General features: G+C 65.3%; 51 protein-coding genes (2 of these 51 only partly in view). 15 read left to right on the plus strand and 36 right to left on the minus strand.

Translation table 11 applies throughout. From position 1 onward, the window contains the following. The 15 genes from YQ44_RS19865 to YQ44_RS19935 form a co-directional block, all read right to left on the minus strand. Positions 1–1,352, minus strand: partial view of an MBOAT family O-acyltransferase gene (locus tag YQ44_RS19865; RefSeq protein ID WP_071324851.1) — the 5' portion only. The gene continues 121 nt to the left of window position 1, outside the view; only the first 1,352 of its 1,473 coding nucleotides appear in the window; the start codon lies at positions 1,350–1,352; its stop codon lies beyond the left edge, outside the window. A gap of 198 nt (positions 1,353–1,550) precedes the next feature. Beyond that, entirely contained in the window at positions 1,551–2,294 is a 744-nt protein-coding gene (locus YQ44_RS19870) for a PEP_CTERM-anchored TLD domain-containing protein (RefSeq protein ID WP_071324852.1), read from the minus strand. A 122-nt stretch (positions 2,295–2,416) separates the two neighbouring features. Further along, entirely contained in the window at positions 2,417–2,809 is a 393-nt protein-coding gene (locus tag YQ44_RS19875; RefSeq protein WP_071324853.1) for a RidA family protein, read from the minus strand. A 17-nt stretch (positions 2,810–2,826) separates the two neighbouring features. After that, on the minus strand, positions 2,827–3,987 hold the full coding sequence (locus YQ44_RS19880) for an acyl-CoA dehydrogenase family protein (RefSeq protein WP_071324854.1): 1,161 nt from the start codon (positions 3,985–3,987) through the stop codon (positions 2,827–2,829). Between the two features lie 2 nt (positions 3,988–3,989). Further along, positions 3,990–4,844, minus strand: a complete 855-nt coding sequence (locus YQ44_RS19885) for an enoyl-CoA hydratase family protein (RefSeq protein ID WP_071324855.1) — start codon at positions 4,842–4,844, stop codon at positions 3,990–3,992. A 21-nt stretch (positions 4,845–4,865) separates the two neighbouring features. Continuing rightward, positions 4,866–5,390: a MarR family winged helix-turn-helix transcriptional regulator gene (locus YQ44_RS19890; RefSeq protein ID WP_071326639.1), complete on the minus strand. Its 525-nt coding sequence runs from the start codon at positions 5,388–5,390 to the stop codon at positions 4,866–4,868. 11 nt (positions 5,391–5,401) lie between these two features. Further along, positions 5,402–6,190: an SDR family NAD(P)-dependent oxidoreductase gene (locus tag YQ44_RS19895; RefSeq protein ID WP_071324856.1), complete on the minus strand. Its 789-nt coding sequence runs from the start codon at positions 6,188–6,190 to the stop codon at positions 5,402–5,404. 1 nt (position 6,191) lies between these two features. Further along, entirely contained in the window at positions 6,192–8,573 is a 2,382-nt protein-coding gene (locus YQ44_RS19900) for a bifunctional salicylyl-CoA 5-hydroxylase/oxidoreductase (protein ID WP_071324857.1), read from the minus strand. Beyond that, positions 8,570–10,189: an AMP-binding protein gene (locus YQ44_RS19905; RefSeq protein ID WP_071324858.1), complete on the minus strand. Its 1,620-nt coding sequence runs from the start codon at positions 10,187–10,189 to the stop codon at positions 8,570–8,572. The genes YQ44_RS19900 and YQ44_RS19905 overlap by 4 nt, the downstream gene beginning before the upstream one ends. A gap of 102 nt (positions 10,190–10,291) precedes the next feature. Further along, positions 10,292–10,999, minus strand: a complete 708-nt coding sequence (locus YQ44_RS19910) for a response regulator (protein ID WP_071324859.1) — start codon at positions 10,997–10,999, stop codon at positions 10,292–10,294. 88 nt (positions 11,000–11,087) lie between these two features. Beyond that, positions 11,088–15,287 carry a hybrid sensor histidine kinase/response regulator gene (locus YQ44_RS19915; protein ID WP_232250951.1) on the minus strand — a complete coding sequence of 1,400 codons (4,200 nt, stop codon included), beginning with the start codon at positions 15,285–15,287 and terminating at the stop codon, positions 11,088–11,090. Positions 15,288–15,392: 105 nt separating this feature from the next. After that, positions 15,393–16,562 (minus strand): patatin-like phospholipase family protein, encoded by a 1,170-nt coding sequence (locus YQ44_RS19920; protein WP_071324861.1) that lies wholly within the window; start codon positions 16,560–16,562, stop codon positions 15,393–15,395. A gap of 50 nt (positions 16,563–16,612) precedes the next feature. After that, positions 16,613–18,397: a gamma-glutamyltransferase gene (gene ggt, locus YQ44_RS19925; protein WP_071324862.1), complete on the minus strand. Its 1,785-nt coding sequence runs from the start codon at positions 18,395–18,397 to the stop codon at positions 16,613–16,615. A 94-nt stretch (positions 18,398–18,491) separates the two neighbouring features. Then, entirely contained in the window at positions 18,492–19,250 is a 759-nt protein-coding gene (locus YQ44_RS19930; protein ID WP_071324863.1) for a 3-hydroxyacyl-CoA dehydrogenase, read from the minus strand. Positions 19,251–19,402: 152 nt separating this feature from the next. Then, complete coding sequence (locus YQ44_RS19935) at positions 19,403–19,849, minus strand: hypothetical protein (protein WP_156894920.1); 447 nt, start codon at positions 19,847–19,849, stop codon at positions 19,403–19,405. A gap of 307 nt (positions 19,850–20,156) precedes the next feature. On the opposite strand from YQ44_RS19935, the gene YQ44_RS19940 reads away from it, so the two are divergent. Further along, positions 20,157–22,220 carry a TonB-dependent receptor domain-containing protein gene (locus YQ44_RS19940; RefSeq protein ID WP_071324864.1) on the plus strand — a complete coding sequence of 688 codons (2,064 nt, stop codon included), beginning with the start codon at positions 20,157–20,159 and terminating at the stop codon, positions 22,218–22,220. Between the two features lie 135 nt (positions 22,221–22,355). On the opposite strand, the gene YQ44_RS19945 is transcribed toward YQ44_RS19940, so the two are convergent. From YQ44_RS19945 to YQ44_RS29110, 10 genes are all read right to left on the minus strand, one after another. Further along, positions 22,356–22,856 carry a glycine zipper family protein gene (locus tag YQ44_RS19945; protein WP_071324865.1) on the minus strand — a complete coding sequence of 167 codons (501 nt, stop codon included), beginning with the start codon at positions 22,854–22,856 and terminating at the stop codon, positions 22,356–22,358. Positions 22,857–22,867: 11 nt separating this feature from the next. Further along, positions 22,868–23,314: a hypothetical protein gene (locus tag YQ44_RS19950; protein WP_071324866.1), complete on the minus strand. Its 447-nt coding sequence runs from the start codon at positions 23,312–23,314 to the stop codon at positions 22,868–22,870. A gap of 190 nt (positions 23,315–23,504) precedes the next feature. Continuing rightward, complete coding sequence (locus tag YQ44_RS19955) at positions 23,505–25,628, minus strand: sodium-translocating pyrophosphatase (protein WP_071324867.1); 2,124 nt, start codon at positions 25,626–25,628, stop codon at positions 23,505–23,507. Positions 25,629–25,824: 196 nt separating this feature from the next. Further along, the gene (gene adk / locus YQ44_RS19960; RefSeq protein WP_071078917.1) at positions 25,825–26,481 is read right to left on the minus strand and encodes an adenylate kinase; all 657 of its coding nucleotides are present in this window, start codon (positions 26,479–26,481) and stop codon (positions 25,825–25,827) included. Positions 26,482–26,789: 308 nt separating this feature from the next. Continuing rightward, positions 26,790–27,548 (minus strand): 3-deoxy-manno-octulosonate cytidylyltransferase, encoded by a 759-nt coding sequence (gene kdsB, locus YQ44_RS19965; protein ID WP_071324868.1) that lies wholly within the window; start codon positions 27,546–27,548, stop codon positions 26,790–26,792. A 2-nt stretch (positions 27,549–27,550) separates the two neighbouring features. After that, positions 27,551–27,727, minus strand: coding sequence for a Trm112 family protein (locus tag YQ44_RS28385; RefSeq protein ID WP_010395789.1), 177 nt, complete (start codon positions 27,725–27,727; stop codon positions 27,551–27,553). Beyond that, the gene (gene lpxK, locus YQ44_RS19970; protein WP_071324869.1) at positions 27,708–28,763 is read right to left on the minus strand and encodes a tetraacyldisaccharide 4'-kinase; all 1,056 of its coding nucleotides are present in this window, start codon (positions 28,761–28,763) and stop codon (positions 27,708–27,710) included. The genes YQ44_RS28385 and lpxK overlap by 20 nt, the downstream gene beginning before the upstream one ends. A 126-nt stretch (positions 28,764–28,889) precedes the next feature. Then, the gene (locus YQ44_RS19975; protein WP_071324870.1) at positions 28,890–29,333 is read right to left on the minus strand and encodes an ExbD/TolR family protein; all 444 of its coding nucleotides are present in this window, start codon (positions 29,331–29,333) and stop codon (positions 28,890–28,892) included. After that, positions 29,330–29,935 carry a MotA/TolQ/ExbB proton channel family protein gene (locus YQ44_RS19980; protein WP_071324871.1) on the minus strand — a complete coding sequence of 202 codons (606 nt, stop codon included), beginning with the start codon at positions 29,933–29,935 and terminating at the stop codon, positions 29,330–29,332. The genes YQ44_RS19975 and YQ44_RS19980 overlap by 4 nt, the downstream gene beginning before the upstream one ends. A 578-nt stretch (positions 29,936–30,513) precedes the next feature. Next, positions 30,514–30,810: a hypothetical protein gene (locus YQ44_RS29110; RefSeq protein ID WP_156894921.1), complete on the minus strand. Its 297-nt coding sequence runs from the start codon at positions 30,808–30,810 to the stop codon at positions 30,514–30,516. A 26-nt stretch (positions 30,811–30,836) separates the two neighbouring features. Between YQ44_RS29110 and YQ44_RS29115 the strand changes: the two genes are divergently transcribed. Further along, positions 30,837–30,980, plus strand: a complete 144-nt coding sequence (locus YQ44_RS29115) for a hypothetical protein (protein WP_156894922.1) — start codon at positions 30,837–30,839, stop codon at positions 30,978–30,980. Positions 30,981–31,307: 327 nt separating this feature from the next. Further along, complete coding sequence (gene xseA / locus YQ44_RS19985) at positions 31,308–32,669, plus strand: exodeoxyribonuclease VII large subunit (RefSeq protein ID WP_071324872.1); 1,362 nt, start codon at positions 31,308–31,310, stop codon at positions 32,667–32,669. 87 nt (positions 32,670–32,756) lie between these two features. Here the strand turns inward: xseA and YQ44_RS19990 are convergent, their stop codons facing one another. From YQ44_RS19990 to YQ44_RS20015, 6 genes are all read right to left on the minus strand, one after another. After that, complete coding sequence (locus YQ44_RS19990) at positions 32,757–35,219, minus strand: TonB-dependent receptor (RefSeq protein ID WP_071324873.1); 2,463 nt, start codon at positions 35,217–35,219, stop codon at positions 32,757–32,759. Positions 35,220–35,325: 106 nt separating this feature from the next. Continuing rightward, positions 35,326–36,378: an ABC transporter ATP-binding protein gene (locus YQ44_RS19995; RefSeq protein ID WP_071324874.1), complete on the minus strand. Its 1,053-nt coding sequence runs from the start codon at positions 36,376–36,378 to the stop codon at positions 35,326–35,328. Position 36,379: 1 nt separating this feature from the next. Beyond that, complete coding sequence (locus tag YQ44_RS20000; protein WP_071324875.1) at positions 36,380–37,738, minus strand: GH1 family beta-glucosidase; 1,359 nt, start codon at positions 37,736–37,738, stop codon at positions 36,380–36,382. A 39-nt stretch (positions 37,739–37,777) separates the two neighbouring features. Then, positions 37,778–38,596 carry a carbohydrate ABC transporter permease gene (locus YQ44_RS20005; protein WP_071324876.1) on the minus strand — a complete coding sequence of 273 codons (819 nt, stop codon included), beginning with the start codon at positions 38,594–38,596 and terminating at the stop codon, positions 37,778–37,780. Next, a complete protein-coding gene (locus YQ44_RS20010) occupies positions 38,593–39,579 on the minus strand; it encodes a carbohydrate ABC transporter permease (RefSeq protein WP_071324877.1) in 987 nt (328 codons plus the stop codon). Before YQ44_RS20010 ends, YQ44_RS20005 begins: the two co-directional genes overlap by 4 nt. A gap of 49 nt (positions 39,580–39,628) precedes the next feature. Further along, positions 39,629–40,942 (minus strand): extracellular solute-binding protein, encoded by a 1,314-nt coding sequence (locus YQ44_RS20015; RefSeq protein WP_198043774.1) that lies wholly within the window; start codon positions 40,940–40,942, stop codon positions 39,629–39,631. A 491-nt stretch (positions 40,943–41,433) separates the two neighbouring features. Here YQ44_RS20015 and YQ44_RS20020 point away from each other — a divergent pair, with 491 nt between their 5' ends. The 4 genes from YQ44_RS20020 (at position 41,434) to YQ44_RS20035 (ending at position 44,904) form a co-directional block, all read left to right on the plus strand. Further along, positions 41,434–42,453, plus strand: a complete 1,020-nt coding sequence (locus YQ44_RS20020; RefSeq protein ID WP_071324878.1) for a LacI family DNA-binding transcriptional regulator — start codon at positions 41,434–41,436, stop codon at positions 42,451–42,453. 330 nt (positions 42,454–42,783) lie between these two features. Further along, positions 42,784–43,362, plus strand: a complete 579-nt coding sequence (gene sodB, locus YQ44_RS20025) for a superoxide dismutase [Fe] (RefSeq protein WP_071078930.1) — start codon at positions 42,784–42,786, stop codon at positions 43,360–43,362. A gap of 222 nt (positions 43,363–43,584) precedes the next feature. Then, a complete protein-coding gene (locus YQ44_RS20030; protein ID WP_071324879.1) occupies positions 43,585–43,956 on the plus strand; it encodes a lysozyme inhibitor LprI family protein in 372 nt (123 codons plus the stop codon). A gap of 81 nt (positions 43,957–44,037) precedes the next feature. After that, positions 44,038–44,904, plus strand: coding sequence for a Kdo hydroxylase family protein (locus YQ44_RS20035; RefSeq protein ID WP_071324880.1), 867 nt, complete (start codon positions 44,038–44,040; stop codon positions 44,902–44,904). 229 nt (positions 44,905–45,133) lie between these two features. Here the strand turns inward: YQ44_RS20035 and YQ44_RS20040 are convergent, their stop codons facing one another. Next, positions 45,134–46,687 (minus strand): CYTH and CHAD domain-containing protein, encoded by a 1,554-nt coding sequence (locus YQ44_RS20040; protein WP_071324881.1) that lies wholly within the window; start codon positions 46,685–46,687, stop codon positions 45,134–45,136. A 121-nt stretch (positions 46,688–46,808) separates the two neighbouring features. Between YQ44_RS20040 and mgrA the strand changes: the two genes are divergently transcribed. Further along, on the plus strand, positions 46,809–47,849 hold the full coding sequence (gene mgrA, locus YQ44_RS20045) for an L-glyceraldehyde 3-phosphate reductase (protein ID WP_071324882.1): 1,041 nt from the start codon (positions 46,809–46,811) through the stop codon (positions 47,847–47,849). An 81-nt stretch (positions 47,850–47,930) separates the two neighbouring features. Then, positions 47,931–48,413 carry a hypothetical protein gene (locus tag YQ44_RS20050; protein WP_071324883.1) on the plus strand — a complete coding sequence of 161 codons (483 nt, stop codon included), beginning with the start codon at positions 47,931–47,933 and terminating at the stop codon, positions 48,411–48,413. A 70-nt stretch (positions 48,414–48,483) separates the two neighbouring features. Here YQ44_RS20050 and YQ44_RS20055 read toward each other — a convergent pair whose 3' ends face one another. From YQ44_RS20055 to YQ44_RS20065, 3 genes are all read right to left on the minus strand, one after another. Next, the gene (locus YQ44_RS20055) at positions 48,484–48,948 is read right to left on the minus strand and encodes a DUF2244 domain-containing protein (RefSeq protein WP_071324884.1); all 465 of its coding nucleotides are present in this window, start codon (positions 48,946–48,948) and stop codon (positions 48,484–48,486) included. Positions 48,949–49,109: 161 nt separating this feature from the next. Beyond that, positions 49,110–49,415, minus strand: a complete 306-nt coding sequence (locus YQ44_RS20060; protein WP_071326642.1) for a hypothetical protein — start codon at positions 49,413–49,415, stop codon at positions 49,110–49,112. Between the two features lie 127 nt (positions 49,416–49,542). Continuing rightward, complete coding sequence (locus YQ44_RS20065; RefSeq protein WP_071324885.1) at positions 49,543–49,872, minus strand: hypothetical protein; 330 nt, start codon at positions 49,870–49,872, stop codon at positions 49,543–49,545. A gap of 285 nt (positions 49,873–50,157) precedes the next feature. Here YQ44_RS20065 and YQ44_RS29380 point away from each other — a divergent pair, with 285 nt between their 5' ends. The 6 genes from YQ44_RS29380 to YQ44_RS20095 all read left to right on the plus strand — a co-directional run bounded on the left by YQ44_RS29380 (position 50,158) and on the right by YQ44_RS20095 (position 55,882). Then, entirely contained in the window at positions 50,158–50,475 is a 318-nt protein-coding gene (locus YQ44_RS29380) for a DUF4148 domain-containing protein (protein WP_071324886.1), read from the plus strand. A gap of 124 nt (positions 50,476–50,599) precedes the next feature. Next, a complete protein-coding gene (locus YQ44_RS20075) occupies positions 50,600–52,012 on the plus strand; it encodes an efflux transporter outer membrane subunit (protein WP_071324887.1) in 1,413 nt (470 codons plus the stop codon). Positions 52,013–52,076: 64 nt separating this feature from the next. Further along, positions 52,077–52,583 (plus strand): MarR family winged helix-turn-helix transcriptional regulator, encoded by a 507-nt coding sequence (locus tag YQ44_RS20080; RefSeq protein WP_071326643.1) that lies wholly within the window; start codon positions 52,077–52,079, stop codon positions 52,581–52,583. Positions 52,584–52,593: 10 nt separating this feature from the next. Next, positions 52,594–54,744, plus strand: coding sequence for an FUSC family protein (locus YQ44_RS20085; RefSeq protein ID WP_071324888.1), 2,151 nt, complete (start codon positions 52,594–52,596; stop codon positions 54,742–54,744). Continuing rightward, positions 54,734–54,934, plus strand: a complete 201-nt coding sequence (locus YQ44_RS20090; RefSeq protein WP_071324889.1) for a DUF1656 domain-containing protein — start codon at positions 54,734–54,736, stop codon at positions 54,932–54,934. Before YQ44_RS20085 ends, YQ44_RS20090 begins: the two co-directional genes overlap by 11 nt. 48 nt (positions 54,935–54,982) lie before the next feature. Further along, positions 54,983–55,882, plus strand: a complete 900-nt coding sequence (locus YQ44_RS20095; protein WP_071324890.1) for an efflux RND transporter periplasmic adaptor subunit — start codon at positions 54,983–54,985, stop codon at positions 55,880–55,882. Here YQ44_RS20095 and YQ44_RS20100 read toward each other — a convergent pair. Further along, positions 55,879–56,394: the 3' portion of an SDR family oxidoreductase gene (locus YQ44_RS20100; protein ID WP_071324891.1), read on the minus strand. The gene runs 231 nt beyond the window's last position; 516 of the gene's 747 nt are visible here — the last part of the coding sequence; the start codon falls outside the window, past its right edge; its stop codon occupies positions 55,879–55,881. The two genes, YQ44_RS20095 and YQ44_RS20100, sit on opposite strands and share 4 nt — an antisense overlap.

Genomic DNA, 56,394 nt, shown 5'->3' on the forward strand with positions numbered 1-56,394 from the left:
TCCTGCTCCAGGCGCAAGCCACGGCCCAGCAGCTCATAGGCATTCGGCAAAAAGAACGCGATCGCGGCGCAGGCGCCCAGCCACCCCAGGCAGCTGCCGAGCTCCATGATGCGGTTCATGCCCAGCACGGTCTCGCGCATGGCCGGCGTCAGGGTGCCGCCCCACATCGCATGCAGCACGTCCAGCGCCACGCCCACGGACGTGGCGCGGAAGAAGACCCAGGCCACGACCACGGCCAGGAAGGTGGCGCACGCGCCGCCCAGGCGCAGCGCCCAGTTGCTGCGCCCGCCCAGCACATGGCGCAAGGCATGGTTAATGATCAGATAAATACCATGCAACATTCCCCACAGCAAGAACGTCCAGTTGGCGCCATGCCACAGTCCGCCCAGCAGCATCGTCAGCAGCAGATTGCGGTAGCGCAGGAATGCGCTCTTGCGATTGCCGCCCAGCGGAATGTACAGGTAGTCGCGCAGGAAATTGGACAGCGTGATATGCCAGCGGCGCCAGAAATCGATGATGGACGCCGCCTTGTACGGCGAGTTGAAATTGATGGGCAAGACGATGCCGAACATATACGACAGGCCATAGGCCATGTCGGAATACGCCGAAAAGTCGAAATACAGCTGGAAGGTATAGGCCAGCGCGCCGGCCCAGGCTTCGAGCATGCTCAGGTGCTGATGGTGCAGGTCGAAGACCGGCCCCACGAAGCGGGCCACACCATCGGCCAGGACGACCTTCTTGAACAGGCCGATGGTAAAGAAACTCAGGCCCACCACCAGCCGTCCGCGGTGCGGGACATGCCGGGCCGGCTCCGAGAACTGCGGCATCATCTCCTTGTGATGCAGGATGGGGCCGGCAATCAGGTGCGGAAAATACGTAACGAACAAGCCGTAGCTTTCAGGCTGATAATCCTTGACCTTGCCGGCGTGGCAATCGACGAGATAGGCGATTTGCGTGAAGGTGAAGAAGGAAATGCCGATGGGCAAGGTAATCCCGATGGGCTCGATGGGCGCTCCCGTGAGCGCGGCGATATTACTCAGCAGGAAGTCAAAATACTTGAAAAACACGAGCAGGGACAGATTGAAGACGAGGCCGCCAATCAGCCACAGCTTGGCCTGGCGCAGCCTGCCCTGGCCATGGTGCAGCGAAATGCTGCGCCCGACGGCAAAGTTGGTGCAGATGGACAGGGCCAGCAAAGGCAGGAAGGCGATATCCCAGTAACAATAGAATGCCACCGAGGCCAGCAATAGAAAAATGATGGACAGGCGCAACGAATAGCGTGACAGGACAAAGTAGCCCAGCAGCGCCAGCGGCAGGAAAACGAGGAAAAATGAAAAGGTATTAAATAACACTACAAGATCCCAAGCGTGGGTGGTTGTTCATACGACAGCATCCAGCCCAGGAGACTAGCGATGAGCTGATGACCATCAAACATTTTTCCGGCGATGCAGGTGCGGCGCGATGGACGCCATGCCGGACGCGGCAGGCGACATGGCGCGCCGCTCCAGCGGCACGCGCAAGCGTACCCGATATCAGCGCGACTGCCGCATTCAGGTGCGGGCGCGCAAGCTTGTCCGCTGCTGGCGCACATGCATGCCAGCCAGCAAGATCAACCCCGCCAGCAGCACGCCATAGGTGGCCGGTTCCGGCACCGCGCTGATGGTAAACACCTGGATCGCGCCATACGTGATGTTCGGGTTCGTGAAACTGGAACCATCGATCAGGCTGATGCCGCTCGCCGGTTGCCCATGGTAATTATAGGTGTACAGGGAGGAATAGCCGCCATGCGTCAAGTCCTGCGGCACATACAGGTCATGGCCGACGCCAAAGGTGGGGCCATAGTCGTGCTTGTTGTACGTCTGGCCGCTGCCGATGCCATCGCCGCTGAAATACTGCTTCAGTTGCGGCAGCATGAAGCCCGCCGTCAGGTTGAACAGGAAACCCGTGCGCTGGCTGTCCTCCATGGTCACATGCATGCCATCGGTGGAACTCCAGCTTTGCGGATTGTAGCCACCGACGAGCCAGGTTTGCCCCGAGGCATTCGTCGCTTCCATGATGGAAAAGGTCCGCCCCTTGCCATCGGATGCCTTGTGAAAATCGAGCGAAGTGTCGCCCGTCGCCTTGCTGTAGACATTCGTCAGCGCCAGGCGGCCCTCGCCGAGCCAGGTTTCCAGCTGCGCCTGATAGCCGGGAGAGAGTAGTGACGTACCGGATCCGGCCTGGGCACCCAGGCAAACACCCATGCCGGCCACGGCCAGCACCACGCTTCTTGCTGCTCTGAAATTATTGTGCATCCTCTACCTCGACTGTCAGTATTTAAAACCGGCGTATTTTCCGGTTGCCAAATATAACACGATAGATAATGTTTTTATATTTATTATTTAGATGCTAGTACGCAATATTTCATAGCAGAAATTCAGCCCGGCACCACCGCCGTCACTTCGATCTCGACGCGCGCCCTGTCCTCGATCAGGCCGGCCACCTGCACCGCCGTCATGGCGGGGAAATGCTTGCCGATGAGCTCACGGTAGGCGATGCCGATCTGTGGATATGCCGCCACATATTCCTGCTTGTCCAGCACATACCAGTTCATGCGCACGATATGTTCCGGCAAGGCGCCCGCCTCGGCCAGCACGGCGACGACGTTCTGCAGCGCCTGGCGCACCTGGCCCGCGAAGTCATCCGTATGGAACTGGCCCTGCGCATCCCAGCCTATCATGCCGCTCACGTACACGCTGCGTCCGCTGGCCGCCACGCCATTCGCATAGCCGCGCGGTCTTGCCCATCCGGGCGGTTGTAACACTTGCATAGGATTTTCCTCGTTGTTCATGCGTGGCCCGCCTCGCGCAGCAACTCGCGCGCGATGATCAGCTGCTGTACCTCGCTGGCCCCTTCGTAGATGCGCAGCGCGCGGATTTCCCGGTACAGGCGTTCGACCGGGTGCTCGCTGACCACGCCCAGGCCGCCAAACAGCTGCACGGCTGCGTCGATCACCTGCTGCGCCGTCTCGGTGGCCGTCAGCTTGGCCATGGCCGCCTCTTTCGTCACCTTGCGGCCCTGGTCGCGCTGCCAGGCGGCGCGGTAGGTCAGCAGGGCAGCCGCGTCGATGCCGGTCGCCATCTGCGCCAGCTTGGCCTGCGTCAGCTGGAAATCGGCCAGGGTCTGGCCAAACATCTGGCGCGCCGTGGCATGGCGCAGCGCTTCGTCGAAGGCGCGCCGCGCAAAGCCCAGCGCGGCGGCGGCGACCGAGGTGCGAAACACGTCGAGCGTGGCCATCGCCACCTTGAAGCCCTGCCCCGCCTCGCCCAGGCGCTGCGACACGGGCACGCGGCAATTGGCAAAGCGCAGGCGCGCCAGCGGGTGCGGCGCGATGACGGCGATGCGCTCGGCGATCTCGAGTCCGGGATTGTCGGCGTCGACGATGAAGGCGCTGATGCCGCGCGCCCCCGGCGCCTCGCCCGTGCGCGCGAAGACCACGTAAAAGTTGGCGATGCCGCCATTCGAGATCCACGTCTTTTCGCCATCGAGCACGTAATCGTCGCCGTCGCGCCGCGCCGCGCACGCCATGGCCGCCACGTCGGAACCGGCCTGCGGCTCGGACAGGGCAAACGCGGCGATGCGCTTGCCGCTGGCCACGTCCGGCAGGTAGCGCGCCTTGTTTTCCGCGCTGCCGAACAGGCCGATGGCGCCCGAACCCAGGCCCTGCATGGCAAAGGCGAAATCGGCCAGGCCATTGTGGCGCGCCAGGGTTTCGCGGATCAGGCAAATGGCGCGCGTGTCGATCTGGCCATCGGCGCCCGTGGCATGCGCGAGCCAGCCGCCCTGCCCCAGTTGCGCCACCAGCGCGCGGCAAGCCGCATCGACATCGCCGCCATGCGCATCGTCCAGGTGCCGCGTCGCCCAGGCATCGAGCTGGCGCTCAAGCTCCGCATGGCGCGCCTCGAAGAATGGCCAGTCCAGGTAAGTGGTGTCGCGTGTCTTTTCCATGCTCAATCGCCCTCGAACTGCGGTTGTTCCTTCGCCACGAAGGCGTGATAGGCACGGTGGAAATCGTTGGTGGCCATGCAAATGGCCTGCGCCTGCGCTTCCGCCTCGATGGCTTCGTCGACGCCCATGCTCCACTCCTGCTGCAGCATTTTCTTCGTCATGCCGTGCGCGAAGGTGGGGCCGCCGGCCAGGCCGGCGGCGAACAGGCGCGCCGCCTCGAGCAATTCCTCCGGCTCGGCCAGGCGGTTGAAAAAGCCCCAGCGTTCCGCCTCGGCCCCCGCCATCGAACGGCCCGTGTACAGCAGTTCGGCGGCGCGGCCCTGGCCGATCACGCGCGGCAGCAAGGCGCAGGCGCCCATGTCGCAGCCGGCCAGGCCGACGCGGGTAAACAGAAAGGCCGTCTTGCTGCGCGCCGTGCCGATGCGGATGTCGGAAGCCAGCGCCAGCATGGCGCCGGCGCCGGCGCAAATGCCGTCGATGGCCGCGATGACGGGCTGCGGACAGGCGCGCATGGCTTTCACCACGTCGCCCGTCATGCGCGTAAAGGCCAGCAGGCCGGGCATGTCGAGCTGCGTCAGGGGCCCGATGATGTCGTGCACATCGCCGCCCGAACAGAAATTACCGCCGCTGCCGGCGATCACGACGGCCTTGACGTCGTCGGCGTAGGCCAGCGCGCGGAACAGCTCGCGCAGCTCGGCGTAGGAATCGAAGGTCAGCGGATTCTTGCGCTCGGGCCGGTGCAGGGTCAAGGTGGCGACGCCGGCATCGACGGTGAACAGGAAATGCCGCGCGGCGTAGCTGGCCAGGCTGGCGCGGTTGCCAGGCAGTGCTTGCGGCTGGCCGGGAAGATGGCGCATGGTGCTTCCTTTATCGTTGGATTACTTGTCTATCGTGTCGTTCAGCTGCTGCTTCATCTGCGACAGCAGGTCGATCAGTTGCGTCTTGTCGTCCGGCGTGACGCCTTGCAGCAGTTCGGCGATCCAGCCTTCGTGCACGCGCGCCATCTCGTCGAAGGCGCGCCGGCCGGCCGGCGTCAGCTTGACGCTGTACGAGCGCCGGTCCTTCGGATCGACCACGCGCACCACCAGCTTTTCCTGCTCCAGCTGGTCGGTGATGCCCGTGATATTGCCTCCGGTGACCATCATGCGCCGGGACAGCTCGCCCATGCGCAAGCCATCGGGAAAGCGCTCGAGCTGCGCCATCAAATCGAAGCGGGGCAAGGTGATGCCAAAGCTGGCGCGCAGGCGCGTGCGCACCTCGTTTTCGATTTTCACCGTGCACGACAGCATGCGCAGCCACAGCTTGAGCGACTGGTGGTGGTCCTGCGTCAGGCGGCTGGCCAGGTCCAGCACGGGTTCGGCCGCGTCGCCATCGCTTGCGGCATCAAGTTCTTTATTCATCATATCCATCTTGTTTACATGACCTCGCCGCCGGCGACGGCGATCGATTGCCCATTCATGGCGGATGACGCGGGCAGGCATAGCCACGCCACCGCATCGGCCACTTCGCGCGCCTGCACCAGGCGCTGCTGCGGGTTGGCGGCCGCCAGCTCGGCGCGCGCCGCATCCTCGCCGCGCCCCGTCTTGCGCACGATATTCTGCACCGCCTGCGCCACCATCTCCGTTTCCGTGTAGCCGGGGCAGACGGCGTTGACGGTCACGCCGCGCGGCGCCACTTCCAGCGCCAGCGCGCGCGTCAGGCCGATCACGCCATGCTTGGCGGCGACATACGCGCTGACGTAACGGTAGCCTTTCAAGCCCGCCGTCGACGCCACGTTGACGATGCGCCCCCAGCCCGCCTCCAGCATGCCCGGCATGGCCGCCTGGCAGCAGTGGAACACACCCGTCAGGTTCACGGCCAGCATCTGCTGCCAGATGGCGGCATCGGTCTTGCCGAACGGCGCCGCATGCGCCTGGCCCGCATTATTGACCAATATGTCGATGCGGCCGAAATGCGCGGCCGCCTGCGCGAAACCGGCCTGCACGGACGCTTCCACGCTCACGTCGAGCACGCAGATGGCCACCCTGCCCACATGGCCGCCCTCTTCCAGCTGCAGGCGCGCGCGCGCCAGGCGCGCGCCGTCGCGCCCGGCCAGCGTGACCCTGGCCCCCGCATCGAGCAGGACGCCCGCGCAAGCGAGGCCGATGCCGCTGCCGGCCCCCGTCACCAGTGCGTGCTTGTCCATCAATGCTTGCGTCGTCATGTCATCCTTCCAGCAGCCGCGCGGCCACCTGTTGCGGGCTCAGGCCCGAGCTGGCGGCGGCCAGTTGCCGCTCGCGCAGCAGATTGCGTTCCAGCTGCTGCTGGCCCGGCCGGTACTGTTTCGGCCAGGCGGCACCCGCGCCCGCGCCGCTGTAGCCGATGCGCGCCGCTTCCGTCAGGGTCCACGCCGGGTTGGCCAGGTGCGGCCGGCCCACGGCGCACAGGTCGGCGCGCCCGGCGGCGATGATGCTGTTGGCGTGGTCGGCTTCGAAGATCGAGCCCACGGCCATGCTGGCGATGCCCGCCTCGTTGCGCACGCGGTCGGCGAACGGCGCCTGGAACATGCGTCCATACACGGGCTGTTCCAGCTTGCTGACCTGGCCCGAGGAGCAGTCGATCAGGTCCGCGCCGGCCTGCCTGAACAGGCGCGCGATGAGCACCGCGTCATCGGGCGTGATGCCGCCCTCGACCCAGTCGTGGGCCGAAATGCGCACGCTCATCGGCTTGTCCTGCGGCCAGGCCGCGCGCATGGCGCGAAACACGCGCAGCGGATAGCGGCAGCGGTTGTCCAGGCTGCCCCCATACTCGTCCGTGCGGCGGTTGGTCAGCGGCGAGATAAAACTCGACAGCAGGTAGCCGTGCGCGCAATGCAGTTCCAGCCAGTCGAAACCGGCCGCCGCCGCCGCCAGCGTGGCGCGCACGAAATCGTGCTCGATGCGCGCCATATCGTCTTCCTGCGCCGCGCGCGCCGTCTGCGACACGCCGGCCAGGTATTGCTGCTCCGACGCCGCCAGCAGCGGCCAGTTGCCCTCCTTGAGCGGCAGGTCGATGCCGTCCCACATGGGACGCGTCGAGCCTTTCGCTCCCGCGTGGCCCAGCTGCAGGGCGATCTTCGCATCGCTGTTCGCATGCACGAAATCGACGATGCGCCGCCAGGCCTGCGTGTGCGCCTCGCTGTACATGCCGGGACAGGCGGGCGTGATGCGCGCATCGGCCGAGACGCACGTCATCTCGGCAAACACGAGACCGGCGCCGCCCATGGCGCGCGCGCCCAGATGCATCAGGTGGTAGTCGCCGGCCACGCCGTCGACGGCGCTGTACTGCGCCATCGGCGAGACGGCGATGCGGTTCTTCAGCAGCACGCCGCGCAGCCTGAACGGCGTGAGCATCGGCGGCAGCGGACCGTCCGGCACCTCCACGCCAGCCTCTTCGCAGGCGCGCCGCGCCAGCCACCGTTCATAATCGTCCACGTAGGCGGCATCGCGCAGGCGCAGGTTTTCATGCGAGATGCGCTGGCTGCGCGTGAGCATGGAATAGGCGAACTGCGGCGCCTCCATGGCGCTGTAGCGCTCGACGTTCTCGAACCACTCCATGGAATTGCGCGCCGCGCTTTGCAGCTTGAGCACTTCGACGGCGCGCGCCTGCTGGTAGGCGGCCAGCGCGGCAGCCGTATCGGCATGCTGGCCAAGGCAGCGCGCCAGTTCGATCGCGTCCTCCAGCGCCAGCTTGGTGCCCGAGCCGATCGAGTAATGCGCCGTGTGGGCCGCGTCGCCCATCAGGACCAGCGGCACGCCGTCCTGCCAGTGCAGCCACTGGCGGCAGACGATGCGGGGAAAGGTGATCCACATGGCCGAGCCGCGCAAATGCGGCGAATTGCTCAGCAGGCCATGGCCGTCGAGTTCCTCGGCGAACAGGACCTCGCAGAAGGCGATGCTCTCTTCCTGGCTCATGCTGTCGAGGCCCGCCGCGCGCCACACGCTTTCCGGCGTCTCGACGATGAAGGTCGAGGTGTCGCCGTCATACTGGTAGATATGCGCCTGGAACCAGCCGTGCGGCGTCTGGCGGAAGGCAAACGTGAAGGCCTCGAACTGCTTGCGCGTGCCCAGCCAGACGAAGCGGCAATGGCGCGCCTCGATGTCGGGCTGGTAGCTGGCCGCATAGCGCGTGCGGATGCGGCTGTTCAAGCCATCGCTGGCGATCACCAGGTCGGCGCCATACTGGCGCGCGATGGCCTGGTCGTCCTGGACTTCCGTTTCGAAGACGAGCTCCACGCCGAGTTCCTCGCAGCGCTCCTGCAGGATATTGAGCAGGCGCTTGCGGCCGATGCCGCAAAAGCCGTGGCCGCCCGAGCGCACGCTCTGGCCCTTGAAATGGATCTCGATATCGTCCCAGTGGTTGAACGCCTGCAGGATGGCGCGCGCCGTCGGCTCGTCCGCGCCGGCCAGGTTGCCCAGGGTCTGGTCGGAAAACACGACGCCCCAGCCAAACGTGTCGTATGGGCGGTTGCGCTCGATGACCGTGATGCGGTGCTCCGGATTCTGCTTTTTCATGAGCAGGCTGAAATACAGGCCGGCGGGGCCGCCGCCGATGCAGACGATATTCATGGGGTGTCCGTGCGAAGTTTGAAACGCTGCAGCTTGCCCGTTTCCGTGCGCGGCAAGGCGGAAAGGAAGCGGATGGCGCGCGGATACTTGTAGGGGGCGATCTGCTGGCGCACGAAGTCCTGCAGTTCGGCCGCCAGCGCGTCGCCGGCAGGAAAACCATCCTTCAGCACCACGTGCGCCTCGACGATCTGGCCGCGCTCGGCATCGGCGCGGCCGACCACGCCGCATTCGGCCACGGCCGGATGGCGCAGCAGCGCCTCTTCCACTTCCGGGCCGGCGATGTTGTAGCCGGCCGAGACGATCATGTCGTCGCTGCGCGAGCGGTAATAGAAATAGCCATCGCCGTCCATCTCGAAGGTGTCGCCCGTCAGGTTCCAGCCATGGAGCACGTACTCGCGCTGGCGCGGATCGGCCAGGTAGCGGCATCCGGTCGGCCCCTTCACGGCCAGCCGGCCCGTCACGCCGGGCGGCTGCGGCACGCCGGCGTCGTCGACGATACAGGCCTGGTAGCCCGGGATGGCCTTGCCGATGGCGCCGCGGCGGATACCGTCGCCCGTGGCGGAAATGAAGATGTGCAGCATTTCGGTGGCGCCGATGCCATCCGTCATGGCCAGTCCGGTCGCCGCCTGCCAGGCGTCGCGCGTGGCCAGCGGCAGCGCTTCGCCGGCCGACACCGACAGGCGCAGGCTGCGCACGTCGTGGCCGGCCGCCAGGGGCGCCATCTGGCGGTAAAAGGTGGGCGCCGTGAAGCAGATGGTGGCCTGATAGGCGCCGATGGCGCGCAGCAGGGCCTCGGGCGTGAGCTTTTCCAGCAGCACGGTGGCCGCGCCAAAGCGCAGGGGGAACAGCAGCAGGCCGCCGAGACCGAAGGTGAACGCCAGCGGCGGCGTGCCGATGAAGATGTCGTCGGCGCGCACCTGCAGCATGGAACGGGGAAAGCAGTCGCAGATGGCCAGCAAGTCGCGCTGCATGTGCATCGTGCCCTTGGGAACGCCCGTCGTGCCCGAGGTAAAACTGATCAGGCAGACCTCGTCGGCCGCCGTATCGTGCGCGGCGAATGGCGCATCATGGGCCGCCATGCGCCGCTCCAGTTCAGCGTCGTCGGCGCCAAAGCACAGCATGGGCGGCAAGCCGGGCAAGCCATCGAGTTCGGCGCGCAAGCCTTGCGCGCACAGCACGGCGTTCACTTCGGCCTTGGCCACGATGGTCGACAGTTCGCGCGCGCGCAGCAGCGGCATGGTGGGCACGGCGATGCAGCCAGCCTTCAGCACGGCCAGCAGGCAGGCGGCCATCATCGGCGTATTCGCGCCGCGCAGCAGCACGCGGTTGCCCGGCATCAGGCGCAGGTCGCCGCGCAGCACGTGGGCGATGCGGTCGACCTGGCGCGCCAGCTGCGCGTAGCTCCAGCGCTGTCCTTCGGCATGGATGGCGATGCGCTCGCCACCACCGCCGGCGACGGCGTCATCGAGCAGCACGGCGACGCAGTTCAGGCGCGCCGGATACTGCAGCTCGGGCAAGTCAAAGCACAGCTGCGGCCAGAGTGCGCGCGGCGGCAGGTGCGTGCGCGCGAAGTCGTCATGGGGTGACGCGGGGGAATCCGAAAGATCGCTGTTCATGCTGATCCTGGCTGGTTGCGGGCATGCGGGCATGCGCCGAAAGCAGATACTTTAAACCTAAAGTATTTTTCCAGCAAGCGAAAAGCGTATGCGGGCGTGTGCTCAGTCGCCGTCCTGCTGGCGCAGCAGGCGCGCCTGTTGCGCCACGCTGCGCGCCAGGGCGGCCAGCACCGTGGGCAGCTGGTCGCCATCGAGCACCGCCGCCTGCAGCAAGGCCGCCATGTCGGCCGCCGCCCCCTGCAAGCCGAGGGTGCGGCAGCCCAGGTGCAGCCGTTCGAGCAGCTGGCGCGCCTGGGCCGGTTCGCCGCGCGCCAGCAAGCCATCGACCTGCCCGCCGGCGGCGCCCACCTGTTCCTGGAATCCCGTCAGATACGCCAGCAGGCGTTCGTCATCGATGCCCAGACGCCGTGCCGTCTCCTGCGGCGCCTCGGCCGGCAAGAGCGGCATGTCGAAGCAGGCGTCGATATGCTGGCGCACCTGCTCCGGCTGGAATGGCTTGACGATATAGCCGGCGGCGCCGGCCTGCACGGCGTCGCGCACGGTGTCGTGGTCATTGGCGGACGAGACCAGCACCAGCGGCATGGCGTCGAGCGCACTGTCGGAGCGGATTTTCTGCAGCAGTTCCATGCCCGACAGGCGCGGCATGCGCAAGTCGCAAAAGCACAGCGCCGGCCGCAGCCCGCCTTCGAGCTGCTCCCACGCGGCCGCGCCATCCTCGGCTTCCACGATATCGTGCACGCCGCAGCTGTCGATCAGGTGCATCAGCACCATGCGCGAAACGACATCATCATCCACCACCAGTACTTTCATTACGCTCTCCAGGACCGGCACTGTCAGGGGTGCCTGCCGCATATTCTACCGAGTTTCCGGCCGATTCCGATTGCCGATCTTGTATATTTTACATTTCCCTGTCCAAAACGGCGATTTGCGTCAGCAGTGCGTGCAGGCGCGGCAAATGCAGGGCCACCTGTTGCCAGCGGCCGCCGTCGGCCGCCTCCTCCAGTTCCGTGCACAGCATGTGCAGCGCCGTTTCATCGAGATACGCGGCGCTGCCCTTCAAGCCGTGCAGCAGGCGCCCCGCGCCCTCCTTGTCGCGCGCGGCCAGGGCCACGTCGAGTTCGTGCAACCGCCCTTCCAGGTCGGCGACAAAGGCGGTGCGGATGCGGCGCTGCAGCTCGCCGCCGCGGCTGGCCTGGGCCGGCAGCGCCGTGCCGGCGGCCGGTGCGACGCCGAACAGCGCATCGAGTTCGGCCTGGCCGCGCTGTACGCCGCGCGGCGCGGCGCCCGGCATGCGCGGCAGCATGAAACCGCGCTGCAGCTGGCGCTCGATGGCGCGCGCCAGCAAGGCATGCAGCGCCGCCTCGTCGACTGGCTTGCTGAGGAAATCGTCCATGCCCACGCCCAGGTAGCGGCTGCGGTCCTCCTCGCTGGCATTCGCCGTCAGGGCCACGATCATCAATTCCTGGTCGCGCACCGGCTGCTCGGGCCAGCCGCCGACGCGGATCAAGCGCGTCGCCGTGGCGCCATCCATCTCCGGCATGCGCCCGTCCATCAGCACCAGGTCATAGCGCGTATGCACGCAGGCGGCCACCGCCAGCACGCCATTGGCCACCACGTCGACCCGGTGTCCCAGCTCCTCGAGCATGACTCGGATGATGATCTGGTTGGTCGGGAAGTCTTCCGCGCACAGCACGCGCAGCTGGTGGCTGTGCGGCGCCAGCGCCACCTGCGGCACCAGCGGCGGCGCCACGCCATCGGCCAGCGGCAGCGTAAACGTGAAGATGCTGCCCTGCCCCGGCGTGCTGGCCACCTCGATCTCGCCTTGCATCAGCTCGACCAGCTGGCGGCAGATCGCCAGGCCCAGGCCCGTGCCGCCATAGCGCCGCGTGGTGCTGGCATCGGCCTGCTCGAACTTCTGGAACAGGCGCGCCATCGCTTCGGCGTCGATGCCGATGCCGCTGTCGCTGACGGTGAAGCGAATCAGGTTGACCTGGCGCCCGCCACGCATGCCGGCCACCCCGGCCCGCTCGACGTACACGCTGACGCCGCCGCGCTGGGTAAATTTGAAGGCATTGCCGACCAGGTTGACGAGCACCTGGCGCAGGCGCGTCGGGTCGCCCACCACGAATGGCGGCAAGTCGGGCGCGAAGTCGATGGAAAAGCCGATGCTGCGCGCGGCCGCCTGTTCCTCGAACAGGCTGACCACGTTCTCGATCGCCGCGCCGAGCGCGAAATCGATGTTTTCGATACTCAGCTTGCCCGCCTCGATCTTGGAAAAGTCGAGCAGGTCGTTGATGATCACCAGCAGCGACTGCGCATTGGCCTGGCCGCGCAGGATCTGCTCGCGCGTCGCATCGTGCAACTGCTCATCGCGCAGGGCAAAGCCCAGCATGCCGATCACGCCGGCCAGCGGCGTGCGCATCTCGTGGCTCATATTGGCGAGGAATTCCGATTTCTGGCGCGTCGCATCCTCGGCCTTGCGCTTGGCCTGGCGCAGGCTTTCCTCGTTTTTCTTCAGGCTGCTGTTGACCTGCGCCAGCTTGTCCGACTGCGCCAGCACCTCGATTTCCTTGCTCTGCAGCTCGGCGTTCTTCTGGTACACCTCGGCCGTGCGCTCGCTGACCTGCTTTTCCAGTTCGTTCTGCTGGCGCCGCACCGTGCGCATGCGCTGGCGGTAGGCGCCATACACGGCGCCCAGCAGCAACAGCGCCATCAGGGTGCGGAACCACCAGGTTTTCCAGAATGGCGGCAGGATCGTGATGGCCAGGGTGGCGCCGCTCTCGTTCCACACGCCGTCCTTGTTGGCCGCCTTGACGCGGAAGACATAATTGCCGGGATCGAGGTTGGTGTAGGTGGCGAAGCGCCGGCCCGCATTCGTCATGACCCAGTCCTGGTCGAAACCTTCGAGCCGGTAGGCGAACACATTGCGCTGCGGCGCGGCGAAATGCAGCGCCGCGAATTCGAGGGAAAACACGCTCTCGCGGCTGGTCAGGCTCAGGGTGCGCGTATGGTCGATGGCCGTGGCGAGCACCCGCGCGAATTCGCCGCGGCCGATGGCCACCGGCTTGTTGAAGATCTGCAGCTCGGTGATGGCCACCAGCGGCGGCACGCGGTTGTCATGGATGTCGCGCGGCGAGAAGGCCGTCATGCCATTGAAGCCGCCGAAATACATGGTGCCGTCGGCCGCGCGCAGCGCCGCGCCGTCGAAGTACGAGCCTTCCACCGTGCCGTCGGCGCTGTCGTAGTTGCGGAACAAGCCGCTGCGCATGTCGAGCCGGGTGATGCCGCTGTTGGTGCTGAGCCACAGCTGCTCGTTGTCGTCGCCCAGGATGCTGGCGACGGCATCGTCGGCCATGCCGTCCTTGCGCAGGAAGCGGCGGAAGCGGATCTCGCCCTTCGCATCGACGTCCATGCGGTTCAGGCCATTGGCCGTGCCCACCCACAGCACGCCGCGCTTGTCCTCGTGCAGGAAATGCACTTCATCGTGACTGAGGCTGTGCGGGTTTTGCGGGTCGTGGCGGAAGTGGCGGAAATGGCCGGTGGCGCGGTCGAACAGGTCGATGCCATGGAAGGTGCCTATCCACAGCTGGCCCTTGCTGTCTTCCAGCACCGGGCGCACCATGTTGTCGGACAGGCTGTTCGGGTCGGCGGGATCGTGGCGGTAGGTGGTGAATTGCTTGCTGACGGGGTCGAACAGGTGCACGCCGCCGCGCGACGACACCCACAGCTTGCCGCTGCGCTCTCCCGCGATATTGCGGATCGTGTCGCTGTTCGGATCGCCGACGGCAAAGCGCGTGGTGGAAAAGCGCCGCGTAAGCGGGTCGAAGCGGTGCAAGCCCGTGCGCCCGCCCACCCACAGCACGCCGTCGGGCGCCAGGTACAGCGACGAGACCTGCTCGTCGCGCGCCATGCCGGGCGTGGCGCGGATGTCGAACAGCTGCGCCGTGCCATCGCGCGTGTCGTACAGCTTCAAGCCGCTGCTGGTGGCCAGCCACAGCTTGCCGCCGCTCGCATCGGCCAGGGCCCGCACTTTCTTGTCGGCCAGCGCGCCCACGTCGCCGGGCGCGCGCACCATGCGCGAAAAGCCGCCGCTGCCCAGGTCGACCCGGCTCACGCCGTTGTACCAGGAACCGACCCAGAAGGTGCCGGCGCGGTCGCGGTACAGCGACGACAGCTGGTTGTCGGCGACGCTGAACTTGTCGCCCGTCTGGTGGCGGTACTGCAGGAAGGTGTCGCTCTCGGGCAGCCAGCGGAACAGGCCATCGGCATTGCTGCCGACCCAGACCGTGGCGTCGATATCCTGGTACAGGCTGGCGACGCGGATGGCGGAAAAGCCATTTTTCTCGCCGAGGCGCACGCGCGACTGCGGCGCCTGGCCGGCCGCCCCCAGGCGCCAGCGTTCGGCGCCGGCCATGGTGCCGATCCACAGGTTTTGCTGGCGGTCGATCAGCAGCGACTGGATGACGTTGTACTTCGAGCCGGGCGTCGTGTCGACGGCAAAGTGTTCGAAGCGCTCGCTGCCCGGCGCCAGCATGTCCAGCCCCGTGACGGTGCCTATCCACAGGCGCTTTTGCGCGTCCAGCGCCAGCGTCTTGATCTCGTTGTCGCCCAGGCTGTGCGGGTTGTCCTCTTCATGGTGCCAGCTGCGGAAGGCGCCCGTGGCATGGTCGAAATGCTGCAAGCCGTCCGAGGTGGCGATCCAGAAGCCGCGCGCGCCATCGTCGAGGATGGCGTGGATATGCCGGTTGCCGTTGCCGCGCTTGCTTTTTTCCTTGGGCAGGTAGTGGATGAAGGTCTGGCTGGCCGAATCGAAACGGTCGAGGCCATTGTCCGTGCCCACCCATAGCTGGCCCTGGCTATCGACGTGCAGCACGCCGACCCAGTTGTCGGCCAGGCTGGTGCTGTCACCCTCGATATTCTTGTAGACGACGACGCGGTAGCCGTCAAAGCGGCTCAGGCCGGACTGGCTGCCGAACCACATATAGCCTTGCCGGTCCTGGGCGATGGCCAGCACGGATTCCTGCGCCAGGCCATGTTCGACGCTGAGCTGGTCGAAACGCAAGGTGCGCGCGGGCGCCGCCCCGGCCCAGCCACTCAATAGTAGACTGAATAACAACACCACATCGCAAACACGTCGAAATACCAGCACAGTCGTCCTGTCAAAAAAAACGCGAAAAACCCGCACGCCGCTCCAAGGGCCGTCTCAGGAACCAAAGAACGCCAGGACATCATCCTTGCGGGCTTGCGTATCGCGCTGTCCAAGACGGATCAGCTCGTTAGTATACGTCGATTCGAACAATAAATACGAAGCCAGCGCCGCGCCGCGGGCTTCGGCCGCGCCGATTCCCGACAACATGGTGCGTATCGGCCGCGGCAGACTGCCGATATGCCGGCTGGCGATGGCGTCAAGCCGCTCGGATGGCGCGATGACCAGCAACTCCACGGGCCGCAGCGCCGTCTTGCCCAGCAATTCGGGCGGCAGCATCGACAGGGTCAGGTTGATGCGGTTCAGGCGTTCGATATCCACGGCCAGGCCGTCGAGGAAGATCGACGACAGCGCATGGCCGGCGATCTGCGCCAGGCTCGGGTAGCGCGCCGATTCGGCCGCGCCGGGCGCCGGTTCCGTCATGCGCCCGGCACCCACCACCAGCACCTTGTTCGCGCCCAGGTGGATGGCCGGCGAAATCGGCGCCAGTTGGCGCATCGAACCGTCGCCGCAGTATTCGCGCTGGCCGCCCACGTACAGGGGCACGGCGGGGAAGATGAAGGGAATCGCGGCCGAAGCGAGCAGATGCTCGACGCCGATCTGGTCCGGCAGGGCCAGGCGCTGCGTGCGCACCCACGGCGCGATCTCGGCGGCCGTCTGGTAAAACGTCATGTGCCGGCTGCCCGAATACGACGACGCCGTCACGGCCAGCGCATGCAGCAGGCCGTCGGCCAGCGCCGCGTCCAGGCGCGGCAAGTCCAGCATGCGGTGCAGCAGGCTCACCAGGGGCGTATTGTCGAGCAGGGAATTGGGCGGCGACGCGTGCCACTGGCGCAACAGCCAGCCGAACGACAGCAGCGACAGCCAGCGCGCGCCCGAGCGGATCACGCCCAGCGAATCGGCGCGGTAGACTTGCTCGACCTCGATATGCTGCCACACGTCGAGCAGCTTTTGCACGCCTTCGCCGAAATTGTCGGCCCGGCACGCCAGCGCCGTGGCGTTGATGGCGCCGGCCGAGGTACCGCAGATGATGTCGAAGGGATTGCGCGCCGGTGCCCAGCCCGCTTCCCAAAGAATCGCCGAGATCGCCTGCAGCACCCCCACCTGGTAGGCGGCACGGGCGCCCCCTCCCGTCAGTATCAAGCCTGTTTTATTTTGCATTCCCATGCCGGCAGATTAGCAGGGTCTTGATGCTTTGTGGAAAAGTTTGGCGGCAATTAATCTCCCCGCACCATGCCTTCGCGGCGCGGATCGGCGCCGCCAAACCAGAAATCCTTGCCATGCGCATGCAGGCGCATGATGCCCTGCAAGCCGGAATTCTGTTCGATCACGCGCACCTCGTGGCCCATCGCCTGCAGCGCCTCGACCTGGGCGGCGGGCGCGCGGCCCTTTTCCAGCTCCGTCGGGCCGTTGCGGCTGCCGAAGTTCGGCAGGCTGATCGCCTGCTGCACGTTCAGGCCCCAGTCCATGGTGCCGACCAGCACCTTGGCGACATAGTTGATGATGGACGAGCCGCCCGGCGACCCCGTGGCCAGCACCAGCTTCTGCGTGCCCTTTTCAAACACCAGGGTGGGCGACATGGCGCTGCGCGGGCGCTTGCCCGGCTCGACGCGGTTGGCGATGGGGCCGTCCGCATCGCGCGAATCGAACGAGAAATCCGTCAGCTGGTTATTCAGCAGGAAGCCGTCGACCATCTGGCGCGAGCCGAACGCGTCTTCCACGCTGGTGGTCATCGACAGGCCGCCGCCGAATTTATCCACCGCCACGAGGTGCGAAGTCGACGGGCGCTGCAGCGCATTGTCCATGCCCCACGCCACCTGCATGCCCGGCGGCGTGCCGGGCAAGGCGCGGCCCATGGATTTTTCACCGATCAGTGCGGCGCGCTGCGCCAGGTAGCTCTTATCGAGCATGGACGCGATGCCGTTGCCAGGCAGCGGCACGAAATCCGTGTCGGCCACGTAGCGGTTGCGGTCCGCGTAGGCCAGGCGCCCCGCTTCCGAGAATAAATGGATGGCTTGCGCATCGAGCACGCCGTCGACGGGCGGATACGGCCGGATATCCTTCACTTCCAGCATGCCCAGCATCTGCGCGATGGCGATGCCGCCCGACGATGGCGGCGGCATGCCGCACACGGTCCAGGCCTTGTAGTCGCTGCACACGGGCACGCGCACCTTGGCGCGGTAGCCGGCGATGTCCTGCGCCGTCAATTTGCCCGGATTGGTGGGATGGGACGCCACCTTGGCGGCGATGTCGCGCGCGATGCGGCCCTGGTAAAAGGCGTCGGCGCCGCCACGGGCGATGTCGCGCAGGGTGCGCGCCAGCTGCGGGTTTTTCAGCACGTGGCCGACGGACCAGGGCTGGCCTTGCTTGTCATAGAAATACGCGGCGGCGACCGGGTCGCGCTTCAGGGCCTGGTCCCAGCTCAACAGGCCGTTCAGGCGCTGGCTGACGGGGAAGCCGCCCTGCGCCAGCTTGATGGCGGGGCCGAACAGGGTCGCCCACGGCAGCTTGCCGTGCTCCTTGTGCGCCAGTTCCAGCATGCGCAGCACGCCCGGCGCGCCCACGGAACGCCCGCCCACCACCCCGGTGGCGCGCGAGACGGGACTGCCGTCCGCGTTCTGGAACAGGTGCTCGTCGGCGGCGGCGGGCGCCGTTTCGCGGCCGTCGAACGCCTGCACGCCCTTGGCGCTCGAGTACAGCAGGAAGGCGCCGCCGCCGATGCCCGACGATTGCGGCTCGACCAGGGTCAGCACCAGCTGCGTGGCGATGGCCGCGTCGATGGCGCTGCCGCCCTGTTTCAGCATCTGGTAGCCGGCATCGGCCGCCAGCGGGTTGGCGGCGGCCACCATGAATTTCTGCGCCGTCCAGCCCGATTTTTCCGCATACGCGGTGGCGATTTCCGGCGCCTTCTGCGGCACTTCGGCAAAGGCGAAGGTGGCGGGAACGGCGGCCAGGGCCCCCAGCAAGGTCAGGCGCAACGCCAGCGGCTTCAATGTGATCATGGATTCTCCGATAAAAAAAGGGCGCACAGCCGAGCAAGGCTGTACGCCCCATACGGGGGTATCCTACATCAAATGCCCGTCAGGGCGCTGCCCCTTACTTGGGCTGCATGCGGATGGCACCATCCAGACGAATGGTCTCGCCATTGAGCATGACGTTTTCCACGATGGCCTTGACCAGCTGCGCGTACTCGCCGGGCTTGCCCAGGCGCGATGGGAACGGCACCATCTTGCCCAGCGCATCCTGCACTTCGGCCGGCATGCCCAGCAGCATAGGCGTTTCGAAAATGCCGGGAGCGACCGTCATCACGCGGATGCCGTTGCGCGACAGGTCGCGCGCCATCGGCAGGGTCAGGCCCACCACGGCCGCCTTCGACGAGGCATACGCGGCCTGGCCGATCTGGCCGTCATAGGCCGCCACGGAAGCCGTGTTGATGATGACGCCGCGCTCGCCTTCGGCCGTCGCCTCCTGTTTCGCCATGGCGTCGGCCGCCAGGCGGCACATATTGAAGGTGCCCACCAGGTTGATGTTGACGACCTTCTGGAACAGCGCCAGCGGATGCGGGCCATCCTTGCCCACGGTTTTCACGGCCGGCGCCACGCCGGCGCAGTTGACGAGGCCGCGCAAGGTGCCCAGTTTGGTGGCGGCCGCCACTACGGCCATGCCGTCCTCTTCCGACGTGACGTCGCATTGCACGAACACGCCGTCCAGTTCGGCGGCCAGCGCCTGGCCCGCCTCGGTCTGCACGTCGGCCAGCACGACCTTGCCGCCGGCCGCCGTCAACATGCGCGCCGTGGCCGCGCCCAGGCCCGAAGCGCCGCCCGTGATGATGAATACATTGTCCTGAATTTGCATGAAGTCTCCTGAATGGTGATGGCCGTGTTCCCGGCCCGAATGCGATGTCGCATGATGCCACAGTTACGTTTACGTAAACGTAATGTCGGCGACAATTGTAGCCAATTTCACGGGTCCCCAGCGAAAACTTGCTTCCTCATCTCATGGAATGGTCAGAAACATTGCACGAACGCTCCGTTGCGATGGCAGATGCGGCCGTTGGCGTCGAGCGTCGCATTGCCGGCGCCGTTATAGCGCGCGCCCGAGGCGTCGCGGCAACCGCCAGGGTCGCAGGAACCGATCGGTTGCGGCAGGCTGGGCATGGGCACGGCCGGGCTGGGCGGCAAGGACGGCATGACGACGGCGGGGGGCACGGCGCGCTGCGCCGGCATGCGGCCGATCACCTGCGTCACAGCGCGTCGCGGCTGCACGGGCGGCGCCGGCTGGCACGGTTCGACGGCCAGTTTCGTGCTGTCGCGCGGATCGAGCCGGCACACGGGCAGCGCTTCCGATGGCGCCGGCTCCGCCGCACGGGCGTGACCTGCGGCCAGCAAGGCCGCGCAGGCTGCCAAAGCCAGCATGCCGCAGGCGCTGAAACGGGTGCTGAAAAAGATGCTCATGGCGCCTCCCCAGATACTTGTCCTTCATTATTGTCCCGGGCCGCGCCAGATCCAAACGGCGTAACACTTTTTCACACCGCGGGGCGCGGCAACGCCCTGCCAGCCCGTTTCACAACGCAGGCAAAGAAATGGATACGGCGTTTTATTTCCGGCTAGCACTTTCTTTCTTGCCAGTATGGCACTACAATAAGAACGATTCTTATTCTCATTCATGAAATTCAACCTTATTTTATTGCATTTTTAATCATTTCGCACCCAAGCCACCCGAAAGGCAGCCAGGAAATAACAACATTCGGGAAAGTTCACCATGTCAAACCGCAGTCCAGTCGTCGCCACACCACTTGCCACCCGCCCTGCCCTCCCACCGTACCGCACCGCCCTGCTCCTGCCCTGCCTGCTGTCGCTGGCCGTCGGCAGCGCCTGGGCCGAAGGCAATGTGGCCGCCGATCCCACCATGAACACGGTGGTCGTCACCGCCTCGGGCACGGCCATCGACATCAAGGATGCGCCGGCCAGCATCAGCGTCATCACGCGCGAGGAAATCGAGCGCCAGCCCGTGTATGACTTGAACACCCTGCTGCGCCGCATCCCCGGCGTGACGGGCGGCACCGGCCCCGAAGGCGAAGCGTCGAAGATCAAGCTGCGCGGCCTGCCCGACAAATACACCTTGATCCTCGTCGACGGCAAGCGCGTGGGCAGCTCGGCCGACACGGCCTACCGTCCCGACCTGGGCCGCCAGGACTTGAACTGGATCTCGCCCGACATGATCGAGCGCATCGAAGTGGTGCGCGGCCCCATGTCCTCGCTGTACGGCTCGGACGCCATGGGCGGCGTGATCAACATCATCACGCGCAAGGTGCCGGGCAAGTGGAACGGTTCGGCCACGGCCAACTACACGCAGCCGCAGGACAGCGGCCGCGGCACGGCGCACCAGCTGGGCGTGAACCTGGCCGGCCCCCTGTCGGAGACGGTCGGCATGCGCCTGGGCGTGGCCCAGAGCCGGCAGAATCCCGACGAGAAAGCGATCGGCAAATCGGGCGGCATCGGCGGCGAACGCAACCAGACTGTCACGGGCCAGCTGAACTGGGCGCTGGGCAAGAAGCAGAATCTGTCGCTGGACGCCAGCTACGGCAGGCAGGAAGCCACCGATTCGACCACCCTCGATGCAGATGGCTACCCGCTGTTCGGCGCCTGGGGCGCGAGCAAGCTGATACGCAAGAGCGTCAGCCTCGGCTACGAAGGCCGCTGGGACTTCGGCAAGACGACGGTCAACCTGTACCACAATGACTTCGACAACGAAGTCGTCGGCACGGTGGCGAAATCCAAAGACAGCACGCTCGATGCCAGCCTGGAAAAACGCGTCGGCTGGGGCGGCATCGAGCAGATGCTGGTGATGGGCGGCCAGTGGAAGCACCAGGAACTGACGAACACGGACACCATCGGCACCGTGCCCACCGATTACCTGGGCAATCCCGTGAGCGGCGCGACCCTGTCCGGCACCACCTCGGCCCTGTTTGCGGAAGATCAGCTGTTCTTGCGCGACAACCTGACGGCCACGGCCGGCCTGCGTCTCGACCACCACAGCAAGTTCGGCAACCACTACAGCCCGCGCCTGTACCTGGTGTACCACCCTGCCCCGGCCTGGACCATCAAGGGCGGCGTCTCGCAAGGCTTCCGTGCCCCGAGCCTGAAGGAAAATTCGCCGGCGGCGGCCACGCAGTCGGGCGGGCGCGGTTGCGGCAGCCTCAAGCCGCTGGGCTACATCACGGGCGGCTGCTACATGGCCGGCAATCCGGACTTGAAGCCGGAAACGAGCACGGCCGGCGAAATCGGCGTGGCGTGGGAACAGAATGGCTGGGATGTGGGCCTGACCTACTTCCACACGGATTTCAAGAACAAGATCGATTACGCGCCGCTGGGCTTTTTCCAGAAGCAGTGGTGGACCAAGATGACGAATATCCAGAAGGCGCGCACCAGTGGCCTGGAAGCGACGGCCACCATCCCGCTGACGAAAAACCTGAACTGGCGTAACAACGTCACCTACATGGCGGAGGCGAAAAACCTGACCACGGGCGCCAACCTGCTGTCCACGCCGAAGCTGTCGTGGTACTCGGCGCTGGGCTGGCAAGTCAACGACCAGCTGTTCGGCGAAGTGTCCGCGCAGTACACGGGCAAGGAACTCGATGCCGGCAAGCTGGCCGACAAGGCCTACACCATCGTCGACACCGTCGTGTCGTACAAGGTCACGCCGCAATGGACCGTGCGTGGCGGTGTGCAAAACCTGTTCAAGAAGGGCCCGATGGCCGATGGCCTGGTCGACTACTATGTGCCGGGACGCCGCATGTTTGTCGGCCTGACGTCGCGCTTCTAAGCACGCCTGTCAAGACCTGCTGCGCGGCGTGATGCGGTCCGCGATGCTCACTGTAGCTCCGTACAGTTGCGCGTCGCAACCGCCTCCCCCTACCGCTCGCTACGGTCGTGCCAGGCGTTGTGGCAGCCTGGCAGCCTAATACCGGGGCGGCGGCGTATCGGGCGGCGGCGTGGCGGCATTCGCCGGCACGCCACTCAGCATCTGCCCGGCGACCGGCACCTTGTGGCCGCTCGCGTACATGCATTGCTGATAAGCATTATCGTAGCGGCGCTGCATGCCATGCGATGAATTGTCCGCCGCGCCCGTGCCCGCCAGCGCGCCAAACAGCAAACCCGTGCCGGCACCCACGCCGGCGCCATGCCCGCCATCGATGGCGGCGCCGGCCGCCGCACCGAGCACGGTGCCGAGTGCCGCGCTGCGCACGCCGCTGTCGACGCCGGCCTGCTGCGCCGACGCACCGCCCAGCTGCGCCTGCGCATAGCCGCGGCAACTGCCGTCATCGCTGCGGAACTGCTCGAAACTCTTGCCCGTGCCGGGCAAGACCATGGCCGACGGCCCCTCCGGCATCACCGTGCACGCGGCCAGCAAGAGGGGCGCCAGCAAGCCGGCACGCCCCAATAAGGTTCTCGTGTTCATTTCCGTCCCCTTCAGCGCACGCTATCGGGTGGCACGGCACGCCAGGCCGTGCTGCAATTCTTGACGTATGGGTAATACCCTTGCGGCCGCGCGCAGTAATACCACATCTGTGCCGTCGGTACGCCGCCCTGCTCGACATACACGGGCGGCGGCTGCACGACGACCACGCGCCCGTACGGGTAGCCATAGGGATAGCCATACCACGGGTCGCCATACCACCCTGGCCCATAGCCATAGCCATAGCCATAGCCCCAGCTCGAGCCCAGCCACACGCCCACGTGCGGACGGCCGTGGAAATGGCCGTGGCCAGCGTGAAGACCGCCATGCCCAGCATGGCCGCCGTGACCGCCGTGGCCGCCAGGCGCGGCCCAGGCGCCGCCACCCAGCGCCAGCCCCATTACCAGCAGCGCCAGCCGTATGCCGCCTGCCTTGCGATTGCTCTTGTGATTGTTGTCCATGACATCCTCCTGCCATCCAACGCCAACGATGAAGCTCACTCCATTATTGGCAGGCCAGCGGCACAAGCAAAGCAGCCGTAACAATTGCTCACCTTTGATACGCTGAGGATATGGATGGCAGGAAAGTTTCACTGGCGCAAAAGCAAACAGCCCCGCGGCGGGGCCACGGGGCTGTCGGGAGTGTGCTGCCTTACTGCGCCGGCAGCACTGGCGCGGGCGTGGCTGGCGCCAGAATGGGCGGCAGCGGCGCGTGGATCGGCACCGGCGCGGCCACGGCCAGCCAGCCCGTGGCCGGCAGCAGCGGCACCAGCAGCAGGGCCACGATATTGATGATCTTGATCAAGGGATTGACGGCCGGGCCGGCCGTATCCTTGTACGGGTCGCCCACGGTGTCGCCGGTGACGGCCGCCTTGTGGGCGTCGGAACCCTTGCCGCCGAAGTGTCCGTCCTCGATGTATTTCTTCGCATTGTCCCAGGCACCGCCGCCCGTGGTCATGGAAATGGCCACGAACAGCCCCGTCACGATCGTGCCCATCAGCAGGCCGCCCAGCGCGGCGGGCCCCAGCAGCATGCCGACGACGATGGGCACCACCACCGGCAGCAGAGACGGCACGATCATTTCGCGGATGGCGGACGCCGTCAGCATGTCGACGGCCTTGTCGTATTCGGGGCGCGCCGTGCCTTCCATGATGCCCTTGATGTCGCGGAACTGGCGCCGCACTTCCACCACCACGGCGCCGGCCGCACGGCCCACGGCTTCCATCGCCATGGCGCCGAACAGGTAGGGTATCAGCCCGCCGATGAAGAGGCCGACGATGACCATCGGGTTCGACAGATCAAAGGTGATGTGCTGGCCCACCGATTCCAGCGCGTGCGTGTAGTCGGCAAACAGCACCAGCGCGGCCAGGCCGGCCGAGCCGATGGCGTAGCCCTTGGTGACGGCCTTGGTGGTGTTGCCGACGGCATCCAGAGGATCGGTGATGGCGCGCACGGAGTCGGGCAGGCCCGACATCTCGGCGATGCCGCCCGCGTTGTCCGTGATGGGGCCATACGCGTCGAGGGCGACGATGATGCCGGCCATCGACAGCATGGCCGTGGCGGCAATCGCAATGCCGTACAGGCCGGCCAGCTGGTACGAGACGAGGATGGCGACGCAGACGGCCAGCACCGGATAGGCGGTCGACTTCATCGACACGCCCAGGCCGGCGATGATGTTCGTGCCGTGGCCCGTCGTCGACGCTTCGGCGATGTGGCGCACGGGCTTGAAGTCCGTGCCCGTGTAGTACTCGGTGATGTACACCATCAGGCCCGTGAGGACGATGCCGACGACGGTGGCGCCCAGCATCTTGTAGCGCATGGCGTCGTCGGGCCACAGCAGCCACGTGACGACGGCAAAGCCCACCAGCGACAGGCCGGCTGCCCACCACAGTCCCGTGTACAGGGCCGACATGATCTTTGCGCCCGGCCTGGTCTTCACCATCGAGCAGCCGACGATGGAGGCGAGGATGGAGACGGCGCCCAGCAGCAGCGGATAGAGGATGGCCGTGCTGCTGGCCTCGGCCATCAGCAGTGCGCCCAGCAGCATGGTGGCGATCAGGGTCACGACATAGGTTTCGAACAGGTCGGCCGCCATGCCGGCGCAGTCGCCCACGTTGTCGCCCACGTTGTCGGCGATGACGGCCGGGTTGCGCGGGTCGTCCTCGGGAATGCCCGCCTCCACCTTGCCCACCAGGTCCGCACCGACGTCGGCGCCCTTGGTGAAGATGCCGCCGCCGAGCCGCGCGAAGATGGAAATGAGCGAGGCGCCGAAGGCCAGGCCGATCAGGGGCTTGATCAGGTCGTGCTGCGTCAGGCCGGGCGCGCCCGTCGTCACCAGCAGCCAGTAGAACAGGGTCACGCCCAAAAGGCCCAGTCCGACCACCAGCATGCCGGTGATGGCCCCGCCCTTGAACGCCACATTGAGCGCCTGGTTGATGCCCAGGGTGGCCGCCTGCGCCGTGCGCACATTGGCCCGCACGGAGACATTCATGCCGATGAAGCCGCAGGCGCCCGACAGCACGGCGCCGATCAGGAAGCCCAGCGCCGTATGCAGGCCAAGCAGCGCATAGATGGCGATCAGGAGCACCACGCCGACGATGGCGATGGTGCGGTACTGGCGCGCCAGGTAGGCGGCCGCGCCCTGCTGGATGGCCAGGGCGATTTCCTGCATGCGCGCGTTGCCGGGATCCTGGCGCAGGATCCAGCTACGCGACACCAAACCATAAATGACTGCGACCACGCCGCAGGCTACCGCAAACCACAAGCTGGCTGCCATATCGTCCCCTTCTGTTTTTATCCGACGTTATTACCGACAGCTGCAGACCGCACCGGGTAGGCACGCGCAGCCAGGAAAACACGACCTGCAAAAAACTTCTACCGCTAAATAGAAACCAGAAACGAAACGAAATGGCGCCGCGGGTGAAAAGCGGGCACAAAAAAAGCGGACACTCAGGTCCGCTTTTCAAAATTGCTTATTCCGCCAGGGCGGCAAATGCGCTGTCGCGGATTTGCTCGACCGGACCGACGCCGGCGATGCGGCGGTATTTCGGTGCGCCTGGCAGGCCGGACTTGGCCCAGTCATTGTAGTAGCCGAGCAGGACCTTGGTCTGGTTGTGGTACACGTCCAGGCGCTTCTTGACCGTTTCGGCCTTGTCGTCGTCGCGCTGGATCAGCGGCTCGCCGGTGATGTCATCGACGCCGTCGACCTTGGGCGGGTTGAACTTGACGTGATAGACGCGGCCCGAACCCGGGTGGCTGCGGCGGCCGTCCATGCGCTCGATGATCGAAGCGTCAGGCACGTCGATTTCCAGCACGTAGTCGACATTGATGCCGGCGTCCTTCATGGCGTCCGCTTGCGCAATGGTGCGCGGGAAGCCGTCGAACAGGTAGCCATTGGCGCAATCGGCTTCCTGCAGGCGGTTCTTGACCAGGCCGATCATGATGTCGTCCGACACGAGGCCGCCCGCATCCATGACTTTTTTCGCTGCCAGGCCCAGTTCCGTGCCTTCCTTGATCGCCGCGCGCAGCATGTCGCCCGTGGAGATTTGTGGAATATTGTATTTTTCTTTGATGAAGTTAGCTTGGGTGCCCTTGCCGGCACCGGGTGCTCCTAAAAGTATCAGACGCATTGAAAGTTCCTAAAAAACAGATTTTGGATGGTGGTATGTGTAATTTTTTTTAGATGGTGTTGCTATGGCTATCTTTCCCTACGAAACTTACCACAAAAAATCCCCGGAACGCCAGTTTGCTGTCGAATTGCTATGTCCTGATTGATCAAAGCCAGCAATTAGCGAAGCAGGTGTTTCAAAATGTGGTTTTTTATGGCAGGCCCCGCATAAAATTTTTCCGGCACGGGCACGGCGTCTGAAAAACCTTCAGGGAGAGGCGTCCCGCCGCATGGACGGCGCGGCGGGACAACACCGCCATGGACGTTTTCTCAGGTGGCGTGGCGGTAATGCGCCTGCACTCTGGCCAGATCTTCCGGCGTATCGACGCCGGCGGCCGGAGCGGAGTCCGTCACGTGCACGGCGATGGCATAGCCATGCCACAGCACGCGCAGCTGCTCCAGCGCCTCGATCGCTTCCAGCGGCGAGGCGGACAGACCGGGATAGGTCTGCAGGAATGCATTGCTGTACGCGTACAGGCCGATATGGCGCAGCGGCACATAGCCGGCCGGCAGGCGGTCTTTCGACTGCGCGTAGCCGTCGCGGTGCCAGGGAATCGTCGCGCGCGAAAAATACAGCGCGCGGCCATGCTTGTCCAGCACCACCTTCACCACGTTCGGATTGAACGCGTCGGCCACCTCGTGCAGCGGATGGGCGCACGTGGCCATCGGCACGGCAGCGCTGATCTGCGCCGCGCAGGCGGCCAGCAAGGCCGGGTCGATCAGCGGTTCGTCGCCCTGCAGGTTGACGACGACGGCATCCAGCGGCAGGTCGAGCGTGCGCGCCACTTCGGCGATGCGGTCGGTGCCCGAGGGATGGTCGGCGCGCGTCATGCACACTTCCACGCCATGCGCGGCGCAGGCGTCGCGGATGGTGTCATGGTCGGTGGCGACGATGACGCGCGCGGCGCCCGACAAGGCGGCCTGCTCGGCCACGCGCACCACCATGGGCTTGCCGCCCAGGTCGGCCAGCGGCTTGTTGGGCAGGCGCGTCGAGGCCAGGCGGGCCGGGATGATGACGATGAACGCCATCGTTATTCCACTGCGTCTTGCAGGGTGCGCGCTTCGTCCGCCCACATGATGGGGATGCCATCGCGGATAGGATAGGCCAGGCGGTCGGCGCGGCAAATCAGTTCCTGCGCCTTCTTATCGTGTTCAAGCGGGCCCTTGCAAACAGGGCAGACCAGGATATCAAGCAGTCGAGCGTCCACGACATTTCTCCACAATTTGTTGGGCCAGCGCGCTATCGATGCGCGCACTGACCGGGACAACCCACAGTCTCGGGTCGTCTTTGAGATGTTCAATTTGCGCACATTTTACTGCATCCTTCTCGGTGATCAAGATCACGTCCGTGTCGAGGGCGGCAAATGGCTGGTCGAGGAAATCGTGATGGTCGGGCAAGGGCAGTTCCGCAAAGCGCAATCCCTGCGCGCGCAGCATGCTGAAAAAGCGCTGCGGATTGCCGATGCCGGCTGCCGCCACGATGCGCTGGCCGCTGGCCGCCAGCTCGCCAAGCGCCATGCGCTCGCTGCGGTCGAGCAGGCGCTCGGCGACGCCACCGGCCAGCAGCATCTGCACCACCAGGGACCCCTTGGGCGCCACCTGCGCCACCAGTGCCGGCGCCAGCTCGGGCGCGTTGATCACCGTCACGTCGCGGCGGCGGCGCGGCGATTCGCGCAAGGGCCCCGCCGGCAGCAGCCAGCCATTGCCGGCGCCGCGGCCGTCGAACAGCACGATTTCCACGTCGCGCCGCAAGGCGTAATGCTGCAAGCCGTCGTCCGTCACCAGCACGTCGACCTCGGGATGCGCGGCCAGCAGCGCCCTGCCCGCTTGCGCGCGGTCGCGCCCCACCATCACGGGGCAGCCGCCGCGCTGGAAGATCAGCAGCGGCTCGTCGCCCACCTGCTGCGGCGTGGAGGTCGCCGTGACGGCGCGCGGCAGGCGGTCGGCGCTGCCATGGCCGCGCGAAATGACGCCTGGGCGCAGGCCGGCGTCGCGCAAGGCTTGCACCAGCCAGATCGTCAACGGCGTCTTGCCGGTGCCGCCTATGAAAATATTGCCAACGACGACGACGGGGACCGGCAGGCGCTGGGATTTCAGGATGCCGGCCCGGTACAGGGCGCGCCTGACGCTGCTCAAGGCGCCGAACAGCAGCGACACGGGCCAGAGCGCGCACGCCAGCGGGCCGCGCGTCAGCCAGGCGCGGGTGAGAGTGGTTTCAAGCTTGGCGGGGGAGGATGTGGGCATGGGGAAAAACGTAAAAGTGATGTAGGTCGGATTAGCGGCGCCGCCCAGGCGCAGCGTAATCCGACATGCTCGGCTATTGGCGTTGTCGGCTTACGCCGTGCCGGCTAAGCCGACCTACGGTCTAACTTACTTGCTGCCGCCGGCCTGCGCCGCAAACGTCAGCTTTTCATAGCCGGCCAGGCGCGCCGCTTCCATGACGTGGATGACCATCTGGTGCATCGCGAACTGGTCGGCATTGACCACCACCACGGGCGTCTGCGCCGGCGCCTTGCCGCCGTTGGCCGCCTTCGCCGCATCCTGCAAGGCGTCGGCCAGGCCGGCCACGTCGCGGAACGAGACGGGTTCGCGGTTGACCGTGTAATTGCCCTTGGCGTCGATGGTGACGTCGATCTGCTGCGGCTTGTCCCTGGCTTGCTCGGCGTCGGCCGTCGGCAAGGTGATCTGCAGCTCCGTGAATTTGCTGTAGGTGGTGCTGACCATGAGGAAGATCAGGATCACCAGCAGCACGTCGATGAACGGGATCAGGTTGATTTCGGGGTCTTCACGCCCCTTGCCTTTGCGGAAGTTCATTTGCGGCCACTATGGACGATATCGACGAACTTGACCGCTTGCTGCTCCATGTCAATGACGAAGCTGTCGACGAGGGCGCGGAAATGGCGGTAGAAGACCAGGGTCGGCATGGCGATGGCCAGGCCGAAACCCGTGTTGTACAGGGCCACCGAGATGCCGTGCGCCAGCTGGGCCGGGTTCGAGCCGCTGGCATTCTGCGAGCCGAAGATCTCGATCATGCCGACCACCGTGCCAAACAGGCCCATCAGCGGGGCCAGGGTGGCGATGGTGCCCAGCGTCGTCAGGTAGCGCTCCAGCACGTGGGCCACGCCGCTGCCGGCCTCCTCGATCGACTCCTTCATCACGTCGCGCGGCGCGTCGACGTTGCGCAGGGCGGCGGCCAGCACCACGCCCAGCGGCGAATTGTCTTCCAGCTTGGCCACCGTATCCGGCGTGATCTTGCCATTGCGATATACCTGCACCACTTCATCGAACAGCTTGCGGGGCAGTATCTTGCCGCGCCGCAAATACAGCAGGCGCTCGACGATCAAGGCCATGGCCACGATGGAAGCGATCAGTAACAGCCAGATGGGCCAGCCAGCGGCCTGGAAGATAGCGAGCAAAAGAAACTCCTGTTAGTTAGGCATAGTCGTGAGTGGCAGGCGCTCGGGCGCCGGCAAACAGCCTGTATTGTATTGCACCGGCCGTCCACGCAGCATATGCGCGGGCGAAGGAATGGCGCAATGTAGCGCGTTGCCGCGCCGGCGGCAAGGGGCGCCTGCGCGGCAACGGCACTCGCGCTTGTCCACAGCGGGTGGCAGCGTGCTTGCGGCAGCACAGTTTTGCACACAATCTGTGGACAAGATTGTGAGCAAGCATGAAGTCCAGCATGTAAGTCATTGATTTACATGAAGATTATCAGGCTGCGCAAAATACAGGCATAGCAGCTAAGCGGGCATAGTCAATGTCAGATAATCAAGAATCGAAAAGTTCTGCACATTTACTGTGGACAAGATTGTGCGCAAAGCCAAGGAAAACATATAAGACATTGATTTAAAAGGATATTATTTCAATGAGTAAAAATGTAGCAGGCGGTGCACGATGCTGGCCCCACAGGTAGGAAAAGTTCTGCACATAATCTGTGGACAAGATTGTGCGCAAGCGCAAGGATAGACGCTAAGTACATTGATTTATATCGTTTTTATCTCCCTGCGTAAAAATGTGGCAAGGAAGAAAAAGGGCGTTTTTTCCAGCCTGAATCGGGCAAAAAATAGCCGTTTTCCACCGCCGTCGCAGTTCCGCACATAAAGTGTGGATAAGATTGTGAGCAAGCGGATTGACTCCATGCAAGACCCTTGATTTTAAACGGATTTTTTTCAATGCTCAAAAATAAGGCAGCCATGGAGCATGGCGCGGCGGTGGAAAACCCCGCAATGGCGCGAAACGATTTAGCCAGTTTTACACACATTCTGTGGATAAGATTGTGAGCAAGGCGCACACCTCCATCCTAGTTCCTTGATTTATATGGATATTTTTATTCTGCGTAAAAATAAGGCAAGCCTTGCAATAGGGCTGGCGGTGGATAATCCGGACGGCGCGCCCGAGTTCTGCACATTTTTTGTGGATAAGATTGTGCGCAAGGCCATGCATGGCATACTAAGCGATTGATTCCTATAGACTTTATTTCCATGCGTAAAAATGTGGCAGGGCATTTTTCTGGCATATTTCACGCATCTGTCCGTGCAGCCCTGCCTCAGTTGTCCAGGTCAAAAAGTTCCGCACACTTTCTGTGGATAACTTTGTGCGTAAGTGGCACGGGCATTACTGATGTGCTTGATATTAAAGGTTTTTTTCCCTGTGCACGCAAATCAGGCATGCGGGAATTCATCATGAAATCAATTACTTAGAAATAGAACTTGTTGTTTTGCACGATATATGACATAAGCATGACCTCGCCGATAATATGTGGACAGCTTCCCTCTCTCACCCTGCCTGATGATGAACGACACTCCGACCGACAGCGGCTTTGCCGCCCCGCCCGTGCTGACCGTCAGCGCCCTGAACCAGGCCGTCGCGCGCCTGCTCGAGCGCTCGTTTCCCCTGACCTGGATCGCCGGCGAGATTTCCAACTTCACGCGCGCCGCTTCCGGCCACTGGTATTTCACGCTGAAGGACGATGGCGCGCAGGTGCGCGCCGTGATGTTCCGCGGCCGCGCCCAGTTTGCCGGCTTCACGCCGCGCGAAGGCGACAAGGTCGAGGTGCGCGCCCTGGTCACCCTGTACGGCGCGCGCGGCGATTACCAGATCAATGTGGAAGCCATCCGCCGCGCCGGCGTGGGCGCCCTGTATGAAGCATTCCAGCGCCTGAAGGAAAAGCTGGCGGCGCAGGGCCTGTTCGACCCCGAACGCAAGCGCGCCATTCCCATGTTCGCGCGCACGATCGGCATCGTCACCAGCCCGCAGGCGGCCGCCCTGCGCGACGTGCTGATCGCGCTCAAGCGCCGCGCGCCGCACGTCAACATCGTTCTGTACCCCACGCCCGTACAGGGCCAGCAGGCGCCGGAAAAGATCGCGCTGGCCATCCGCACGGCATCGGCAAGGGCCGAGTGCGACGTGCTGCTGGTATGCCGTGGCGGCGGCAGCATCGAGGATTTGTGGTCGTTCAACGATGAAGGCGTGGCCCATGCGATCGCCGACTGTTCCATGCCCGTGATCAGCGGCGTGGGTCACGAGACGGATTTCACCATCGCCGACTTCGCGGCCGACCTGCGCGCGGCCACGCCGACGGCGGCGGCCGAACTGGCGGCCACGCCGCGCGCCGACTGGCTGGCATCCTTGCGTGCCGACGCCACCGACCTGCGGCGCGCCATGCGCCGCAGCCTCGACGACGCGGCGCAGACGCTGGACCGCCACAGCCGCCGCCTGCTCAACCCGACAGCCCAGTTGCGCCAGCAACGCTTGCAGCTGCTGGCCCTGTCGACGGCCATGACGCATGCCGCGCGCGCGCCCGTGAACCAGGCGCAGTACGCGCTCGAACGCCTGCGCAGCCGCTGGACGGCCTTGCGCCCCGACGTCGGCGTGCCGCGCGCGCGCCTGCTCGAAGCGCAGCGCCGCGGCGGCGCAGCCATGGCGCAGCAGGTGAGCCGGCAGCGCCACCGCCTCGATGGCCTGGCGGCGCAGCTGGAGCTATTGAACCCGCAGCGCACGCTGGAACGCGGCTACGCCATCCTGCGCGACGAAAAAGGCGCCATCGTGCGCTCGCCGGCGCAACTGCAGGCGCGCCAGAACGTCAACGTGCGCCTGGCCGACGGCAGCGCGCAGATCGGCATCGCCAGCGTACAGGCGACGTTGGAGTAAAAAAGGCCGGGGAAGCTCCCCGGCCCAACACCTGCCCTACTGAGTGAACCGCTACTGCTACATCTATTGCCGTTTCACACTACGCCATCAGAACTTCATCGACACGCGCGCGCCAACCGTGCGCGGCGCGTTGTAGAAGGCGCCGTAGATCTGCTGCGTCGGCTGGCATGGCATGCCCACGTCCGTGCAGATTTCATTGACGTCCAGCTTGACCGCCTTGTCGGTGGCGTTCTGCACGAACGCTTCCACCGTATAGGCCTTGTTGGCCGGCTGGAAGCGCAGGCTCAGGTCCAGCGTCGTGTAGGCTTCCTGGCGCTTGACGCCGGCATGGCCCGGCACATCCGCGTTGAAGGCGCCCGCCCCCACATACGACATGGTTTCATAGTGCACGGAGGCGCGCGGCGTCAGCTGTCCGCCGGCGACGGCAAAATCGCGTTCGTACTGCACCGTGGTGGAAAACTTCGGCGCGTGCTTCATGGTGCTGCCGCCCACGTTCACCAGTGGCGCCGTCGAGCCGCAAGACTGGCCGTTGGCGCGCGCCGCATCCACGTCGCACGAGAGGAAATCGTCGTACACGGCTTTCAACCAGGTGGCGTTGCCCGTCAGGCGGTCCACCTTCGTCGGCCGCCACACCCATTCCGCTTCCAGCCCCTTGACGGTGGCGCCGGCCGCGTTGAAGTTGGCCAGCACGCTGTTGACCACCTGCGACTCGAGCTTGTCCTTGTACTTCATCAGGAAGGCGTCGAGGTTCAGGGTCAGTTCGCGGTTCAGCAGGTCGGACTTGAAGCCGATTTCATAGCTGGTCAGCTTTTCCGGCTTGGTGGTCTCGCCGCCATCGCCCATGGCCGGCGAGTGGAAACCCGTCGTCACGGAACCGAACAGCAGAATGTCCGGGCGCAGCTTGTACTCGATGCGGCCCAGCCAGGTAGCCTGGCCATATTTCAGGTCGGCCGTATTGTCGCCCGGCGTATTGCCGCAGGTGGCCGCCGTGATGGCGCCACCGGGCCCGATATTGTGCGTGTTGGCCAGGCCCGTGCCGGGCGTGACCAGCTGCGCCAGCTGGCCGGGCGTGAGCACGGTGGTGCCCAGCGGCGTGTTGGCCGGCCAGTTCGGGCAGGCCCAGTTCTGGCCACCGATGTCGAACTTGTGGTCTTTCGTGTAGCGCGCGCCGGCCGTCAGCTTGATCTGCTCCGTCACCTGCTGGCTGACCTGGCCGAACACGGCTTTCGACTTCAGCTGGCGGTTGCCCTGGATGAAGGACATGGCCGAAGCGTACTGGCCCACGGTCGGCTGGACGAAGATCACGGCGCCGTTGGCGATATCCTGCTGTACGGCCGCCTGCGAAATCTGGCTGCGGTCGATATCGAAGCGCACCTTGTTCTTTTCATTGAAGAGGAACACGCCCGCCACCCACTGGAACGGCGCGTCGTCGTCCGAGCGCGCCTGCAGCTCATGCGAATAGCTGTCGAACTGCGCCCAGTCCGTGCGGTTTTCCGACTTGAAGCCGGGGAACAGGCCCGCGTCCGCATCGTTGCTGTTCTGGCGCTTGTAGCGGCTCCAGCTGCCCAGGTAAGTGAAGTCCAGCGCATCCGTCGGCTTGTAATTGAGCTTGCCCTTGTAGGTGAGGATGGACTGGTCCAGTGTGCCCGGCGTGTCGATCAGGGCCGAGCGCAGCTTCTCGCCCGCTTTCGGTTCGGCCGCCAGGTAGACGTTGCCGGCGCCCTGGTCGAGGAAGTAGTCGGCGATGAAGGTGCCGCGCAGCTGCGGCGTGAACTTCCACAACAGCGAGGCGCGCACGCCCATCTGGTCGCCGGCGCCATACTTGGCCGTGCCCGGCATGACGTTCGAACCGCGGCGGAAGTCCACCGTGCCGTCGTGGCTATCCTTGATGGCGGCGATGCGCAGCGCCACGTCGTCGGAAAACGGGATATTGAGCATGCCCTGCGTCTGCAGGTGGCGGTAGTCGCCCACGGTGATGCCGGCCGAGCCCATGAACTTGGCCGTGCTGGGCGCGGCCGACACCAGGTTGACGGCGCCGGCCGTGGAATTGCGGCCGTTCAGCGTGCCCTGCGGCCCGCGCGCCACCTCGACATGCGACAGGTCATACATCAGCGCCGTGGCGCCCTGGGGACGCGGCGAATACACGCCATCGACATAAAAGGCGACGGCCGGGTCGCCCAGCTCCGTGTGGTTGGCCGAACCCACGCCGCGCATGTAGACGTGCACGCCGCCCGAGTCGCCATGCTGCTCGACGACGAGGCTGGGCACCATGGTGGCCAGCGAGGCCAGGTCCTTCACCTGGTTGTTTTGCAGGGTGTCCTGGTTGAAGGCGGTGACGGCCAGCGGCGTCTCCTGCACGAAGGTGTTGCGGCGCGTGGCCGTGACGACGATGCGCTCCATCTGCTCGGCCGCGGGTTGTGCCGTATTGATGGCCGCCGGAGCCGTATCGGCTTGCTGCGCCAGCGCGGCGCCGCCGCCCAGCAGGATGAACTGGGCGAACGTCGCATGCGCCAGGCTGTATGCAATGGTGTTTCTCTTGAACGGCTTCATTGTTATTGTCTCCTCTACCACTGGTTGAATGATGATCACATAGCTCTTTGGCTACTGCTGCACATTTCTTGGGTGTCAAGCTCGCGTCATGGGGCCTCCGTGCGGGTCAATGGGTGGCCACGGCGCGCCCGCCCGTGTCGAACAAAAAGGCATGGCCCTCCTCCGGCGCGAAGCCGATGGCGCTGCCCGGGGCCAGCGCGTGGCGCGTCTCCCCATGCAGCTTGATGGCCACCGCGTGCTGGCCGCCATTGACGGCGCCGTCGAGCATGGCGTGGATGATCTGCGCGTCGCCCAGCTGCTCGATCAGGGTGACGCTGGCGCCATAGCCTTCCTCGCGCGGCACCAGGCGCAGGTGCTCGGGGCGGATGCCGACCAGCATGCCCGCCTCGCCGCCAAGCTGGCTGGCCAGGGCCGGCACGGCGGCGCACGGCAGGAAATTCATGCGCAGCGCGCCGATGAAGCCGGCGACGAACTGGCTGGCCGGATGGCGGTACAGGTCCAAAGGCGCCCCCACCTGCTCCAGGTGGCCGCCATGGAAGACGGCGACGCGGTCGCCAAGGGTCATGGCCTCGACCTGGTCGTGCGTGACGTAGATCATGGTCGTGCCCAGCTCCTGGTGCAGCTTGGCCAGCTCGATGCGCGTCTGCACGCGCAGCGAGGCGTCGAGGTTGGACAGCGGCTCGTCGAACAGGAACACCTTGGGCTGGCGCACGATGGCGCGGCCGATGGCCACGCGCTGGCGCTCGCCGCCGGACAAGGCCTTGGGCTTGCGCTCGAGCAGATGCGTGATCTGCAAAATCTCGGCCACCTTGCCCACGGCGGCCCGCACCTCGGCCTCCGGTTTGCCCGCCAGTTTCAGGGCAAAGCCCATGTTCTCGCGCGCCGTCATGTGCGGGTACAGCGCGTAGCTCTGGAAAACCATGGCGATGCCCCGCTCGGCCGGCGCCACGTCGTTGGCCAGCAGGTCGCCGATGCGCAGCTGGCCCGCGCTGATGTCTTCCAGTCCCGCGATCATGCGCAGCAGGGTCGACTTGCCGCAGCCGGACGGCCCGACGAAGACCATGAATTCGCCGTCATGGATGTCGAGGTCGAGGCCCTTGACGATTTCCGGGCCGTCGCCGTAGGTCTTGCGGATGCCGCGCAGGGAAATGGCGGCCATCTCAGTGCTCCCCGACCGGCACGGCGGCATGGGCGGCGCGCTGGGCCGCGATGAAGTCGCGGTACCACAGGGCGCTGTCCTTGAAGCTGCGCTGCTGCGTGGCGTAGTCGACATACAGCATGCCGAAGCGCTTGGCATAGCCCGAATTCCACTCGAAGTTGTCCATCAGGCTCCAGTAGAAATAGCCGCGCACGTCGATGCCCTGCGCGATCACGGCGCGCAGGGCATCCAAGTGCAGGCGCACGTAGTCGATGCGCGCCTGGTCCGCCACCTTGCCGTCGAGCAGCCTGTCGTTGACGGCCATGCCGTTTTCCGTGATGTAGACGGGCGGCAGCCGGTACTCGCGGTGCAGGCCCACCAGCAGCTCCGTCAAGCCCTGCGGATAGGTTTCCCAGCCCATGTCGTTGAAACCGAGCTTGCCCTCGGGCTTGCGCGGCGGCGTCTCGGCGCTCACGTAGGCACGCGTGTAGTAATTCACGCCGAGGAAATCGATGGGCTGCCGGATATCCATGAAATCGTTTTCAAAGATGGACAAAGCAGAAGCGTCGACGTGTTTCAGGGCCAGCGCCGGATAGCGGCCCTTGAAGATGGCGTCCATATACCACTGCACCGAACGCGCATAGTCGAGTTCCGCCAGTTCACGGTCCTGGGCGCTGTCGGTGGCCGGCGTGGCCGTCCATTGATTGAGCACGATGCCCAGTTTGGCGGAGGGATGGACGGCGCGCATCGCCTGCATCGCCAGGCCGTGCGACAGCAGCAGATGGTGCGACACCTGCACGGCGGCGGCCGGGTCGGCCATGCCAGGCGCAAACTGGCCCGTGCCGTGGCCCAGCACGGCCGTACACCATGGCTCGTTGTGCGTGGCGATGCTGGCGACCTTGTCGCCGAAGCGGCGCGCCACCTCGGCCGCATAGGCGGCGAAGTGGTAGCAGGTGGCGCGATTGAGCCAGCCGCCTTCGTCCTGCAAGGCTTGCGGCAAGTCCCAGTGGTACAGCGTCAGGTGCGCCTCGAGGCCCTTGGCAGCCAGCGCGTCGAGCAGGCGCGCGTAGAAAGCGAAGCCGGCCTCGTTCCAGGCGCCGGAGCCCGTCGGCTGCACCCTCGACCAGGACATGGAAAAACGGTAGGCGTTCACGCCCAGCTTGGCGATCAGCGCCACGTCATCGGCGTAGCGGTGGTAATGGTCGCAAGCCACGTCGCCATTGCTGCCGTCGATGATCTTGCCTTCCGTGTGGCTGAAGGTATCCCAGATGGACGGGCCGCGGCCGTCGATGGCGGCGGCGCCTTCGATCTGGTAGGCGCTGGTGGCCACGCCCCAGGTGAAGGTGGCGGGGAAGTTGATATCGGTGTCGTCGTTATGCATGGTGTTTGGTGTCGTGTGAATGGATTAAAAAAGAAAGGCTTAACCTTTTACCGCGCCCTGTGTAAGCCCCTCGATCAGGCGCTTCGAGGCGACGAAGAACATCAGCAGCAGCGGCAGCACGGCAATCGCCGCCCCCGTCATCAGCGCGCCCCACTCCGTGTTGTTCGGTGCCTGCATGCTGCGCAGGGCCAGCGGGATCGTGTAGTTCTCGACCGAGCGCATGACCACCAGCGGGGTGATGAAATTGTTCCACGAGTTGATGAAGGTGATCAGGCCCAGCGTGCCCATGGCGGGGCCGATCAGCGGCAGCACGACGCGCCAGTAGATGGCGAATTCGCCGCAGCCGTCGATGCGCGCCGCCTCGATCAGATCCTTCGGGATGGCCGTGCCGATGTACTGGCGCATGAGGAAAATACCGAGCGCGCCGGCGGCGCCCGGCACGTACAGGGCGCGCGGCTGGTCGAGCCAGCCGAGGAAATCCATCAGCATGAAGGTGGGGATCATGTTCATGAACGACGGGATGATCATCGACGCCATCACCAGGGTAAACAAGGGCTGCTTGAAGCGGAACTCGTACATGGCGAACGCATAGCCGCCCAGAGAACAGAAGAACAGGGTCAGGGCCGTCGTCATCAGGGCCACGTACAGGCTGATGCCGATATTGCGCCAGAACGGCAGGCGCTCCTGCAGCAGTTCCAGGTTATTGAGCAGGGCCGTGCCGAACCAGCGCGGCGGCGGCAGACTGTAAATTTCCGCGCTCGTATGCGTGGCGAAGACGAACATGAAGTAGAACGGCGCGACCATGATCAGGGCGCCGATGGCCACCATGGCGTAGGCCGTCCAGCGTGTGGTTTTCATTTGGCCTCCCTGCGTTCGTTGCGGCTGAAGATGCGGTTATTCACCCAGGTGGTGCTGGCGATGATCAGGAACAGCAGCCAGGAAATGGCCGACGCCGTGCCGAAGTCGCCCGAGGAAAATGCCGTCTTGTAGACGAAGATGGCCGTCGTCATCACGGACTGGCTCACGCCGCTCGATTCGGCCACCAGCACGAACGGCTCCTCGAACAGCTGCAAATTGCCCATGATGGTCAGCGTGACGGCCAGGTAGATCATCGGGCGCAGCTGCGGCAGGGTGATGTACCAGAACTGCTGGCGGGTCGAGGCGCCATCGATGGTCGCCGCCTCGTACAGATCCTTGGGGATGACCTGTAGCGCGGACAGGTACAGCACCAGGTTCCAGCCCAGGTAGCGCCAGAAGATGACGAAGGCGACGGCCGGCTTGATGAACAGCGAACTGCCCAGCCAGTCGATCGATTCCGCCGGAAACAGGCCGCCGACCAGCGGCAGGCTGGCGCACCATTCAAGCAGTACATTGATCTGCCCATAGTCGCGCGAAAACAGCGTGTTGAAGACCATGGCGATGGCCACGCTGGAGGTGATGAACGGCAAGAAGTAAATGCCGATCACCAGGTTGCGCGAGCGCTTGAAGCTGTTGTGGATGAAGGCGGCCAGCGGAATGGCCACCAGGTGCTGCGGCACGCCCGAGGCCAGCGCCAGCCACACGGTGTTGCCCAGCGAACGCAGGAACCACGGGTCGCTCAACGCGTACTTATAGTTGTCGAGTCCCACCCACTGCATGGCTTCCACGCCGCTGGCCGCTTCCCACTGGTTGAACGACAAATAGATGGAAAACAGCAGCGGGAACAGGCTGAAGACGGCAAACAGGATGAAGAAGGGGCTGATGAAAATATACGGCGCCCATTTCTTCCTGTCGAAGCGCCTTTTTGCCGGCCGCGCCGGGGCGGACGCGCCTTGCGCCAGCGATGCGGAGGGCGCACTCATGGCCGCTTTCCGTATTGGGTTGGATGTGGAATAAGAGTCATGCCGGTTCCTAGCGCCGCGCGCGGTGGGTGATCAGGGCCTTGGCGTCGGCCAGCGCCGTCTTGATATCCTTGTCTTGCGCCAGCACGCTTTCCAGCTCCATGTTGACGATGTCACGCGCCACGGCGTCGAACTTGTCGACGCGGATGACGGGAATCTTTGCCGCCGTCTCGCGCGCCAGCAATCGCGTCTTCTGGCCGCCGAAATACGCCTGCGGCTCGTCCATCATGGGGTCCGCATAGGCCGCCTTCAGGGCCGGGAAGGCGCCGATCTCTTTCAGCGAGTGCAGCTGGATATCCTTGTTGACGGTCATGAACTTGATGAATTCCCACGCCTGCGCCTTGTTGGCGGCTTTTTTCGGGATGCCGTAGAACGAGCCGCCATACGACGCCAGCGCGCCGGCCGGCAGGTTCGCCACGCGCCACTGGCCTTTCGATTCCGGCGCCAGCCATTTGGCCAGGTGGCCGCTGAGCCAGGAACCCATCATCTGGCTGGCCACCTTGTCGCGCTTGAAGCCTTCGGCCCATTCGCCCGTCCAGGCCACGGTGCGCGCATCGATGCCGGCCACCCTGGCCGCCTTCGCCAGCTCGAACGCCTTGACGAAGCGGGGCGAGTCGACCAGCACCTGGCCCTTGTCGCCGAAATAAATGCCTTCGCCATCCTTCAGGTTGGCGCGAATGACGATGTCGGCGAGGTCGCTGGCGCCGGCCAGCAGATAGGTGCCGGTGGCCGCCTTGAGCTTCTTGCCGGCGGCGATGTAGGACTCCCACGAGGCCGTCAGCTCGGCTTCCTTGATGCCCGCCTTGTCCATCAGGTCCTTGCGGTAGAACAGGGTGCCCGGCCCCAGGTCGGCCGGCATGGCGCCCAGGGTGCCGCGCGAGCTGGTGGCCTGCACGAAGGTGAACGGCACGAACCGGTCGCGGTACTGCCCCGCCCCGTACGGCGCCTGCAGCAAGTCTTCCATGCCCTTCGATTCGGCGAAGCTGCCCACGTAACGGAAGTCGATCGCCATCACGTCGGGCAGGCGCGCGCCGGCCGCCAGCGCCGTCGTCATCGAATTATGGTGGTCGTCGATCTGCAGGCTGACCAGCTTGACCTTCACCTGCGGATACAGTTTTTCCCACAGGGGCAAGGCCGTCTTGACAGCGCGGTCCAGATCGGGGAACGAGGCGACGGTAATGGTGGCGGGAGCCAGCGCGGGCAAGACAGGCGCGGCTGGGACGACTGGGACAGCCACGGCCGCGGCGTTGGCCATGCCGGCTAGGGTCAGCGCGGCCAGCAGGGACGCGGCAGGGAAGCCTGCGCCAGGGATGCTTGACTTCATGTATTTCATCTCCGTTTATTGAGCGTCTTCTATCTTGAAAACGTTTTCACAACATGTGTCCATTTAACACCGCAAAGAAAATCAAGTCAACCGAAAAAGTTGTCATTTTTATTGAGGCCATCGTGGCGAGTTGGGCTGCACCGGGCATTCTCTCCTATGAAAAGCGGTGAAAGTTGGCGGCCGGAGATGTTGTTGTTTTTTGTGAAAACGTTTTCAGATGTAGGGAGACGCAGGCCGGAGTGGCCCTGCGTAGGCGATCCGGCGCGTGGCTGCGGCGTGGCGTGGGCTTGGGCGTTGCGTTGTCGGCTTACGCCCTGCGGACTAAGCCGACCTACGCCGACCTACGCCGACCGACACCGGCCTGCTCTGACCTGCTCTGCCCTGCTCCGGCCTACCCTGGCCTGCAGCCTGATCGTCCGTTTATGGTAATCTTTCACTGAAAAGGTTTTCAGAGCACTGACAGCCAGCCATCTTGACACCCAGGAATCGCCTTGACCGATAGCGCCCACGCCGCCCCGCCCTCCACCCTGCTCGACGTCGCCCGCCAGGCAGGCGTGTCGCCCAGCACCGTCTCGCGCATCCTGAACGGCACGGCCAAGGTGTCCGACGACAAGCGCGACGCCGTGCTGGCCGCCATCGCGCACATGCGATTCGCGCCCAACCAGATGGCGCAGGGGCTGAAGAAAGGCCGCTCGATGACGATCGGCATCGTGGTGCAGGATATTTCCAGCCCCTTCTTCGACGAAAGCCTGCGCGGCGTCGACGATGGCTTGAAGGACACGGGCTATGCTTCCGTCATCGTCAGCGGCCACTGGAATGCGCTGGAAGAAGCGGACCGCATCCGCCTGCTGTTGGCGAGGAAAGTCGACGGCATCATTTTGCTGTCGGGGCGTATCTCGGATCAGAGCGTGCTCGACTTCTCGCAGCAGCGCCCCATCGTGTCGACGGGACGGCTGCTGGCGACGAAGAGCGCCATCGGTTTCAAGCTCGACAATGAATACGGCGCCTACCTGGCCGTGCGCCACTTGATCGAACTGGGCCACCGCCGCATCGCCTTCGTCGCCGGCCCCGCCAACAACACGGATGCGGCCGAGCGCCTGACGGGCTACCAGCGGGCGCTGCGCGAAGCCGATATCGCCATCGACCCGAAATTGACGGTGGAAGGCGATTTCCACGAAGCGAGCGGCATGCTGGCCATGAACCATTTGTTCGATACGCAGCAGCAATTCAGCGCCGTCTTCGCCGCCAACGACCTGTCCGCCTATGGCGTGCGCCTGTGCCTGTACCGCAAGGGCATCCGCGTGCCCGACGATATCTCGCTCGTGGGCTTCGATGACTTGCCCGGCTCGTCCTACACGACGCCGCCGCTGACCACCATCCACCAGCCGCTGTACGACATCGGCCGCATCGCCACGCAGGCGCTGCTGGGGCTGATCAATGGCGAATCCGTGCAGGCGGCCATTCCGCCGCTGGAACTCATCGTGCGTGAAACCACGCGCCGCATCCGCTAAGGATTGCGCCATGATCAACCTGCTGCGCGGCCCACGCTCGGGTCGGCGTTGCTCGCCGTGCTTTTCGTACAGCTGCGCGACTCGACCCGCTGGCGGGCTTGCTCGCGATGGTTTCTGCAGGCGCTGAAGCATCCCCATCCATCATTGTTTTCCTAAACGAGAATCACTACGCATGGCGACGCGGGCAATGCATGCCCGAATCTGCAGCAATGGCGCATCCGCTTTACAATAGTGGCTCGTTCAGCAAGAATGCTTGACTCAAGCACGCAAGGCTCAACCCTCCGGCCCCAGGCCGGTCGACTCCGAACACTCACCACAAAGGGACATCACATGGAACATACTCTGCCACCACTGCCATATGAAATGGACGCTCTGGCGCCGCATATTTCGAAAGAAACCCTGGAATACCACTATGCCAAGCATCACCAGGCGTATGTGACCAACTTGAACAACCTGATCAAGGGTACCGAGTTCGAGAACCTGTCGCTGGAAGAGATCATCAAGAAATCGTCGGGCGGCATCTTCAATAACGCGGCACAAGTGTGGAACCACACCTTCTACTGGAACGGCATGAAACCAGCCGGCGGCGGCGCACCTACCGGTGCCGTGGCTGACGCGATCAACGCGAAATGGTCGTCGTTCGACAAGTTCAAGGAAGAATTCACCAAGTCGTGCGTGGGCAACTTCGGTTCGGGCTGGACCTGGCTGGTGCAAAAAGCCGACGGTTCCGTCGACATCGTCAACACCTCGAACGCCGGCTGCCCGCTGACCACCGGCGACAAGCCGCTGCTGACCTGCGACGTGTGGGAACACGCCTACTACATCGACTACCGCAACCTGCGCGCCAAGTACGTGGAAACGTTCTGGGGCCTGGTCAACTGGGAATTCGTTGCCAAGAACTTCGCATAAGCGCGTTCCTGTCAACGTAAAACGGACACGCGCGAGCGTGTCCTGGAAAGAAGCCTGCGCTTGCGAGCGCGGGCTTTTTTTATGTCCACGTAGAAAGTACATGCCGACGGCGCACACTAGTCAAACGGACAAGATCGGCACGCAGGAATGTTATAAGATGCGCAAGCGCAGGCACCGCTTCGCCCACCCGCTCCAGCCTCATCCACTTGCTGAAAGAAAACAATGAAAAAATTCATGCTCGCCCTGCTCGTCCTTGCCTCCGGTTCCGCCCTGGCCAACTCGGCCTGCGATACGCCGCGCAACGACTTCGACGGTCTGTATTGCCTGAACAAGGTATACCAGGAAGCGGACAAGGAATTGAACGCCAACTACAAGAAACTCGCCGCCCAGCTCGATGCCAACGGCAAGCAAACCCTGAAATCGGGCCAGCTGGCATGGATAAGCAAACGTAACAATACGTGCTCGAAACGCGAATCATCGGGTTTCTATGTCAACCTCGATTGCGCCACCCAGACCACCATCGAACGCGCGCAATTCCTGCAGGACCGCGTGCGCGAATGCGTGAGCTCCGGCTGCCAGAACAGCAAACTGTGAGCTGACACTGCGCTAGCGCAAACGGGGCGGGCGGGATGGCACGTATACTGATGCCACCGATTCCTGCCCCGTCTTGCGTCCATGAGCCCACTTGTCGACGTTTCCCTCAACCGATGGGATGCCCGTTGCCCCGCCGCGCAGCAGGCTGCGACGAAACAGGCGCTCGAGGACGGGCACGTCGTCTGGCTGCCCGGCCTCGGCTTCGACTTGCGGCAAGAAGAGCATGCGCTGCTCGATGGCGCGACGGGCGGCGCCAAGAACATCAGCTGGGAGCCGCGGCGCGGCGTGCGCGGGCATGGCCCGGCACACGATGCGGCCCTGCTGGCGGCACTGATGCAGCGCTATGCGCGCCAGTCGCGCACCCTGCTGGCCAGCCTGCTGCCGGCCTACCTGCCGCATCTGCAGCAAGGCAGGAGCAGTTTTCGTCCCGTGGAAATCGCCGGACGCGCCACCTCCTGGCGCAAGGACGACACGCGCCTGCATGTCGACAGCTTTCCCGCCTCGCCCACGCAAGGCAGGCGCATCCTGCGCGTATTTAGCAACATTCATCCGCACGGCGCGCCGCGCGTGTGGAAACTCGGTGCGCCATTCGCGCAGGTGGCGCAGCGCTTCCTGCCCAGCGCCGCGCGGCCGTGGCCGGGTGCCGCCGCCCTGTTGCAATGCTTGCACATCACCAAGTCGCGGCGCACGCCCTACGACCACTACATGCTGCAGCTGCACGACGCCATGAAGGCCGATCTCGCTTACCAGGCGCAGGTGGAACAGCACATGCATGCGTTCGCGCCGGGCCAGACCTGGATCGTGTTTACGGATGTGGTATCGCACGCGGCCCTGCGCGGACAGCATGCGCTGGAGCAAACCTGGCTGCTGCCCGTCAAGGCCATGGCCGAACCAGGCAAATCGCCGCTGGCCATGCTCGAACGCCAGTTGAAACGCCCGCTGACGTAGGATCGTCTTGCCGGCAACTGCTGGCAATTGCTGGCAACGCGGCCGGAACGCGGACCGGGCGTCCAGCGGATGCGTGGCGAGCCACGCGATACGGCGGCAAGCCATGCGTGACGGCCAGTGCCCGCCCTGGCGGGCCCCCAACGGCGCAGACATGCATCTGGAAAGCATGGATCTGGAAGGCATGCATCTGGGCGCGGGATTCCCGGCCAGCCCATGCCGTCCGGCACGCTCACACGGGCAAGCGTATCGCCTTGAAGCGGCGCCAGGCCTTGTCCATGCGGCCATCCGCGCCCTGGGCCTGCGCGCGCGCCGCCAGATAGCCGCGGATGAAGGCCGCGTGCAGCCGCAATTGCGCATGGCCTGCCTGGCCATCGGGCAATTCCTGCAGCAGGCGGTCCGCCACCTGCACATCGTTGAGCCAGCCCAGTTCATCCTGCAGCGTGGACAGCCGCCCCACGTATGGCTTGACGGCGCTGGCAGCAAACAGCGAGGCAAAGAATTCCGTCGCATAGCGCGTCTTCTTGGCCGCGATGCGCACCTTGTGGCGCTGTTGCGGCGTGGCGTGCAGCAAGCGCCGGCCGCGCTTCATCAGGCGGCGCTGATCCTCGCGCAAGGTCTTGCGGGCAAAGGCCGGCACCTGCGCATCGAGCCGCTGCAACTGGCGCGGCGAGCTGCCGGCGCGCCAGTCGCGTGCCTGCAGCCAGCGCTGCAGCCCCAGCATCCATGCCGTGTAGCGCGGCGAGGTGACGGCCTGGGCCGCCTGCGCGTGACTGACGCGCGCCTGCTCGTGCGCCGCCTGCGCCAGCGCCGCCGCATCGACCGCCGCGTCGCCATCGAGCCGCGCCAGCGTATGGCCGGCCAGCACATCCCAGTCGCGCGCCTCGCCCAGGGCTCCGCCCAGCCAGTCGAGCTCGGTCTTCAAGGTATCGGGCAGGGCCAGCAGCGCCTTGAACATGCCCAGCGCCGAGCGCAGGCGGCGCAGCCCCACGCGCATCTGGTGCACGCTTTCCACATCCTCGCCCGCCGCCACGCCATCCTGGTTGCCGCTGACCTGTTCCAGGCAATTGTGGCAGATGGCGAGGAAAACCTGCTCCACCGTCATCGCCGCGTCCAGCGCCAGGGGCTGGGCCTTGACGGCGTGCAAGGGTTGCGCCACGGCCAGCCGGTAGCCGCGCTCCGCCTTGCTCATGTGGCCCAGCTGCAGCGGCACCTCGCGCAGCAATGCCAGCGCCACCTCGAACAGGCTGGATGCCTGGCCCTCTTTCAATTCCAGTTCGATCTCGCTGACGGGCACGCTGCGCACGGCGCCATCCGCACCGCTCTCGATGACGCCCTGGTCGAGCACGCATTCGATCTGGTCGCCCTGCGGCGTGCTCAGCTGCCACACGCTGCGTTCGATGCGCGTGGTAAAGACCGGCCGCAAGCCATCGCGGATCGCCTCCTGGCGCAGCAGCGCGCGGATCGGCTGCTTGCGGCCGATGGCCGCATCGAGGGCGTCAAGATCGGGTACCGGGCCCGCGACTTCGCCTTCCCACTCATGGCGGCTGTGCAAGCCGCCGCTGGCGCTGCCGCCCGCCTTCAGCGTCTGCAGCCAGCGCCCCGCCACCTGGCGCACGCGCAAGCCCGCCTGGTGGCGGCACAATTGCAGGTCGGGCGTATCGACATAGATATCGTGCAGGTGCAACACCTGCGCCTGTCCCTGCGCCGACTGCGCCAGCAGCGGGTGCGCGCGCAGCCGGGGCGCATCGTCTGGCGCCAGCAGCAATTTCAATTCGACTTCCATGACCACTCCTCGCGAGACTACCGAACGTTTATTGTAAGGCGCGTCCGGCCGCGCGCAAGGGCCGCACACGCACACCTTGATTTTGCGCGAAAATAGGCGATTCATTTATCCAGGAGATGCCATGACCTACCACGCCGCCGAAAACCGTTATGACAGCATGCAATACCGCACCTGCGGGCGCAGCGGGTTGAAACTGCCGCTGCTGTCGCTGGGCCTGTGGCACAACTTTGGCGACAGCAACAGCCTGGCTTCGCAGCGCGACATGCTGCGCACGGCCTTCGACCTGGGCATCACGCATTTCGACCTGGCCAACAATTACGGGCCGCCGTATGGCAGCGCGGAAAGCAATTTCGGCAAGCTGCTGCGCGACGATTTCCTGCCCTACCGCGATGAGCTGATCATTTCCACCAAGGCGGGCTGGGACATGTGGCCGGGCCCGTACGGCCAGGGCGGCGGTTCGCGCAAATACGTGCTGGCCAGCCTGGACCAGAGCCTGCGGCGCCTGGGCCTCGACTACGTCGACATCTTTTACTCGCACCGCTACGACGCCGACACGCCGCTGGAGGAAACCATGGGCGCGCTGGCCACCGCCGTGCAGCAGGGCAAGGCGCTGTACGTGGGCCTGTCCTCGTATTCCCCGCAAAAGACGGCCGAGGCGGCAGCCCTGCTGAAAGAATGGAAGGTGCCGTGTCTGATCCACCAGCCGGCCTACAACATGCTCAACCGCTGGATCGAGGAAGACGGCTTGCTCGACACCCTGCAGGCGCAAGGCATGGGCTGCATCACGTTTACGGCGCTGGCGCAGGGCTTGCTCAGCGACAAATACCTCGATGGCGTGCCGCAGGATGCGCGCGTCAACCGCCCCGGCGGCGGTTCGCTGATGCAGAAGCACCTGAGCGCGGAAAACCTGGCCCGCGTGCGCGCGCTGAACCAGATCGCCGCGCAGCGGGGCCAGACCCTGGCGCAGATGGCGCTGGCCTGGGTGCTGCGCGATGCGCGCGTCACCTCGACCCTGATCGGCGCGAGCAGCAGCGCGCAAATCCGCGAAAACGTGGCGGCGCTGCAGCAGCTGACGTTCACGGCCGATGAACTGGCGGCCATCGACGTGCAGGCGCGCGAAGGCCATATCAACCTGTGGGAAGGCCCGTCGCGCGCCACCTGATCTGTCCCGTCGCCCGGCGCTTGTGGCGGCGGCAGCCAGACATTACACTGCCGGCTCCACAAGACAGCGCCACAAGGTCCCATGAAAGCTTTCCCCGCCCTCTCCCTCTGCCTGCTGCTCTGCGCGGCCAACGCCCGCGCGGCCAATTATTGCGACTCGCCGCGCTGGTCGATCGTGCATAACAAGAGCTACGACGAGGTCATGAAGATCGCCACGCAGCGCGACAAGATCCGCGACGCCGAATGCAGTTTTACCGACGTGATCCTCAGAATCCAGAACGAGGAAGCGGGCATCGGGCGCTATCCGGGCATCCTGCTCATCGCCGACGCGCAGGACGAACGCTTCGTCGTCACCAGCCGCGTCGGCGCCTACACCATCTTCAGCTACCGCTATAACGACAAGCGCCTGTTGCAGTTTGCCATGAAGGATCACAGCTGGGAGGAAGGCGAGGCATTCCAGGCGGGCGCCTACAAGATTACCGGCGTCAAGGAATTCAAGACCATCACGGGCTTCCCTGCCCAATTGCTGGTGGTCCAGACCTTCCAGTTTTACGGCCCGAAATAAATCCACGACTAGGACCACGACGAAGGCCGCCACGCATCCCGCCGCGCGCCTGGCGCGTGCAGCGTCCCCATCAGGATCCCAAACGCGGCAGCAGCGCGCAGAGCTCGTGCGCGACCTGCAGGCGCCGCTCGGGCGTGGCCAGGGCGCCCACGTCGACCTCGGTCATGCCGTCGCCGATGCGGATCAGCTGGCGCGGCCCCTGCGGCACCACAACACGCGCGCGCCACGGCGCAAAGCTGCTGCGCCGGCACCGGCCGGCGCTGACCTGCTCGACGACGAGCAAGCCGTCGCGCAGGGCAATCTGCTCGTAATCGCGCGCATGGCGCAGGTAGTACAGCAGGGCCAGGGCCACCAGGCTCAGTTCGGCAAATGAAAAGACGGGGATATACCAGTAGCCGCGCAGCGCGAAGCCGGCGGCGATGGCCGTGGAAAACAGGCACAGCAAGGCATAGGCGCGCAGCAGCTGGCGCGCCGTCAAGGCACTGTGGCGCGCAAACCGCCATTGCGGCTGTTCGCGCGAACTATCGCGTGGCATGGCGCCTCCCGCAACATCGCATCGGCCCTCACAGGCACCGGACAAGCCCATCCTGCCGCCCGGCGCGCCCAGTGAGCGCGCGCGACCAGCAACACCGCCCCCCGCGCCCGGTCATCACGGCCGTCACGGCCACGGCAGGCGCGCAGCGCGCTACGCTAGACTCAGCTGCCCAGGTGCACGAGCGCGTGACCGAGGTGCTGCCACCAGTGGTCGCGCGACTTGACCTGTTTCAGGCAAGCCGTGTCGATTTCCGCCGGGAACACGCGATCCTGGCATACCCCCGTCTGCAGGGCATAGCGCTGGTTTTCCGCGGCCGTCAGGGCCACGCCCAGCCAGAACGCCAGTGCCAGCAAGATCACCAGCAAGCTCCAGGCCAGGTGATTGGTCTGGCTCTTCTCGCCAACGAACTCGCGGGGCCGCGTCTCGCGGTACATCGACATCAAGTCTTTTTCTTTGTCTTCCGACATGTGCATGTGCATCCTGTGACATCCTATCCTGTGCCGGCCGGCTGGCCATGGCGGCACGCTGGCCGCCCTGCCATCATTTTACGCTGATGGCGCCGGGGCGGCGGCAATTCGCGGCACAGGCCAGCCATCACGGCCGCGGCGCGGGCGCCTGCCGCGCTCCCGCATCGTCCTCGTTGCCGTCGGCCGGCTGCACGGGCGCCACGCTTTCCACATGGTCGACATCGATATCGCCGCCATCGGGCGCCGTGTTTTGCGGCTCGACGCCGGCCCGCTCGCCCGTGCCGGCCGCATCGCTGTCGCTGTCGAGCGCATCCGCGTCCTGCCCTGGCACGCCCTGCATGTCGCTGCCGCTGTCGGAACTGTCGCTGGGGCCGAGGGCGCCCTTGCCATGGCCGCTGCCCAGCACGCGGTCGGCAGTGACGGGCAAATGATCGGGATCCAGAGAACTGCTGCTCATGGCTGACTCCTGTTAATAAAAAGTCAGCTTACTCCGCTGGCCCGGGCAATGGCGCACGCCTGCCCACCCGTTTCCCCCTGGGAAATGCGGCGTCGCACAAATATTTTCAGAAATTACTTCACAAATGTACTATTCATTGCTATAGTTAATTCAAGTAAGCAGCTTCTCACCCAGAAATGCTTCATTGACGACACCAAGCCCACACCGCGAGGTGCCGTCAAACCGACCGGTACGTGGCGAGCCGGCCCATCCACCCAGCCATCATGCACATATTGGAGTCTTATCATGCAAGCCAAATCACTGATCGCGGCATTATTCGCCATCACCACCGCCACCTCGGCTTTCGCGCAAAGCGCCGCGCCGGCCACCACCGGCCAGCAACTGACGCGCGCCGATGTCACGGCTGAATACATCCGTGCCCGCAACGCCGGCGAAATCGCCACCAGCGAAGCCGATTATCCGAAAACGCCTGCCACCGCCGCCAGCAACGTGACGCGCGAGCAAGTCATGGCCGAGTTCTACGCCGCCCGCAAGGCTGGCCAGATCCCGCAAACGGAAGCGGATTTCGACGTCGCGCAAACCAGCAAGCACGTCGTCAAATAAGAAACCAGTCAGCCGGTTTCAGTAGCACAACTCAGTTGCGGCGCAGCACCCGGGCCACTCCCGGCGCTCACCGCGGCGAGCTGTCAGCAATCCCCCCAACACTATCCCGTCCCGGAGTCCTCGCATGTCCCTGCACCGCCGCCTGCTTGCCGCCAGCCTGACCCTTGCCTTGAGCGCTTGCGCCGACATGGGCCATATCGCGCCGCAATCGGCCATGCTCGACGCCAATGCGCTGCAGGCCAGCCAGGCCATGGACGCTGCCGCCAGCGCCGCCATCGCATGGCCGCGCGCGCAATGGTGGCAAGACTTGCAAGACCCCCAATTGAACCGCCTGATGGAGCAGGCGCTGGCCGACAGCCCCACCCTGCGCGGCGCCCAGGCGCGCGTGCGCCAGGCCGAGGCACTGGCCGGCGCGGCCGAAGACAAGACGCGCCCGCAGGCGGACGCGTCCGTCTCCATCAACCGCGAACTGTATTCGCAGCACGGCAGCACGCCGGCGCCGCTGGCCGGCAATTACGCCTGGCGCAACCAGGCCACCGTCACGGCCTCGTACGACCTGGACCTGTGGGGCCGCAACCGCGAAGCGCTGGCCGCCGCCCTCGGCGACGTGCAGATGGCGTCGGCCGAGTCGCAGATGGCCCGCCTGGCGCTGGAAACGGCGCTGGTGCGCACCTACATCCAGCTGTCGTATGAATTCACGGTGCAGGACGTGATCGGGCGCAGCCTGGCGCAGCGCGCGCGCATCCTCGACATCACGCGCCAGCGCAAGGCCGCCGGCATCGGCACCGACATCGACGTGGCGCAGATCGAAACCACCCTGCCGGCCGGACGGCGCCAGCTGGAGCAGGCGGCCGAATCGCTGGCCCTGCTGCGCAACCAGCTGGCGGCCCTGGCGGGCAAGGGCCCGGCGGCCGGCGCGGCGCTGGCGCGGCCCACCCTGCGCCTGGACCGTCCGCTGGCCATTCCGCAAGCCCTGCCAGCCGACCTGATCGGCCGCCGGCCCGACATCGCCGCCCAGCGCTGGCGCGTGGAAGCGGCGGCGCGCCGCATCGACGTGGCCAAGGCCGAGTTTTACCCGAACGTCAACCTGGTGGCGTTTGCCGGCTTCCAGGCCTTTGGCTTCAGCCATTTCCTCGACGCCAATTCGCAGATCCGCGGCGCCTCGCCCGCGCTGAGCCTGCCCATCTTCGCCGGCGCCCGCCTGCGCGCCCAGCTGGGCAGCCAGACGGCCGTGTACGACGGCGCCGTCGAGCAGTACAACGCCACCGTCGTCAACGCCATGTCGGACGTGGCCAACGCCGTCACGAAAGCGCAGTCGCTGGAAAAGCAGAACCGGCTGACCGTGCAGGCGCTGGCCACGGCGCAGCGCGCACGCGACCTGGCGGAAAAGGCCTACAAGGCGGGCATGAGCGACGCCATCAACATGCTCAACACGCAAGTGGCGCTGCTGGCGGAAGAGCAGCAGCAGGCGCAGAATGGGGCGCGCGAACTCGATCTGTACGTTTCCTTGATGAATGCACTGGGAGGCGGCATCTAGACTCGCGTTGCCATAGCCCAACAAGATACAATCGGAGCTTTACTGACACATGAAGGAATACGACATGACCGCTTTTGACGCCACCTCCAAGCGGCTGCAAAATATCCGCACGCGCATGCCAGGCTTCCCCATGGAACTGATGCGCCTGTTGCGTATGACGTACCACATCCAGAAAGGCATGAAGGACCTGACCAATGCCGCGCTGAAAAAGCACGACCTGGTCGATGCCAGCTACATGGTGCTGGCCGTGCTGTACGGCACGGACGACGAAACCTCGAACGCCTGCACGCTGGGCATGGCCTGCCATGAAAAGCCGGCCAACCTGACGCGCGTGTGCAACGACCTGGAAACGCGCGGCCTGATCCATCGCGGCACGCGCCCCGGCGACCGCCGCTCGGTGATGATTTCGCTGACCGACAAGGGCCGCGCCCTGATCGAAACGGCGCTGCCGGACGTCTACCAGGAAACCTCGGCCCTGTACGAAGGCTTCACGCCGGAAGAATTGCAAGTGCTCGACAAGCTGTACGTGCGCCAGTTGCGCAACCTCAACAATCTCAACAACCAGAACTGATAGCCTATCGATGACGCCAGCCACCACACCTACATACGGCCCCCTGTCGCGGGCGGCCCACTGGCTGGCGCTGGCGCTGCAAGACTGGCGCAAGACGGAAGGCGAACGCTGGATTTACGTCGGCAAGACCCTGATCGCCGCCTTCTGCGCGCTGTGGCTGGCCTACCGCCTGGGCCTCGATTCGCCCAGCACGGCGATGACCACCACCATCATCCTGGCCCTGCCCAGCAGCGGCATGGTGCTGGAAAAAAGCTTTTACCGCCTGTGCGGCACCCTGCTCGGCTGCACGGCCGCGCTGACCCTAATCGGCCTGTTCCCGCAGCAGCCGGTGCTGCTGTTCGCCGGCCTGGCCCTGTGGGTGGGCCTGTGCACGAGCGGCTCGGCGCTGCACCGCAACGCCCAATCGTATGTGTATGTGCTGGCCGGCTACACGGCCTGCATGATCGTGCTGCCCGCCATCGAACAGCCGACGCAGGTGTTCGCGCTGGCCGTCACGCGCGTGGCCGAAGTGGGCCTGGGCATCATCTGCTCGGCGGCCGTCTCCAGCGTGCTGCTGCCGCGCCACCAGGGCACGCAGGTGATGCGCACGGTGCAGGCGCGCTACGGCAAATTCCTCACCTTCTGCCAGGACGTGCTGCAGCAAAAGCTCACGCCGGCGCAGGTGGAACTGACGCACCTGCAGTTTGCCGCCGACGTGGCGGCGCTGGAACTGGGCCGCTCGGCCGCCCTGTTCGAAGTCACGAGCGCCGTCGGCCACGCGCGCGCGCAGAACCGCAAGCTGCACGCCTTCAACGCCACCTTCATGACGGCGCTGACCACCTTCTATACCTTCCACCGCCTGTTCGACCGCCTGCAGCGCGATGGCGAGACGCAGGTCATGCAGGCGTGCGCGCCGCTGTACGCCATCGTCGCCGAGGCGCTGCAGGCGACGCCGTCGCAAGGCTCGCTCGACACCATGCAGCAGCACCTGCAAACGGCCCTGGCGCAGGCGCGCATGGACATCGACGGTGCGCCCATCGCGCATGCGCAGCGCATCGACTTCGACACCGTGTGCGAGCTGCTCGAGCGCTTCGCGCGCGACATCAGCCGCTTTCACGAAGTGTATTTCAGCCTGGCCCACGACACGCCGCTGGAAGTGAGCACGCCGCAGGCGTATGCGCCGAAGACGCCGCCCGGCCTGGTGATCGCCAGCGGCGCGCGCGCCGGCATCAGCCTGGCCCTGCTGGCCCTGGGCGCGTATTTCCTCGCCTGGCCCTACGCCAGCACGGCGATGCTGATGGCGGCCGTGTTCTGCGCGCTGGCCTCGTCCTCGCCGCGCCCCATCATGATGGTGCGCCAGGTGCTGACGGGCTTTCTGATCGCCATGCCGCTGTCGCTCGTCTGCGTGTACTTCGTGCTGGTGCACGGCGACGGCTTCCCCATGCTGGTGCTCAGTTTTGCGCCTTTCCTCGCCGTCGGCCTGTACCTGATGACCAATCCCGCCAAGCTGGGCGTGGGCCTGGGCGTGTCGACCTTCGTCACGCAGATGGCGCCGACCAACCTGATGCACGTCGATGGCGCCGCCTTCCTGAACACGGGCATGGCGCTGATCGTGGGCCTGATGCTGGCCGCCCTCGTGTTTGCCGTGCTGCTGCCCGAGCACACGATGGGCCACAGGGACCATGTCGGCCCGGCCCTGTGGCGCGAAGCGCTGCATGCGTGCACGGCGCCGGCGCGCCGCGTGAAGCACCGCTTCGACAACCGCGTGCGCGACCTGCTCAGCCAGCTCAATGCGGCGGCCGGCCCGGCGCCGGGCGAGGCCACGCGCGCCGTCGTGCGCCAGGCATTGACGCTGCTGGAAATCGGCCACTCCGTGATCGAATTGCGCGAACTGATCGCCAGCGCCCGCCCGGGCGCCACGCGCCACGCGCTGCAGCAATGCGTGGACCACATCGCCAGCTGGCTGCGCACGCGCGGCGACGCGCAGCTGCAGGCGGCGCTGGCGGCCACCCTGCAGGCGGGCGCCGTGGTGCGCACGGCGCAGAAGGAGACCGCGGCCGAAGCCGGCGCGACACAAGAACGCGGCGCGCGCCTGCAGACGGCGCTGGCCGACCTGCACTCGATCTACACCTCATTACTCGACCACATGGCGCCTGGCGCCGGAGACCACCATGCCGCGTGAATTCGCCCTGTTCGGAATTCTGATTCCCACCCTGCTGCCCCTGTTCCTCCTCAGCATCGGCCTGCAAACCCTGCTCGACCGCGTGCTGGGCTGGCTCGGCGTGTACCGCATGGTGTGGCACCCGTCGCTGGCGCGGCTGTGCATCTTCATCGCCATCTTCGGCGCGCTGGCTTTATCGCTTTACAAATAACGCTCGAATAAAAAAAATGTTCAATCTGATCAAGGAAGGGGTGCCGACATGGTAACCAAACTGACCCGCTATGCAATCACGCTGCTGCTGCTGGCCGCGGCGCTCTGGATCGGCAAGACCGTGTGGGACCGCTACATGGAGTCGCCGTGGACGCGCGACGGCCGCATCAAGGCCGACATCGTCAACATCAGCGCCGACGTGGCCGGCACCGTCACGGAGGTGCTGGTGCGCGACAACCAGGTGGTGCAGAAGGGCGATATCCTGTTTGTCGTCGACAAGGAACGCTATGCGAGCGCGCTGGCGCAGGCCGACGCCGTGCTGGCCGCGCAAAGGACGGAGCAGGGCCGCCGCGGCAAGGAAGCGCAGCGCCGCGCCGGGCTTGACGCCAGCATCATTTCCACGGAAAGCCGCGAAAGCGCGGCCTTTGCCGCCAGCTCCGCCTCGTCGCAGGTGCAGGCCGCGCTGGCCGCCCGCGCGCTGGCGCAGCTGAACCTGGAGCGCACCACCGTGCGCGCCCCCGTCAGCGGCTACGTGACCAACCTGAACGTGCACAAGGGCGATTTCGCCGCCGTCGGCGCGGCCAAGCTGGCCGTCATCGACAGCGCCTCGTACTATGTAGTCGGCTACTTCGAAGAGACCAAGCTGGGCATGCTGGCGCAGGACGACAGGGCGGAAATGAATCTGATGAGCGGCGGCACCCTGCACGGCCACATCGAAAGCATCGCGCGCGGCATCACCGACCGCGACGCCGCCACGGGCCGGGAACTGCTGGCCGACGTCAACCCCACGTTCAACTGGGTGCGCCTGGCGCAGCGCGTGCCCGTGCGCATCCACATCGACGAGCAGCCCAAGGGGCAATTGCTGGTGGCCGGCACCACCTGCACCGTCGTCATCACGCCCCATTCGGCGCCGGCCAGCACCGCGCCAGCCGCACCGCACAAGGCTTAACGGCCGCCGGCCACGTCGAGGATGCTGCCCGTGACGTAGCTGGCGCCCGGGCCCAGCAGGTACAGGATGGCGTCGGCAATTTCCTCCGGCTGGCCGCCGCGCTGCATCGGCACGCTCGACTCCAGGCGCGCCACCCTGCCCGGCTCGCCGCCCGAGGCGTGGATCTCCGTATAGATGATGCCGGGGCGAACGCCGTTGACGCGGATGCCCTCGGCCGCCACCTCCTTCGCCAGGCCGATGGTCAGCGTGTCGACGGCGCCCTTCGAGGCCGCGTAATCGATGTATTCGCCCGCCGAACCGATGCGCGCCGCCGCCGACGAGACATTCACGATGCGCCCGCCCTGCCCGCCCGATGCCGTCGACATGCGGCGCACGGCCTGCTGGCAGCACAAAAAGTAACTGATCACATTGGTGCGCAGCACGCGCTCCAGGCGCTGCACGGAAATATCGGCGAGCCGGCATTTCTGCTCCAGCACGCCGACATTGTTGACCAGCGCCGTCAAGGTTCCCAG

The organism is Janthinobacterium sp. 1_2014MBL_MicDiv, from assembly GCF_001865675.1.
Lineage (GTDB): Bacteria > Pseudomonadota > Gammaproteobacteria > Burkholderiales > Burkholderiaceae_D > Janthinobacterium.

What these genes read in the sequence shown, in the direction of transcription:
- YQ44_RS19870 (WP_071324852.1), bottom strand. Translation starts at nt 2,294, where the DNA reads ATGCACAATAATTTCAGAGCAGCAAGAAGCGTGGTGCTGGCCGTGGCC.
- YQ44_RS19875 (WP_071324853.1), bottom strand. Translation starts at nt 2,809, where the DNA reads ATGCAAGTGTTACAACCGCCCGGATGGGCAAGACCGCGCGGCTATGCG.
- YQ44_RS19880 (WP_071324854.1), bottom strand. Translation starts at nt 3,987, where the DNA reads ATGGAAAAGACACGCGACACCACTTACCTGGACTGGCCATTCTTCGAG.
- YQ44_RS19885 (WP_071324855.1), bottom strand. Translation starts at nt 4,844, where the DNA reads ATGCGCCATCTTCCCGGCCAGCCGCAAGCACTGCCTGGCAACCGCGCC.
- YQ44_RS19890 (WP_071326639.1), bottom strand. Translation starts at nt 5,390, where the DNA reads ATGATGAATAAAGAACTTGATGCCGCAAGCGATGGCGACGCGGCCGAA.
- YQ44_RS19895 (WP_071324856.1), bottom strand. Translation starts at nt 6,190, where the DNA reads ATGACGACGCAAGCATTGATGGACAAGCACGCACTGGTGACGGGGGCC.
- YQ44_RS19900 (WP_071324857.1), bottom strand. Translation starts at nt 8,573, where the DNA reads ATGAATATCGTCTGCATCGGCGGCGGCCCCGCCGGCCTGTATTTCAGC.
- YQ44_RS19905 (WP_071324858.1), bottom strand. Translation starts at nt 10,189, where the DNA reads ATGAACAGCGATCTTTCGGATTCCCCCGCGTCACCCCATGACGACTTC.
- YQ44_RS19910 (WP_071324859.1), bottom strand. Translation starts at nt 10,999, where the DNA reads ATGAAAGTACTGGTGGTGGATGATGATGTCGTTTCGCGCATGGTGCTG.
- YQ44_RS19920 (WP_071324861.1), bottom strand. Translation starts at nt 16,562, where the DNA reads ATGGGAATGCAAAATAAAACAGGCTTGATACTGACGGGAGGGGGCGCC.
- ggt (WP_071324862.1), bottom strand. Translation starts at nt 18,397, where the DNA reads ATGATCACATTGAAGCCGCTGGCGTTGCGCCTGACCTTGCTGGGGGCC.
- YQ44_RS19930 (WP_071324863.1), bottom strand. Translation starts at nt 19,250, where the DNA reads ATGCAAATTCAGGACAATGTATTCATCATCACGGGCGGCGCTTCGGGC.
- YQ44_RS19935 (WP_156894920.1), bottom strand. Translation starts at nt 19,849, where the DNA reads ATGAGCATCTTTTTCAGCACCCGTTTCAGCGCCTGCGGCATGCTGGCT.
- YQ44_RS19940 (WP_071324864.1), top strand. Translation starts at nt 20,157, where the DNA reads ATGTCAAACCGCAGTCCAGTCGTCGCCACACCACTTGCCACCCGCCCT.
- YQ44_RS19945 (WP_071324865.1), bottom strand. Translation starts at nt 22,856, where the DNA reads ATGAACACGAGAACCTTATTGGGGCGTGCCGGCTTGCTGGCGCCCCTC.
- YQ44_RS19950 (WP_071324866.1), bottom strand. Translation starts at nt 23,314, where the DNA reads ATGGACAACAATCACAAGAGCAATCGCAAGGCAGGCGGCATACGGCTG.
- YQ44_RS19955 (WP_071324867.1), bottom strand. Translation starts at nt 25,628, where the DNA reads ATGGCAGCCAGCTTGTGGTTTGCGGTAGCCTGCGGCGTGGTCGCAGTC.
- adk (WP_071078917.1), bottom strand. Translation starts at nt 26,481, where the DNA reads ATGCGTCTGATACTTTTAGGAGCACCCGGTGCCGGCAAGGGCACCCAA.
- kdsB (WP_071324868.1), bottom strand. Translation starts at nt 27,548, where the DNA reads ATGGCGTTCATCGTCATCATCCCGGCCCGCCTGGCCTCGACGCGCCTG.
- lpxK (WP_071324869.1), bottom strand. Translation starts at nt 28,763, where the DNA reads ATGCCCACATCCTCCCCCGCCAAGCTTGAAACCACTCTCACCCGCGCC.
- YQ44_RS19975 (WP_071324870.1), bottom strand. Translation starts at nt 29,333, where the DNA reads ATGAACTTCCGCAAAGGCAAGGGGCGTGAAGACCCCGAAATCAACCTG.
- YQ44_RS29115 (WP_156894922.1), top strand. Translation starts at nt 30,837, where the DNA reads ATGGATATTTTTATTCTGCGTAAAAATAAGGCAAGCCTTGCAATAGGG.
- xseA (WP_071324872.1), top strand. Translation starts at nt 31,308, where the DNA reads ATGATGAACGACACTCCGACCGACAGCGGCTTTGCCGCCCCGCCCGTG.
- YQ44_RS19990 (WP_071324873.1), bottom strand. Translation starts at nt 35,219, where the DNA reads ATGAAGCCGTTCAAGAGAAACACCATTGCATACAGCCTGGCGCATGCG.
- YQ44_RS19995 (WP_071324874.1), bottom strand. Translation starts at nt 36,378, where the DNA reads ATGGCCGCCATTTCCCTGCGCGGCATCCGCAAGACCTACGGCGACGGC.
- YQ44_RS20000 (WP_071324875.1), bottom strand. Translation starts at nt 37,738, where the DNA reads ATGCATAACGACGACACCGATATCAACTTCCCCGCCACCTTCACCTGG.
- YQ44_RS20005 (WP_071324876.1), bottom strand. Translation starts at nt 38,596, where the DNA reads ATGAAAACCACACGCTGGACGGCCTACGCCATGGTGGCCATCGGCGCC.
- YQ44_RS20010 (WP_071324877.1), bottom strand. Translation starts at nt 39,579, where the DNA reads ATGAGTGCGCCCTCCGCATCGCTGGCGCAAGGCGCGTCCGCCCCGGCG.
- YQ44_RS20015 (WP_198043774.1), bottom strand. Translation starts at nt 40,942, where the DNA reads ATGAAGTCAAGCATCCCTGGCGCAGGCTTCCCTGCCGCGTCCCTGCTG.
- sodB (WP_071078930.1), top strand. Translation starts at nt 42,784, where the DNA reads ATGGAACATACTCTGCCACCACTGCCATATGAAATGGACGCTCTGGCG.
- YQ44_RS20030 (WP_071324879.1), top strand. Translation starts at nt 43,585, where the DNA reads ATGAAAAAATTCATGCTCGCCCTGCTCGTCCTTGCCTCCGGTTCCGCC.
- YQ44_RS20035 (WP_071324880.1), top strand. Translation starts at nt 44,038, where the DNA reads ATGAGCCCACTTGTCGACGTTTCCCTCAACCGATGGGATGCCCGTTGC.
- YQ44_RS20040 (WP_071324881.1), bottom strand. Translation starts at nt 46,687, where the DNA reads ATGGAAGTCGAATTGAAATTGCTGCTGGCGCCAGACGATGCGCCCCGG.
- mgrA (WP_071324882.1), top strand. Translation starts at nt 46,809, where the DNA reads ATGACCTACCACGCCGCCGAAAACCGTTATGACAGCATGCAATACCGC.
- YQ44_RS20050 (WP_071324883.1), top strand. Translation starts at nt 47,931, where the DNA reads ATGAAAGCTTTCCCCGCCCTCTCCCTCTGCCTGCTGCTCTGCGCGGCC.
- YQ44_RS20055 (WP_071324884.1), bottom strand. Translation starts at nt 48,948, where the DNA reads ATGCCACGCGATAGTTCGCGCGAACAGCCGCAATGGCGGTTTGCGCGC.
- YQ44_RS20060 (WP_071326642.1), bottom strand. Translation starts at nt 49,415, where the DNA reads ATGTCGGAAGACAAAGAAAAAGACTTGATGTCGATGTACCGCGAGACG.
- YQ44_RS20065 (WP_071324885.1), bottom strand. Translation starts at nt 49,872, where the DNA reads ATGAGCAGCAGTTCTCTGGATCCCGATCATTTGCCCGTCACTGCCGAC.
- YQ44_RS29380 (WP_071324886.1), top strand. Translation starts at nt 50,158, where the DNA reads ATGCAAGCCAAATCACTGATCGCGGCATTATTCGCCATCACCACCGCC.
- YQ44_RS20075 (WP_071324887.1), top strand. Translation starts at nt 50,600, where the DNA reads ATGTCCCTGCACCGCCGCCTGCTTGCCGCCAGCCTGACCCTTGCCTTG.
- YQ44_RS20080 (WP_071326643.1), top strand. Translation starts at nt 52,077, where the DNA reads ATGACCGCTTTTGACGCCACCTCCAAGCGGCTGCAAAATATCCGCACG.
- YQ44_RS20085 (WP_071324888.1), top strand. Translation starts at nt 52,594, where the DNA reads ATGACGCCAGCCACCACACCTACATACGGCCCCCTGTCGCGGGCGGCC.
- YQ44_RS20090 (WP_071324889.1), top strand. Translation starts at nt 54,734, where the DNA reads ATGCCGCGTGAATTCGCCCTGTTCGGAATTCTGATTCCCACCCTGCTG.
- YQ44_RS20095 (WP_071324890.1), top strand. Translation starts at nt 54,983, where the DNA reads ATGGTAACCAAACTGACCCGCTATGCAATCACGCTGCTGCTGCTGGCC.